54 protein-coding genes and 6 tRNA genes are annotated in these 57671 nt (G+C 63.6%); 30 read left to right on the plus strand and 30 right to left on the minus strand.

Annotated features, from left to right (window positions below):
- Positions 1 to 315 precede the first annotated feature (315 nt).
- Entirely contained in the window at positions 316 to 555 is a 240-nt protein-coding gene (locus tag I7X09_RS00275; protein WP_200315015.1) for a helix-turn-helix domain-containing protein, read from the minus strand.
- Positions 556 to 828: 273 nt separating this feature from the next.
- Positions 829 to 900: transfer RNA gene (locus I7X09_RS00280), tRNA-Val, on the minus strand.
- A 293-nt stretch (positions 901 to 1193) separates the two neighbouring features.
- Between I7X09_RS00280 and I7X09_RS00285 the strand changes: the two genes are divergently transcribed.
- The 5 genes from I7X09_RS00285 (at position 1194) to I7X09_RS00305 (ending at position 1697) form a co-directional block, all read left to right on the plus strand.
- A tRNA-Gly gene (locus I7X09_RS00285) sits at positions 1194 to 1266 on the plus strand.
- A gap of 25 nt (positions 1267 to 1291) precedes the next feature.
- Positions 1292 to 1362: transfer RNA gene (locus tag I7X09_RS00290), tRNA-Cys, on the plus strand.
- A 1-nt stretch (position 1363) separates the two neighbouring features.
- Positions 1364 to 1438 (plus strand) — tRNA-Val (locus tag I7X09_RS00295).
- A 92-nt stretch (positions 1439 to 1530) separates the two neighbouring features.
- A tRNA-Gly gene (locus tag I7X09_RS00300) sits at positions 1531 to 1606 on the plus strand.
- Between the two features lie 16 nt (positions 1607 to 1622).
- A tRNA-Val gene (locus tag I7X09_RS00305) sits at positions 1623 to 1697 on the plus strand.
- 148 nt (positions 1698 to 1845) lie between these two features.
- Here the strand turns inward: I7X09_RS00305 and I7X09_RS00310 are convergent.
- Both I7X09_RS00310 and I7X09_RS00315 read right to left on the minus strand, forming a co-directional pair.
- Positions 1846 to 2325, minus strand: a complete 480-nt coding sequence (locus tag I7X09_RS00310; protein WP_200315017.1) for an alpha-isopropylmalate synthase regulatory domain-containing protein — start codon at positions 2323 to 2325, stop codon at positions 1846 to 1848.
- Positions 2326 to 2500: 175 nt separating this feature from the next.
- On the minus strand, positions 2501 to 3886 hold the full coding sequence (locus I7X09_RS00315; protein WP_200315019.1) for a GH1 family beta-glucosidase: 1386 nt from the start codon (positions 3884 to 3886) through the stop codon (positions 2501 to 2503).
- 116 nt (positions 3887 to 4002) lie between these two features.
- On the opposite strand from I7X09_RS00315, the gene I7X09_RS00320 reads away from it, so the two are divergent.
- Complete coding sequence (locus I7X09_RS00320; RefSeq protein ID WP_200315021.1) at positions 4003 to 5199, plus strand: MFS transporter; 1197 nt, start codon at positions 4003 to 4005, stop codon at positions 5197 to 5199.
- Between the two features lie 67 nt (positions 5200 to 5266).
- On the plus strand, positions 5267 to 5800 hold the full coding sequence (locus tag I7X09_RS00325; protein ID WP_095970505.1) for a GNAT family N-acetyltransferase: 534 nt from the start codon (positions 5267 to 5269) through the stop codon (positions 5798 to 5800).
- Between the two features lie 12 nt (positions 5801 to 5812).
- Here I7X09_RS00325 and zapE read toward each other — a convergent pair whose 3' ends face one another.
- On the minus strand, positions 5813 to 6829 hold the full coding sequence (gene zapE, locus I7X09_RS00330; protein ID WP_003942629.1) for a cell division protein ZapE: 1017 nt from the start codon (positions 6827 to 6829) through the stop codon (positions 5813 to 5815).
- Positions 6830 to 6872: 43 nt separating this feature from the next.
- On the opposite strand from zapE, the gene I7X09_RS00335 reads away from it, so the two are divergent.
- Genes I7X09_RS00335 through msrB form a run of 4 tightly spaced genes read left to right on the plus strand, consistent with a single transcriptional unit; the run spans position 6873 to position 10980 of the window.
- Positions 6873 to 7622, plus strand: coding sequence for a pyrimidine reductase family protein (locus tag I7X09_RS00335; RefSeq protein WP_200315023.1), 750 nt, complete (start codon positions 6873 to 6875; stop codon positions 7620 to 7622).
- A gap of 19 nt (positions 7623 to 7641) precedes the next feature.
- A complete protein-coding gene (locus I7X09_RS00340) occupies positions 7642 to 9195 on the plus strand; it encodes an alpha/beta hydrolase (protein WP_200315025.1) in 1554 nt (517 codons plus the stop codon).
- A gap of 60 nt (positions 9196 to 9255) precedes the next feature.
- On the plus strand, positions 9256 to 10539 hold the full coding sequence (locus tag I7X09_RS00345; RefSeq protein WP_124569708.1) for a glycosyltransferase family 87 protein: 1284 nt from the start codon (positions 9256 to 9258) through the stop codon (positions 10537 to 10539).
- Between the two features lie 9 nt (positions 10540 to 10548).
- Positions 10549 to 10980 (plus strand): peptide-methionine (R)-S-oxide reductase MsrB, encoded by a 432-nt coding sequence (gene msrB, locus I7X09_RS00350; protein WP_003942631.1) that lies wholly within the window; start codon positions 10549 to 10551, stop codon positions 10978 to 10980.
- 56 nt (positions 10981 to 11036) lie between these two features.
- Here the strand turns inward: msrB and I7X09_RS00355 are convergent, their stop codons facing one another.
- The 7 genes from I7X09_RS00355 to hemE form a co-directional block, all read right to left on the minus strand.
- Positions 11037 to 11957, minus strand: coding sequence for a WXG100-like domain-containing protein (locus I7X09_RS00355; protein WP_124569713.1), 921 nt, complete (start codon positions 11955 to 11957; stop codon positions 11037 to 11039).
- Positions 11957 to 12268, minus strand: a complete 312-nt coding sequence (locus I7X09_RS00360; protein ID WP_200315027.1) for a hypothetical protein — start codon at positions 12266 to 12268, stop codon at positions 11957 to 11959. The genes I7X09_RS00355 and I7X09_RS00360 overlap by 1 nt, the downstream gene beginning before the upstream one ends.
- Positions 12261 to 12734: a YbaB/EbfC family nucleoid-associated protein gene (locus tag I7X09_RS00365; protein ID WP_234036758.1), complete on the minus strand. Its 474-nt coding sequence runs from the start codon at positions 12732 to 12734 to the stop codon at positions 12261 to 12263. Before I7X09_RS00365 ends, I7X09_RS00360 begins: the two co-directional genes overlap by 8 nt.
- A gap of 82 nt (positions 12735 to 12816) precedes the next feature.
- Entirely contained in the window at positions 12817 to 15093 is a 2277-nt protein-coding gene (locus I7X09_RS00370; RefSeq protein ID WP_200317604.1) for a molybdopterin guanine dinucleotide-containing S/N-oxide reductase, read from the minus strand.
- A gap of 54 nt (positions 15094 to 15147) precedes the next feature.
- A complete protein-coding gene (gene hemQ / locus I7X09_RS00375) occupies positions 15148 to 15843 on the minus strand; it encodes a hydrogen peroxide-dependent heme synthase (protein WP_200315031.1) in 696 nt (231 codons plus the stop codon).
- Between the two features lie 4 nt (positions 15844 to 15847).
- Positions 15848 to 17209: a protoporphyrinogen oxidase gene (locus I7X09_RS00380; RefSeq protein ID WP_200315033.1), complete on the minus strand. Its 1362-nt coding sequence runs from the start codon at positions 17207 to 17209 to the stop codon at positions 15848 to 15850.
- Positions 17206 to 18303, minus strand: a complete 1098-nt coding sequence (gene hemE / locus I7X09_RS00385; RefSeq protein ID WP_200315035.1) for a uroporphyrinogen decarboxylase — start codon at positions 18301 to 18303, stop codon at positions 17206 to 17208. Before hemE ends, I7X09_RS00380 begins: the two co-directional genes overlap by 4 nt.
- A gap of 168 nt (positions 18304 to 18471) precedes the next feature.
- Here hemE and I7X09_RS00390 point away from each other — a divergent pair, with 168 nt between their 5' ends.
- The 5 genes from I7X09_RS00390 (at position 18472) to I7X09_RS00410 (ending at position 25318) form a co-directional block, all read left to right on the plus strand.
- Entirely contained in the window at positions 18472 to 19062 is a 591-nt protein-coding gene (locus I7X09_RS00390) for a DUF3000 domain-containing protein (RefSeq protein ID WP_095970515.1), read from the plus strand.
- A 60-nt stretch (positions 19063 to 19122) separates the two neighbouring features.
- Positions 19123 to 20529: a WS/DGAT/MGAT family O-acyltransferase gene (locus I7X09_RS00395; RefSeq protein WP_095970516.1), complete on the plus strand. Its 1407-nt coding sequence runs from the start codon at positions 19123 to 19125 to the stop codon at positions 20527 to 20529.
- Positions 20530 to 20540: 11 nt separating this feature from the next.
- Positions 20541 to 21830 (plus strand): HRDC domain-containing protein, encoded by a 1290-nt coding sequence (locus I7X09_RS00400; RefSeq protein ID WP_200315037.1) that lies wholly within the window; start codon positions 20541 to 20543, stop codon positions 21828 to 21830.
- A 161-nt stretch (positions 21831 to 21991) separates the two neighbouring features.
- Positions 21992 to 23212 carry a thiolase family protein gene (locus tag I7X09_RS00405; RefSeq protein WP_200315039.1) on the plus strand — a complete coding sequence of 407 codons (1221 nt, stop codon included), beginning with the start codon at positions 21992 to 21994 and terminating at the stop codon, positions 23210 to 23212.
- Positions 23213 to 25318, plus strand: a complete 2106-nt coding sequence (locus tag I7X09_RS00410) for a 3-hydroxyacyl-CoA dehydrogenase NAD-binding domain-containing protein (RefSeq protein WP_200315041.1) — start codon at positions 23213 to 23215, stop codon at positions 25316 to 25318.
- 66 nt (positions 25319 to 25384) lie between these two features.
- Here the strand turns inward: I7X09_RS00410 and I7X09_RS00415 are convergent, their stop codons facing one another.
- Together I7X09_RS00415 and I7X09_RS00420 are read right to left on the minus strand one after the other, a co-directional pair.
- Complete coding sequence (locus tag I7X09_RS00415) at positions 25385 to 26956, minus strand: GMC oxidoreductase (protein ID WP_095970518.1); 1572 nt, start codon at positions 26954 to 26956, stop codon at positions 25385 to 25387.
- 102 nt (positions 26957 to 27058) lie between these two features.
- Positions 27059 to 27610 (minus strand): TetR/AcrR family transcriptional regulator, encoded by a 552-nt coding sequence (locus I7X09_RS00420; protein WP_095970519.1) that lies wholly within the window; start codon positions 27608 to 27610, stop codon positions 27059 to 27061.
- Positions 27611 to 27734: 124 nt separating this feature from the next.
- Between I7X09_RS00420 and I7X09_RS00425 the strand changes: the two genes are divergently transcribed.
- From I7X09_RS00425 to I7X09_RS00435, 3 genes are all read left to right on the plus strand, one after another.
- On the plus strand, positions 27735 to 28751 hold the full coding sequence (locus I7X09_RS00425; protein WP_200315043.1) for an iron-siderophore ABC transporter substrate-binding protein: 1017 nt from the start codon (positions 27735 to 27737) through the stop codon (positions 28749 to 28751).
- A gap of 40 nt (positions 28752 to 28791) precedes the next feature.
- The gene (locus I7X09_RS00430; RefSeq protein ID WP_234036759.1) at positions 28792 to 29262 is read left to right on the plus strand and encodes an SRPBCC family protein; all 471 of its coding nucleotides are present in this window, start codon (positions 28792 to 28794) and stop codon (positions 29260 to 29262) included.
- 213 nt (positions 29263 to 29475) lie between these two features.
- Entirely contained in the window at positions 29476 to 30918 is a 1443-nt protein-coding gene (locus I7X09_RS00435; RefSeq protein WP_124569724.1) for a sugar porter family MFS transporter, read from the plus strand.
- Between the two features lie 88 nt (positions 30919 to 31006).
- Here I7X09_RS00435 and dxs read toward each other — a convergent pair whose 3' ends face one another.
- Positions 31007 to 32953, minus strand: a complete 1947-nt coding sequence (dxs, locus tag I7X09_RS00440) for a 1-deoxy-D-xylulose-5-phosphate synthase (protein ID WP_200315045.1) — start codon at positions 32951 to 32953, stop codon at positions 31007 to 31009.
- 252 nt (positions 32954 to 33205) lie between these two features.
- Here dxs and glsA point away from each other — a divergent pair, with 252 nt between their 5' ends.
- Positions 33206 to 35032: a glutaminase A gene (gene glsA, locus I7X09_RS00445; RefSeq protein WP_095970523.1), complete on the plus strand. Its 1827-nt coding sequence runs from the start codon at positions 33206 to 33208 to the stop codon at positions 35030 to 35032.
- Between the two features lie 9 nt (positions 35033 to 35041).
- Positions 35042 to 35707: an SIMPL domain-containing protein gene (locus I7X09_RS00450; RefSeq protein WP_200315047.1), complete on the plus strand. Its 666-nt coding sequence runs from the start codon at positions 35042 to 35044 to the stop codon at positions 35705 to 35707.
- 51 nt (positions 35708 to 35758) lie between these two features.
- On the opposite strand, the gene I7X09_RS00455 is transcribed toward I7X09_RS00450, so the two are convergent.
- The 4 genes from I7X09_RS00455 to I7X09_RS00470 form a co-directional block, all read right to left on the minus strand.
- The gene (locus I7X09_RS00455; RefSeq protein WP_185564972.1) at positions 35759 to 37393 is read right to left on the minus strand and encodes an MDR family MFS transporter; all 1635 of its coding nucleotides are present in this window, start codon (positions 37391 to 37393) and stop codon (positions 35759 to 35761) included.
- 5 nt (positions 37394 to 37398) lie between these two features.
- Positions 37399 to 37887, minus strand: a complete 489-nt coding sequence (locus I7X09_RS00460) for a MarR family winged helix-turn-helix transcriptional regulator (RefSeq protein WP_095970526.1) — start codon at positions 37885 to 37887, stop codon at positions 37399 to 37401.
- A gap of 154 nt (positions 37888 to 38041) precedes the next feature.
- Entirely contained in the window at positions 38042 to 39310 is a 1269-nt protein-coding gene (locus I7X09_RS00465) for a class I SAM-dependent RNA methyltransferase (RefSeq protein ID WP_200315049.1), read from the minus strand.
- 48 nt (positions 39311 to 39358) lie between these two features.
- Positions 39359 to 41353 (minus strand): APC family permease, encoded by a 1995-nt coding sequence (locus I7X09_RS00470; protein ID WP_095970528.1) that lies wholly within the window; start codon positions 41351 to 41353, stop codon positions 39359 to 39361.
- Positions 41354 to 41524: 171 nt separating this feature from the next.
- Here I7X09_RS00470 and I7X09_RS00475 point away from each other — a divergent pair, with 171 nt between their 5' ends.
- From I7X09_RS00475 to I7X09_RS00485, 3 genes are all read left to right on the plus strand, one after another.
- Entirely contained in the window at positions 41525 to 42190 is a 666-nt protein-coding gene (locus I7X09_RS00475) for a potassium channel family protein (RefSeq protein WP_095970529.1), read from the plus strand.
- An 85-nt stretch (positions 42191 to 42275) separates the two neighbouring features.
- Positions 42276 to 42938 carry a potassium channel family protein gene (locus I7X09_RS00480; RefSeq protein WP_003942632.1) on the plus strand — a complete coding sequence of 221 codons (663 nt, stop codon included), beginning with the start codon at positions 42276 to 42278 and terminating at the stop codon, positions 42936 to 42938.
- Between the two features lie 30 nt (positions 42939 to 42968).
- Positions 42969 to 43262, plus strand: coding sequence for a GNAT family N-acetyltransferase (locus I7X09_RS00485; protein WP_095970530.1), 294 nt, complete (start codon positions 42969 to 42971; stop codon positions 43260 to 43262).
- On the opposite strand, the gene I7X09_RS00490 is transcribed toward I7X09_RS00485, so the two are convergent.
- Entirely contained in the window at positions 43255 to 43968 is a 714-nt protein-coding gene (locus tag I7X09_RS00490) for a DUF3159 domain-containing protein (RefSeq protein WP_095970531.1), read from the minus strand. The two genes, I7X09_RS00485 and I7X09_RS00490, sit on opposite strands and share 8 nt — an antisense overlap.
- A 52-nt stretch (positions 43969 to 44020) precedes the next feature.
- Complete coding sequence (locus tag I7X09_RS00495; protein ID WP_003942613.1) at positions 44021 to 44395, minus strand: OB-fold nucleic acid binding domain-containing protein; 375 nt, start codon at positions 44393 to 44395, stop codon at positions 44021 to 44023.
- 138 nt (positions 44396 to 44533) lie between these two features.
- On the opposite strand from I7X09_RS00495, the gene I7X09_RS00500 reads away from it, so the two are divergent.
- Positions 44534 to 45259 (plus strand): alpha/beta fold hydrolase, encoded by a 726-nt coding sequence (locus I7X09_RS00500; protein ID WP_200315051.1) that lies wholly within the window; start codon positions 44534 to 44536, stop codon positions 45257 to 45259.
- Positions 45260 to 45270: 11 nt separating this feature from the next.
- Here the strand turns inward: I7X09_RS00500 and I7X09_RS00505 are convergent, their stop codons facing one another.
- Together I7X09_RS00505 and dut are read right to left on the minus strand one after the other, a co-directional pair.
- Positions 45271 to 46110 carry a DUF3710 domain-containing protein gene (locus I7X09_RS00505; RefSeq protein WP_200315052.1) on the minus strand — a complete coding sequence of 280 codons (840 nt, stop codon included), beginning with the start codon at positions 46108 to 46110 and terminating at the stop codon, positions 45271 to 45273.
- Between the two features lie 3 nt (positions 46111 to 46113).
- A complete protein-coding gene (gene dut / locus I7X09_RS00510; protein WP_200315054.1) occupies positions 46114 to 46608 on the minus strand; it encodes a dUTP diphosphatase in 495 nt (164 codons plus the stop codon).
- A 41-nt stretch (positions 46609 to 46649) separates the two neighbouring features.
- On the opposite strand from dut, the gene I7X09_RS00515 reads away from it, so the two are divergent.
- A complete protein-coding gene (locus I7X09_RS00515) occupies positions 46650 to 47147 on the plus strand; it encodes a DUF3093 domain-containing protein (protein WP_200315056.1) in 498 nt (165 codons plus the stop codon).
- A gap of 80 nt (positions 47148 to 47227) precedes the next feature.
- On the opposite strand, the gene I7X09_RS00520 is transcribed toward I7X09_RS00515, so the two are convergent.
- On the minus strand, positions 47228 to 47530 hold the full coding sequence (locus tag I7X09_RS00520) for a DUF4193 domain-containing protein (RefSeq protein ID WP_003942593.1): 303 nt from the start codon (positions 47528 to 47530) through the stop codon (positions 47228 to 47230).
- 533 nt (positions 47531 to 48063) lie between these two features.
- Here I7X09_RS00520 and cei point away from each other — a divergent pair.
- Positions 48064 to 48747 carry an envelope integrity protein Cei gene (gene cei, locus I7X09_RS00525; protein WP_003942618.1) on the plus strand — a complete coding sequence of 228 codons (684 nt, stop codon included), beginning with the start codon at positions 48064 to 48066 and terminating at the stop codon, positions 48745 to 48747.
- A gap of 6 nt (positions 48748 to 48753) precedes the next feature.
- On the opposite strand, the gene I7X09_RS00530 is transcribed toward cei, so the two are convergent.
- A complete protein-coding gene (locus I7X09_RS00530; protein WP_200315058.1) occupies positions 48754 to 49632 on the minus strand; it encodes an inositol monophosphatase family protein in 879 nt (292 codons plus the stop codon).
- Positions 49633 to 49788: 156 nt separating this feature from the next.
- On the opposite strand from I7X09_RS00530, the gene ppgK reads away from it, so the two are divergent.
- Both ppgK and I7X09_RS00540 read left to right on the plus strand, forming a co-directional pair.
- On the plus strand, positions 49789 to 50556 hold the full coding sequence (gene ppgK, locus I7X09_RS00535) for a polyphosphate--glucose phosphotransferase (RefSeq protein ID WP_200315060.1): 768 nt from the start codon (positions 49789 to 49791) through the stop codon (positions 50554 to 50556).
- Positions 50557 to 50734: 178 nt separating this feature from the next.
- Entirely contained in the window at positions 50735 to 52093 is a 1359-nt protein-coding gene (locus I7X09_RS00540) for an RNA polymerase sigma factor (RefSeq protein WP_019748245.1), read from the plus strand.
- Between the two features lie 69 nt (positions 52094 to 52162).
- Here I7X09_RS00540 and I7X09_RS00545 read toward each other — a convergent pair whose 3' ends face one another.
- The 4 genes from I7X09_RS00545 to I7X09_RS00560 all read right to left on the minus strand — a co-directional run bounded on the left by I7X09_RS00545 (position 52163) and on the right by I7X09_RS00560 (position 55120).
- On the minus strand, positions 52163 to 52972 hold the full coding sequence (locus I7X09_RS00545) for a tyrosine-protein phosphatase (RefSeq protein ID WP_200315062.1): 810 nt from the start codon (positions 52970 to 52972) through the stop codon (positions 52163 to 52165).
- A gap of 21 nt (positions 52973 to 52993) precedes the next feature.
- A complete protein-coding gene (locus I7X09_RS00550; protein WP_003943778.1) occupies positions 52994 to 54166 on the minus strand; it encodes a cation:proton antiporter in 1173 nt (390 codons plus the stop codon).
- 7 nt (positions 54167 to 54173) lie between these two features.
- A complete protein-coding gene (locus I7X09_RS00555; RefSeq protein ID WP_021344116.1) occupies positions 54174 to 54656 on the minus strand; it encodes a cation:proton antiporter regulatory subunit in 483 nt (160 codons plus the stop codon).
- A gap of 86 nt (positions 54657 to 54742) precedes the next feature.
- Positions 54743 to 55120 (minus strand): DUF952 domain-containing protein, encoded by a 378-nt coding sequence (locus tag I7X09_RS00560; protein ID WP_200315064.1) that lies wholly within the window; start codon positions 55118 to 55120, stop codon positions 54743 to 54745.
- A gap of 234 nt (positions 55121 to 55354) precedes the next feature.
- On the opposite strand from I7X09_RS00560, the gene I7X09_RS00565 reads away from it, so the two are divergent.
- Positions 55355 to 55546 (plus strand): DUF7455 domain-containing protein, encoded by a 192-nt coding sequence (locus I7X09_RS00565; protein WP_003942643.1) that lies wholly within the window; start codon positions 55355 to 55357, stop codon positions 55544 to 55546.
- 136 nt (positions 55547 to 55682) lie between these two features.
- On the opposite strand, the gene I7X09_RS00570 is transcribed toward I7X09_RS00565, so the two are convergent.
- Complete coding sequence (locus I7X09_RS00570; protein WP_200315066.1) at positions 55683 to 57461, minus strand: DEAD/DEAH box helicase; 1779 nt, start codon at positions 57459 to 57461, stop codon at positions 55683 to 55685.
- Positions 57462 to 57671 lie beyond the last annotated feature (210 nt).

The following is a 57671-nucleotide window of genomic DNA, read 5'->3' on the forward strand; positions in this document are numbered from 1 at the left end:
GGTCGGGACCCAGCGGTGGGTCAGCAGTGCCGGAGACCGTGGTGAGCCCGATGTCGATGGGCTCGACATTGGGCTGTAGCCGGACCGCCTACTCACGCGCCATTAGCCTTGTCGCGGGTGGCAGCGACATCTCCGCGCTCTAGCCGGTTCAGCGTGCCGGCCGACACGGATACGGCGAGCCTGTCGATATGGCCCGCGTCCGCGAGGGACTCGCAGAGACAGCCGTAAGCGGCCACCGTAGTTATCGTTGTCCCAAGCTACTCAGTTTTCTTCGAGGCCCCGTCAGCGCTGCTGGCGGGTTTTATGCGTGCGACATCAGGCATCGCCACCGATACCGTCACGGTGGCCGTTGGCCAGAAGTGCCCGCAAGCTTTCGGCCGGAATGCGTACCGGAACGCCCGGCTTGCGGGCGAAAAGAGTTTTGAGGTGGCCGTCGGCAAGCAAGCGCCAGATGGCGCGCTGGCTCAGCTGTAGGCGTTCGGCCACCTCAGGCACGCTGAACGCCCGTAAGTCGGCGTACGGATCGGGTGTCGATGCAAAAGTTCGAGTGGACAAGGAGACTCCAGGACAGATATTTCTGTCCGGCTCCCGCGCGCAGTGGCGTCTTACCCGGCTAAGTATCGGGGGTATCTCAGACGACCCCGAGGCTTCTCTTGTCTAGCTCCAAGCCTACATGCCACGCCATTGCAGTCGCCCGCCACGACACGGCGTGCCACAGGGCCTACCAGACAGCGCCGTAAACTGCTAGGGCCCACGTAGGGCCCACGGCCCCACGCTTAACCCTCCGCAAAACGAAGAAAACCCCCTGTTGCCAGGGGGTTCTTCGGGTGGTCCCGGCTGGGATCGAACCAGCGACCTTCCGCGTGTGAAGCGGACGCTCTCCCACTGAGCCACGGGACCGTAAGTCATCCGAACGCATGCGCTCGAACGAGTTGGAACATTAACACGGCTGCGCGGCGAATACGAATCACCAGGTTGGCATTCGTTTTGCCCGAGGTGACCCCGAAATCCACGAATTCGAGCCGATTTCAGGCCGTATTCATCGCCAAGTCGGACTGTTGCAACGCCCGCGACGGGTCGATTCGACGTCGAACACGCCACTGAGCTGGTGATTTGTGTGTATCCGACACGGTCGGCTAATGTTTCCAACGCACCGAGGAGAGCAAGCAGCTCCCCAAGCAACACGGTGCGATGCGGACGTGGCGCAGCTGGTAGCGCACAACCTTGCCAAGGTTGGGGTCGCGGGTTCGAATCCCGTCGTCCGCTCGAGAGGTGTGACTCAACCTTTTACGGTGGAGTGGCCGAGTGGTGAGGCAACGGCCTGCAAAGCCGTGCACACGGGTTCGATTCCCGTCTCCACCTCGCGCGATTAGCTCAGCGGGAGAGCGCTTCCCTGACACGGAAGAGGTCACTGGTTCAATCCCAGTATCGCGCACCACGTCAGGCCCTCGGGCCTGATGGTCAAGACCTGCTTGCAGGTCTGATAAGTTAGAAAAGTACTGAGTTCCGGTAACGGAGTTCATTGCTCATGCGGACGTGGCGCAGCTGGTAGCGCACAACCTTGCCAAGGTTGGGGTCGCGGGTTCGAATCCCGTCGTCCGCTCCATTTTTCTCCAGAACCCGCGCGATTAGCTCAGCGGGAGAGCGCTTCCCTGACACGGAAGAGGTCACTGGTTCAATCCCAGTATCGCGCACCATTTGAGAATGCAGAAAGCCGGAACCTCAGGGTTCCGGCTTTCTGCGTTCGAGCGCCAAACATACGGGGCCGCAGTACTGACGCAGGGCCCCTCGGGCGCTCCGTGTCAGTACCGCGGTTGATGTAGCTGATCAGATTGTTGTCACTGCTCAGTGAGAGAAGCGGTTCGCTGCCGAAGTCATCGCGCGCAGCGAGGACTCCGTCGACGACTCCGCGATACCCATCGCCCAGCTCCGACTGCCGTCGCACTCGGTGAAGATGAACGTCGCAGTGCGGTGGCCGATCTGGTGCTGATGGAAAGACAGGATCTCGAGCGAGATTCCCGCGTCGTGCAGCATCGACGTCATGGCCGAGATCGCGCCGGTCGAGGTGGCGGACGCCTTCTGGATGCGCTCCCCCAGCCCGAGTGTCGCTTCGAAGGTCCAACGACCCGGTGCAATCTTCTCGGAGGACCACGCACCCAGACGGATCGGGCCGCTCATAGCCGCATACGTGGACTCGAACTCGGTCCACGACATCGCTGAGCATTCGGCACGCAGGCCAGCGGGCAGGGATCTTCCGTGACGCGCCGCGAAGGGATCAGCAGCGATAGAAGAAGAATCAGAAGCGAAAGCGAAGTTGTAAGTCATGATCGTGGTCTTCCTGGAATGAAGTGGAGGACCAACTGGTAGCAAGACGACCCGCAGCGAGGGGTCGGTCCGATTCAGACCCCGCTACGGCGGCTTACTACAAGAATTCGCTTCATGAGAGACGAGGCTAGGCGGCCTGGTTCCATAAAGCAACTCAGACCGCCTCCGCTGCAGGTCAGACCTGAGCCGCTTTGTGCTCGGCGATCAGAGCGCGATACCACTCGAACGAGGCCTTCGGTGTGCGCTTCTGGGTGTCGAAATCGACGTGTACCAGGCCGAAACGCTCTTTGTACCCCGCAGCCCATTCGAAATTGTCGAGAAGCGACCACACGAAATAGCCGCGTACATCGACACCGTCGTCGATGGCCGATCGGAGGGCGCGAAGGTGCGCATCGTGGTAGTCGATTCGTGCTTCGTCCTCGACAACTCCTGCGGCATCCGGAGCATCGTGGAACGAACACCCGCTTTCCGTGATGTAGATCGGCGGCAGTGCGTCACCGAAGCGTGCTTGGAACGTCCGCAATATCTCACCTAGTCCCTCAGGAACGATCGGCCAACCGAAATCTGTTGTGGGATAACCGGTAATCGCGACGGGGGCAAAGGGCAGGCCCGGCGGCAGGTCGACTTCGAGCACACCTTCGGTCCCCTGGCCTTCCACCGGAGCGGCAATCATCGTCGGCTCGTAGTAGTTGATCCCGTACCAGTCGAGCGGCGCCCCGATGATCTTCAAGTCCTCGTCGACCGGACCGCTGAGCAGCTGAGCGAATTCGTCGGCGGGGTATTTCCCGACCAGAACCGGGTCGGCGAACATCCAATTGACGACGTGGTCGTAGATGTCGGCAGCCATCACGTCTTCCGGGGAATCCGAAGCGGCCCGCACCGGCGCATGGTTCGAGGCGATTCCGATGTTCGTGCATCCGGTTGCCCGAAGCGCTTCGACAGCGAGGCCGTGCCCGAGCAGTTGATGATGTGCGGCTTGGAAAGCCTCGAACCCCAGAGCGAGTCCGGGGGCGTGAACTCCCAAGGCATGTCCGTAGAGCGTGTGCACCACCGGTTCGTTGAGCGGCATCCACATTCCGACTCGATCCGACAGTCGCTCACCGACTACCTGCGCGTACTCCCCCAGTCGATACGAGGTGTCGCGGTTCATCCAGCCGCCCTGCTCCTGCAATGCGAGGGGCAGATCCCAGTGAAAAAGCGTCACAGCGGGGGTAATTCCCACCGCACACAGTCGATCGACGAGTCGGTCGTAGAAGTCGAGCCCTTTCGCGTTCACTGCCCCCGATCCGGTGGGCAGAATTCGCGACCACGACAGGGACAGCCGATAGGCGTCGAGCCCGAGCTGTTCCATCAGTTCGATGTCCGATTCCCAGCGGTGATAATGATCGGCAGCGACCGTCCCGGTGTCGCCCCCGACGACAACACCGGGACGGTCACAGAACTCGTCCCAGATCGACGGCCCGCGACCGTCTTCGGCCACAGCTCCTTCGATTTGATAGGCCGCAGTTGCGGTTCCCCAGACGAAAGAAGACGGAAATTCTGGTGTCGGCTGCCGAGTCATGTCGGTCAGTTAATCAAAGAACCGTGCAAAACACGCAGGTTTGTTGGACACTCGACCAGTATCAAGATCCAGTACCGTTCGGCCTACCCGAACGAACGAGACAAAGGCCCTGCTTGATGACGGATAACACCCGCACCCTGACGAGGGCCCGGATCGCCACTTCGGTGGCCTTCGGACTTCAAGGATTCCTGCTCGCCGCCATACTGACGCAGCTTCCGCAGTACAAGGACTTGTTCGAGCTGAGCGAGACACTGGTTGTGGTTGCGGTTGTCACCGTGTCCGTCATCGCCGGGCTCGGCAGCGTGCTCGCCGAGATGCTGGCCGTACGGACGTCGAGCAAGATGACTCTGCGAACCGGACTTGCCGTCATCGCAGTCTTCGGCGGGGCAACCGGAATTGCGCCAAACGCGGCGATGTTTTTCGTCTCCCTGGCGATCTACGGCATCGGACTCGGCATGGTCGACGCGGCCGCCAACATGCAGGCGGTCTCGATCCAACACGCCAAGGGCCGCTTCATCCTCTCCTCCTTCCATGCTTCCTGGAGCGTCGGAGCGATTGTCGGCGCTCTCTTCATCTCTGCTACTGCAGGCCTCGACGTCTCGATCCGCGTGACCCAGGTGATCGCGGGAGTTGTTGTCGGACTGATGCTTCTGGCCTTCGGTCCGCAACTGCTCGATCGCTCCGAGTCTCCGGTTGCCGATGCAAACATCACGAGCACCGCAAAATTCACCGTCCCCACCCGCGCCTTCGTCCTCCTCGGCGTCGCGATGGCCCTGTTCTACGCGGTCGACTTCAGCGTCGGAAACTGGTCGACTCTCTACGTCAAGGACGAACTGTTAGCCGACGCCGGGACGGCTGCACTCTCCGTAGCGGCGTACCAAATCGCGGCACTGATCGCACGACTGACCGGCGACTACTGGGTCGGCAAGTTCGGTGAGACCACCGTCGTGCGGATCGGCTCTCTCATCGGCGTGTTCGGCATGACGATCGTCGTCCTCGCACAATCTCCCGCCGTTGCCATCGCCGGCTTCCTGATCGTCGGCCTCGGCGTACCGGTAATCGCCCCGATCTGCTTCAGCGCCGCCGGGCGAATGGCACCCCCAGATCAGGTCGATGCGGTTATCGCACGCATCAACCTCTTCAACTACGTCGGCACAGTGGTCGGCGGCGGCATCGTCGGCGCGGTCGCTGCCTTCAGTGACCTTCGAATCGGGTTCCTGATTCCGCTGGCGTTCTGCGCGATCTTGATAGTTCTTGCTCCCGCGTTCGCTCCGAAACGAGCCACGACGCCGGTCACCGAGAACGCCGCTTGAGCGTTGTGCCCGAGGAAAGTGGTGTACTTGATCGACCGAATCATGTGCGCGAGAGGTAGAAACTGACGTGACGATCACCGTTGACCGGGCCGGGATCTGGGATTCCGAAGCAATCGCCGATGTGGCTGCGGTGACTTTTCCGCTGGCCTGCCCACCGGACGCATCCGACGACGACATCAGCGCCTTCATCGACAATGTTCTCTCGGTCGACAAGTTCTCCGAGTATCTGACGGACCCGACACGAACGGTTCTCAAGGTCATTCGCGACGGCTCGATCGTCGGCTACGCGATGCTTGTCGACGACGAGCCCGCCGATCCGGACGTCAAAGCTGCTGTGACACTTCGCCCGACGACGGAACTGAGCAAGTTGTACGTACTTCCGGGAAACCACGGAACCGGCGCGGCGGCATCCTTGATGGACGCGGTTGTCGACCATGCACGACGCGGCGGAAGTGCCGGGATCTGGCTGGGTGTCAATCAGGAGAATCTGCGCGCCCAGAAGTTCTACGCCAAGCACGGTTTCACGCAGGTCGGCACCAAGACTTTTCTCGTGGGCGCACAACTCCACCACGATTTCGTGATGGAGCGCCCCGTCAGCTGACAGGCCTGCCGATCAGCCGGCCGCGACCTCGAAACGAGAAAGCGCGAGCAGACGCGAGGTCGCGCGCAGGTACTTCTTCTTGTACCCACCTGCGAGCATCTCGGGAGTGAATATCTCGTCGAGGCGTGCGCCGGAAACGGTGACCGGGATGCTCGCGTCGTACAAGCGGTCGGCGAGAACCACGATGCGCAAAGCGACCGACTGATCCGTTGCGGGGTGAACGCCGTCGATGAAGACTGCCTTCACACCCTCGACCAGCTTGTTGTAGCGCGACGGGTGCAGTGTGCTGAGGTGCTTGCACAGCTCGTCGAAGTTGTCGAGCGTGGCGCCGTCGATGGCGTCGGCCCGAGAGACCAACTCCTCCGAGGAGATGGGCTCCGGTGCGGGCGGAAGGTCACGGTGACGGTAGTCGGGACCGTCGACGCGAATCGTCTCGAAGATCGAGCCGAGCTTCTTGATCTCGCGCAGGAAGTCCTGCGCGGCGAAGCGGCCCTCACCGAGCTGGCCGGGAAGCGTGTTCGACGTCGCGACAATGGATACGCCGCGTGCGGAGAGCTCCGAGAGGAGGCGGGAGACGAGCATGGTGTCGCCCGGATCGTCGAGCTCGAATTCGTCAATGCAGAGAACGCTGTGGTCGGCGAGCGCTTCGACGGCCTTGTTGAAGCCGAGAGCGCCGACGACGTGCGTCAGCTCGACGAAGGTTCCGAACGCCTTGGGCGACGGAACGCTGTGGAAGATCGACGCCAGCAAGTGAGTCTTGCCGACACCGAATCCGCCGTCGAGGTACAGGCCGGCGCCGGTTGCCTGGGTTTTCTTGCCGAACAGTCCGCGGCGTCCACCACTGCGGATCTTGGTGACGCGCTTGGAGAATTCTTCGGCCTTGGCGACAGCAGCTGCCTGGCTCGGTTCCTTCGGATCAGGAATGTAGGACGCAAAACTCACCTCGTCGAACATTGCGGGAGGCACCATTTGAGCTACCAGTTGATCGGCGGGTACCACCGGGCTGCGATCGACAAGACGTTCATGCATCCGTCAAGGGTATCTACGTGATGTGATCTCTCATGTGCACCGTATGGATATTGCGACCTACTTCACACCAGGCAGAGAAGACGAGCTCCGCAGCTTGTACGCCTATCCGGAGAATCTCTCGCAACCCTGGATGCGTGTGAACTTCGTTTCCAGCATCGACGGGTGCGTCTCCGTCGACGGCGTGAGCCATGGACTGGGCACGCCTGCCGACAAGTCGGTATTCGGGATCTTGCGCGAACTCTGTGACGTCGTCGTGGTCGGCGCCGGCACAGCGCGAGCCGAGAACTACGGGGGTGTGCAGATCTCGGACGAAGCCCGCGCGCGCCGCTCGGCCGGCGGTCTCTCTCCGGTCCCACCGATCCTCGTCGTCTCGGCGCACGCGTCGATCGACCCTGAAAGTCGTCTCCTGCGAGATACCGAAACTCCGCCGATCCTTGTTGTCGGTAGCGCCGCGGACACTGCAGCGATTTCGGCGTTGAGATCCGCCGGAGCGCAGGTAGAGGTGACGGACTCGCCGAACGTCAGCAGCGGCGACATCGACAGGGCCTTGTCGGCCCGCAAGCTCCGCCGCGTGCTGTGCGAGGGCGGACCGTCACTTTTCGGACAGTTGATCGAGGACAATGCCGTCGACGAACTCTGCGTCACCACCTCACCTCAACTGGTGGGGAGCAAAGTCGGCCGAATCTCGCTCTCCCCCAACGCAATGCCCACAGCGATGCGTCCCGCACACATCCTCGGCGATTCGGACGGCACGATCCTCACTCGATGGGTTCGTCAGCAGCCACGTCGGTGAACCTGGCACTCTGGTCGGCATGCGCAGAGTTGCTTTGATGGCCGTCGTCCTCGCGACGTGTTGTGCGTGCGGCGCCGGACCGTCGCTTCGGCCCGCCGTCGCGGTCGAAGGCCGCACCGACGGCAGCCCTGCCCAGAGCGAGGGGCCGTCGCCCGATGCGCCGCCGGTTGACCCTGGCATCCCGACCGACGACCTACCGTGGCGGGACTGCACCGGCACGTCACTAGCGGACCAGGCTCTCGCGGCGTCGAGCGCCGGCGTCATCCTCGAATGCGCGGAATTCAGTGCCCCCATCGACGTGACCGGTGCCATCGACGGCAACTTCACTGCCGGCTTGACCCGCGCGCGGACCTCGTCGACACCTGCAAACGCGTATCCGATCGTGTTCACTTCCGGCACCGACCGTTCGTCGGGAGAATCTCTGGCCATGCTCGCTGCAACCGGATTGACGACGGTACTTGCGGATCACCCCGTCGTTGCCCTGGATCGACGCGGAATCGACAGGTCCACCGCAATCGACTGCATGACGCCGGAGATTCGGCGCGGCCTTCACGATCTGGGACAGTACGACACGGATTCCACCGGCGATGCCGCCGACGCGGTCTCCGCACTCGGTCACGACGCGACCATCGCGTGTACCGACTACCTCGATCCTCAAGAACTGAAGTTCGGCGCGGACTCCGCTGCCGAGGACATCGACGCTCTACGTACACGGTGGGGCGTCGAGACCATCGCTCTGTGGTCGGCAGGGTCCGGCTCGGACATCGCGCTGAGCTATGCGGCGGCCCACCCGGACAACCTCGCGAGGTTGATCCTCGATTCTCCCGCTCCGGTGGCCACCGACTCTGCCACCGAGGCAGAGAGCCGCGTGCAGGGCGAGGAAGCCGCGTTGACCGCATTTGCTCAGCGATGTGTGGCGCTGGGGTGCTCGCTCGGACCTGATCCGAAGAAATCGGTCACGGATTTGATGGAACGCGCGCGGGCCGATGAATTCCAGCCGCTGTCCGCCGCTGCGGTGTCGAACGCGATTTCGGCGAGTCTGTGGACTGCCGGAACCAACCGTGAGCAAGAGACCCGCTCACTGTCTGACGCTTTGTCCGCGCTCGGTACCGGCAACGCTTCGCCGATTCGAGAGCGCGCCGCCCGGGCAGAGAACGAGGTGGACGGTGACGGCCAGTTCATCGGACGATGCACTGACGGCACGCAGTGGCCGGGGATCGGGCGTGCCCGCGAACTGGCGGACACGTGGGGCACCAACTATCCGGTATTCGGGCGAGAAGCCGCGCTCGGTTTGCTCGCATGCGCCAGCTGGCCGTCGACCGCCAACTCTCCCCTGCCCAACCAGTTGAAGCCCGCCGTCCTCGTGCTGAGCGGTCAGGGTGACCCGGCCGTCGGAAACTCCGGACTCTCGACCGTCACCGGCGTCGTCACCAACGCAGGGTCGCGCTTCGCAACCCTGGACTGGCAGGGTGCGGGTCACCCCGCGGCACAATCCACCTGTGCGCAGCAGGCGATGAGGGCATACCTCACCGACGCCTCCCTGCCCAGCAACGGAAGCGTGTGCCCGGCCTGACTCGGGCGCTCGTCCACCACGACCGAAAAGGGGTGCATCCCCCGATCACACCCTGCTCCGGTGTACCGTGCCGAAGTGTTCCTTCGACAGCTCGAGCCGCGTACCGGGCGGACAACCCAACAAGTCGTCAACTTCGTTTTGTGGCCGATCGCCGTGATGACCGTGCTCAATCGTGTCATCGTCACAGCCGTCAACGGCGCCATCACCGATGACTTCCGACCGGTCTACAACGCCGCGCTGGCGTTCTGGAACGGTCGCGACGTCTACACCGCAGATTTCAACTCGGTAGACCCCCATTACCTGTACCCACCATCGGGTTCACTGTTGATGGCGCCCCTGGCGATCCTCGATCCCGAGCGCTCACGGTGGCTGTTCATCGGTGTCAATGCCGTCGCCATCCTCGTGGCTCTCTACCTGCTGTTGCGCTTGTTCGACCTGACGATCAGTTCCATCGCCGCGCCGATTCTGGTTCTCGGCGCTTTCATGTCGGAGACGGTCACCAACACGTTGGTGTTCACCAACATCAACGGTCTCGTCCTGCTCGGCGAAGTTGCCTTCCTCCTGCTGCTGATGCGCAAGAAGGATCTGTGGGCCGGCGCCGCGATCGGTCTCACCATCGCAGTGAAACCCACTCTCGCGCCGCTGCTCCTGCTGCCACTCGTTCGCGGTCAGTGGAAGGTGTTCGTCACCGCCCTCGGCATCCCGTTCATTCTCACGGTCGTCGCATGGCCACTTGCGTCGGATCCGATGGACTTCGTCCGCCGCACCGTGCCGTACCTGCTCGAATCCCGTGACTACTTCAACAGTTCGATTGTCGGAAACGGCGCGTACTTCGGTCTGCCCGAATGGTTGATCCTGCTGTTGCGCGTCGTGTTTGCCGCCATGGTCGTCGTCTCTCTGTGGCTTCTGTACCGCTACTACCGCAACGACGAACTCTTCTTCCTCACCACCGCGACCGGCGTGATCATGACCGCGTCGTTCCTACTGCCCTCGCTCGGCCAGATGTACTACTCGATGATGCTGTTGCCGCTCCTGATGTCCGTGGTGCTCAAGAACTCGGTCATGCGGAACTGGCCGGCGTGGCTCGCCGTCTACGGCTTCATGACGTTCGACAACTGGTGGTCGAACCGCTGGCCGACCTTCGGCCGAGCAGCCGAATACACCAAGAGCACCCTCGGCTGGAGCCTTCTGCTGATCGTGATCTTCTGTGTCCTCGGATACCGGTATCTGGTCGCGCGTCGAGAGGGCCGCTTGGATCAGGGAATCGATCCCGCGTACCTCCTCGATCCCCCGCTCGATACCGTCTCACCTGCCGACGAAGCCGAAACGGCGACAAAGCATTAGCGTGGAGGCATGAGTTCTTCACACGATGGCATCGACAGCACACCTGAGGTCACGTACACCGAGAGCGAGTGGCGCGAAAAGCTGACTCCGGAGGAGTTCGCCGTCCTGCGCCAAGCCGGCACCGAACGCCCCTTCGTCGGCGAGTACACCGACACCACCACGGAAGGTGTTTACTCCTGCCGGGCGTGCGGAGCCGAGCTGTTCCGCAGCACCGAGAAGTTCGAATCGCACTGCGGGTGGCCGTCCTTCTTCGATCCGGCGGATTCGGATGCCGTGATCCTGAAGGAAGACAGCTCACTCGGGATGCGCCGCGTCGAGGTCATCTGCAAGAAGTGCCACAGCCACCTCGGTCACGTCTTCGAGGGTGAGGGATACCCGACGCCCACCGATCAGCGGTACTGCATCAACTCGATCTCGCTGGTTCTCAAGCCCGCTCAGTAGCCGGGTCGTGGGCTACCCCCCAATCACGGGAGTAGCCCACGGATCGAGACTTCGACTCAGAAGTCCCAGTTCAGCGCGGTCGGGCTCAGACCGGCCGCGTTCAAGTCCTCGTTGCGAGCGACAAGACCGTCCTTGACTGACCCGATCCCACCACCGATCGCGCCGGACGTGATGTCCGTCAACGAGGCATCGCCGCCCGTGACTTCCTTCGTCACGATCGCAGCGGACGCTCCCGACACCGCGTCGTCGAAAGCGCCCCGTGCGATCTCCTGCAACCTCGAACCGGTCGGGAGCGGGTTCGGGTCAGGCCCGACACGATCCGGCGTCGTCTTCAACCCCCCGTTCGCCAGTCCTTTGACGAAACCGTCGCGCCCTTCGGTCATGACCTTGCCACCGTCGATCGACTGGCGATGATCCATCGTCATCTGACCCAGTTGAATGGCGAGACCGGAGAAGACGGCTGCGGCAGCTTCCACTGCTGCAGCCTCGATCACTCGTATCAACAATTGCTGCAACAACATTCGGACCGTGAGTGTTGTTGCGACCTCAGCCGCCACGATTCCGGCTGTACTCGCTCCCAGTGTCGGGACAGCGGCCGCTACCATGGCGGCAATCTCGAGCGCCAGTGCGCTCAGCGCCGCGAGGATCGACAGTTTGGTGTACTCGATGTCCGTGCCCGTATCGGTGCATGACTGCCCCAGTTCGGCTGCAGCAGAGGACAACCGCTCGAAGACCTCCGCAACTCCCCCGGCCTCCGACCAATACCGAGACAACGAGTCGCCGGCTCGACCGTCGATCGAAGCCAGTACTGCTTGCAAACCATAACCACCGGCAGCGGCCGAAGCCTCGATCCGATCAGCCGCGTCTGACCAGGCATCACCCAACCTCCACAGTGCCGTTTCGTCTCCTTGCGGCCAGTCACTGCCCACCGCGACCGACGCAACCGCCTGTAACCAGCCCGGAATCTCGAGTCCCATCAGAGCCCACCCGCCAGGTCGTCGGCAAGCGAGGTGTCGATCGCTTCGAACCGATCGGTGATATCGATCAGCGCGGCGGTCAATTCTCGAAGCGCACCCGCGATCAATGTCATCCCACCGACCGCTGACGACGCACCGGGAACATATGCGTCCGAGAATGCGGTTCCGAACTGGTCAGCTCCCCAGCAACCCTCTTCGGCGCCTGCCGCTGTTTCCAGAGCACTCCGCGCCTCGTCGAGATCGGCCGCAACTGCCTCGAATGCAGGTGCAGCACTTTTCATTGCGGCTACGTCCACGCCCAGTTCAGACATTGCCGGAACTCCTCAGAACGGTGCGGTCCCAGTTCTCGTCGCCGCCTGCCGGCACCGACGCCGGACGAGGCGCGAGAATCTCACGCAATCCGAGCACACCGGGGACGAGGTCAGGCAAATCGATTCCGGCCGCTTCCGTGAACGGACTCGACATCTCGGCGACCTGTCGGCGCATGTCCTCCGCCGCGGATGTGGCGGTAGCCAGGATCAGATTCCCCAACGCTGCCGGCGAATGCTTGCCGTAGGCGCTCCCCGAGAGGGTGACTCCCACGGTCGCGCCCGAAGCGTCCACGACCACTTCCACGCTACCGTCGCTCGAATGCACGGTCGCCGTCGCTCGAGCGATCTTCTCCTGCAAGTCCGCCAGCGATCGTGTTCGCTCCAACAGTTCGACCTGCATCGAATCGATCTGGGCCCGAAGAACTTCGACCTGCCCCCGCATCGAACCAACATCCGTTGCATTCACGATGGCCCCCACCTTCGATAGATCGTGACGCCTGATTCAGGCGCTCACGAGGTTCGACGCGGGAGGTGCCCGATCGGTTCCGTCAGCGCGAACCAAGCACCGGCGGATCGAACGCCTTGACCGGTGGCAGTACCCCTTCGAATTTCTCGATCTGCACCAGAACGTGCTGGCCGGTGCACCCATGCGAAAGCGAAGACGTACCGATGTCCGGCGTCAGAACGTTGGGATTTCCGTGAACACACAGAGAGTCGGGATCGGCAGGATCGAGTGGGTCGTACCACGCACCGGTCGACAACTGGACGACGTCGCTCCGCAAATCCGAATCGACGATCACACCAGCCAGGCATGCCCCGCGATCGTTGAACACGCGCACGACGTCCCCAGCCGAGACGCCGCGCGCGGCGGCGGCATCGGGGTGCATACGAATCGGCTCGCGTCCCTTGATCTTCGACGCCTGACTGACAGCACCGTGATCGAGTTGGCTGTGCAGTCGCGTCTTGGGCTGGTTGGCGATCAAGTGAAGCGGGTATTGCGAGGCCCGCGGTCCGCCCAACCACTCGTCGGGCTCGTACCAGCGCGGATGGCCGGCGCAGTCGGCGTAGCCGAACGACTCGATGGTCTCGGAGAAGATCTCGATCTTCCCACTCGGAGTCGAGAGCGGATACTTCTCGGGGTCCTCGCGGAAGTCACCGAAGAGCACGAGGTTGTCCTCGGTTCGCATCCGGTAGTGCCCGTCGGACCAGAAATCCTCGAACGTCGGTGTGTTGCCGCCGTCTGCATCGACGAACGGGCGCCATTGATCGTAGAGATGCTCGATCCACTCCTGTGAGGATCGCCCCTCGGTGAACTGCTCCCCGAATCCGAGTGCGGAAGCCAGATCGGCAAACGTGTCGTAGTCGTCACGCGAGTTCGCGAAGGGAGGAACGACCTGCTGCATCGCGACCAGAAGCGGATCATTTCGTGTGCAGCTCAGGTCATTTCGTTCGAGCGAAGTGGTCGACGGGACGACGATGTCGGCGCTGCGAGCCATCGGCGTCCAGTAGGGATCGTGAACGACGATCGTGTCCGGACGCGCAAATGCCCGTCGCAGCCTCGGGAGATCCTGGTGGTGGTGAAACGGATTACCACCAGCCCAGTAGACCAACCGAATATCCGGATAGGTCAGGCGCCTGCCGTCGTAGTCGAATTCCTCACCGGGCGAGAGCAACAGATCGGAGATCGCGGCTACCGGAATGAAATCCGACACCGGATTCACACCTTGAGGGAAGGTCGGCAACGGATACGGCACCGGAGCCAGACCCGGCTCGTTCATCGAACCGTAGCCGTGCCCGAAACCGCCACCCGGAAGCCCGAATTGGCCGAGCATCGCGGCGAGGGTCACCCCCATCCACGGCGCCTGCTCACCGTGTTTGATGCGCTGCAACGACCACGTGACCGTGACCAGCGTCCGGCCCGACGCCATTCGCCGAGCCAAGTCGGTGACGAACTCGGCGGGCACCCCGGAGATCTCCTGCGCCCAGCGCGGATCCTTCGGTACACCGTCGGCGCGTCCCAGCAGGTAATCCTCGAAGCGTTCGTAACCGACGCAGAAGCGGTTCAGGAATTCGCGATCGTGCAGACCCTCCGACGCCAGGACAAAAGCCACTGCGAGCATGATCGCCACATCGGTTCCCGGGACGGGTGCGATCCATTCACAGTCACCCTCGACGTCGTCACGCAGCGGACTGAACGAGACGATCTTTCCGCCGCGAGCCCGAAACGCGTCGAGCGCCCCGAGTGTCGGATGACCGCTCGTACCACCGGCATTGACGCCGGTGTTCTTGATCGGAACTCCCCCGAACGAGACGAGGAGATCGGAATGCTTCGCGATGACGTCCCACGACGTGGAGCGCGCGAACAACTTCCAGTGTGTTCCCACCACTCGCGGCATGATGACGCCGGTGGCTCCGAGCGAGTAACTGTGGACCGATTTGGTGTATCCACCCAGCTGATTGAGAAATCGGTGAGCCTGGCTCTGCGCGTGATGGAATCGACCGGCGCTGGCCCAGCCGTACGAGCCGCCGAAGATCGCGTTGTTTCCATGCGTGTCGACCACGCGACGCAATTCACGCGCGAGCAGTTCTGTCAGCTCGTCCCAGGTGACCGAGACGAATTCGTCGGCTCCACGCCGGTCGCTGGGACCCGGCCCGTTCTCGAGCCAACCTCGACGCACCGCCGGACCCGTGACGCGTGACCGGCTGCGCACCGATCCGGCGAGGTTGCCGAGCATCGGCGAAGGATTCGAATCACCCTCGTACGGATGCACGGCGGTCACCTCGCCGGCGACCGATTCGGCGCTGAACATTCCCCAATGGGACATGTGTTGACGACGCCGGTTCGGTGCAGTTGTCACAGAAACTACTTTCGAGGTAGATCAGGGAAGGGAAAGAACCAACTTCTCGATGTCCACGCGCGGACCGGTGAAGAACGGCACCTCTTCGCGAACGTGCAGGCGCGCTTCGGTGGCACGCAGGTCGCGCATCAAATCGACGATACGGATGAGCTCAGGTGCTTCGAACGCGAGAATCCACTCGTAGTCCCCCAGAGCGAAAGCCGGGACCGTGTTGGCGCGAACGTCCTTGTACGAACGAGCAGCCATACCGTGATCGGCGAGCATCTTGCGACGCTCCTCGTCGGGGAGCAGGTACCACTCGTACGAGCGGACGAACGGGTAGACGCAGATGTAGTCGCCCGGATCCTCACCCGCGACGAAAGAGGGCACGTGGCTCTTGTTGAACTCCGCGGGGCGGTGCACCGCCGAGTTGCTCCAGATGGGAGCACTCGCCTGACCGAGGACCGTGGTGCGACGGAAATCCGCGTACGCGGCCTGCAGTTCCTCGATGCTGGCCGCGTGGGTCCAGATCATGAAGTCCGCGTCGGCGCGCAAGCCGGCGACGTCGTAGATGCCGCGAACCACGACGCCCTTGTCTTCGAGACCCTCGAAGAACAAGCGGGCGTCCTTGACCGCAGCTTCCCGATCATCGCCCAGCACACCGGGTTCCACCTGGAACACGGAGAACATGAGGTAACGGATTTCAGAGTTCAGTTTGTCGAAATCAAGGCGTGCCATGGGTCTATCGTGCCACTCGCTCGAATATCCGTGTAGCCGCCGTCGTGCCGACTGCGACACACGCCGGAACCCCGACGCCGTGCAGCCATGACCCGGCCACTTCGAGGCCGTCGAACTGCGCCATCCCGGACTCGATTTCGGCCACGATTTCCGTGTGACCTGGGGCGTACTGGGGAAGACCTCCGTGCCACCGCTGCACGAAGCTCGCTGTTGGCACCTCGGTGATTCCGGTCACGGTCTCGAGATCGGCGCGCGCGAGTTCGATGAGTTCTCCATCCGGCCGGTGGACGATCTCCGATGCACCGAATCGACCGAACGAGACGCGAACGAGATGCTCGCCGCGATCAGCGAGGTGCGTCCACTTTCGACTCGACAGCGTGAACGCCTTGGCGGTCAGGTCGGCGTCGGTGGCAACCAGGATCCCCGAATTCTGCGGAAGTTCGACCTGCCCGGACAAGCGGAGCGCGACCACCACGGACGACGCCAGTTCGATCCGCGCCGCGATACTCGCGATCCCCGGATCGACTCCGGCCAACAACGTCGCTGCCCGCGGAGCCGGGACAGCCAGAATCACCGCGTCGACGCTGCCGAGCGGATCGACGTTCCACCCCGTCCCGTCTCTGCGTAACCCCGAGGCCTCTCCTCGGACGAACTTCGCGTCGGCGGCCTCCCGCAGCGCATCGAGCAGGATGCCGTAACCGTTCCTGAGCGCTCCGAATACCGGTCCGGGTGCAGGCGTCGGCAGTGCCGCGGCGACTGCAGCCGTGAGGCTACGAGCCCCGGCATCGAGCGCCGCAGCGAGCGTCGGTAATGCTGCTCGCACGCCGATGGTGTCCGCCAGCCCCGAATACACCCCGCCCAGCAGTGGATCCACCGATCGGCTGACCACCTGATCGCCGAATCGTTGCGAAACCAGTTCGGCAACACTGCAATCGGAACCACGGGTCCACTCGAACGGGACGCCTGCCTCGGCGGCTATGTGCGCCAAGGTCTGCCCGTCGACAAGTTCTCTCACCGACTCGGCCGACGCAGGGATTCCCATCAGGGTTCCGGCCGGCAACCGATTCAGCGAGCCCTGAGACCAGATCAACGGGCTCAGCCCAGCGGGATGAACGATCTGATCGGTCAGTCCCAGCTCGGCGAGAAGCGCAGGCACCTCCGGCCGCCGGGCGATGAACGCCTCGGCACCGATGTCGACCGGGCCGCCGCCCAAATCGATCGTCCGCAGCTTCCCGCCCAGTCTCGGCGAGTCGTCGACAACCGTGATGTCGGCGTCGGAGCCCAGACTGCGCCGAAGCCGGTACGCGGCAACCAGACCGGAGATTCCGCCTCCGATCACCGCGACCGACGGCCGAGTGGTCGTCACAGCGAGTGCACCAGCTCCACCGCCGACGTGATCGCCGACGGATCGGTGTCGGGCAGAACGCCGTGGCCGAGATTGAAGATGTGGCCGATCGCGCCGGCTTCGATCGCGCGGTCACCTTCGGCGGCGATCCGACGCACCTCGCGATCGATCACCTCGGGGCCGGCGAACAGGACGGCGGGGTCGAGATTGCCTTGCAGAGCCTTGCCAGGGCCGACACGACCGGCGGCGACGTCGAGCGGAATCCGCCAGTCGACACCCACGACGTCGGCGCCCGCCTCCCCCATCGCCCCGAGGAGTTCACCGGTACCGACACCGAAGTGGATACGCGGAACGCCGGCAGCGGCAACCTCGGCGAACACTCGCTCGGAATGCGGAAGTACGAATTCCCGGTAATCCGCGAGCGAGAGGGCGCCCGCCCACGAGTCGAACAGCTGAACCGCGTCGACACCAGCCTCGAGCTGCGCCTGCAGGAAGCAGATCGTGGTGTCGGCCAGGCTTCCGAGCAGCGCGTGCCAGGTCTTCGGATCGGAGTGCATGAGCGCCTTGGTCTTCTCGTGGTTCCGGCTCGGACCACCCTCGACCAGATACGACGCCAAGGTGAACGGTGCTCCGGCAAAGCCGATCAGCGGCGTGGAGCCCAACTCGGTGGTGAGAAGTCGAACGGCCTGCGCGATCGCCCCGACCTCTTCGGGGACCAATCGCGGGAGCGCTGCGACGTCGGCGATCGAACGGATCGGATTGGCAACCACGGGTCCGACACCGGCAACGATGTCGAGATCGATTCCCGCGGCCTTGAGCGGAACAACGATGTCCGAGAACAGAATTGCCGCATCCACGTCGTGACGACGCACCGGCTGCATCGTGATCTCGCAGACCAGCGCCGGATCGAAGCACGATTCCAACATGCCGATCCCTGCGCGGATCTCGCGGTACTCGGGCAACGAACGCCCGGCCTGGCGCATGAACCACACCGGCCGCCGACTCGGAGTGCGTCCGGTCGCCGCGGCAAGCAACGGTGCGTCGGGCAAGACTCGCCGAGCGCTGTATTGCGCCGACCCGGTGGTGCCTGAATTCATGTTGTCCAACCCGCTCATCAGTCCTCGCGCTCTCCGCCAACGTATGTCTTCGATCGACTCAATGCTGCCATGCCCGACACCCCGGATCGGACACCCGAGCGGTTCGTGAGCGGCCACACACCCGGGCCACTCTCGGTCGGCGCGCCTCCACCTCCCCGCCCACATCCCCGACTAACGTCCTGACCTGTGACGACATCCGGATCGACAGCCGACCCGGCCGAGTTCCGTGCCGCCGTGGAGGCGATGACCGCTGCGCGGGTTCGGCCCGAGATAGAGGTCGGTCCCATCCGCCCGCCGCAGCGTCTCGCTCCGTACAGTCACGCCGTGGGAGCCGAGGTTCTGCACCCGGACTCCGACGTCGTGGCAGAGCAGTCCGAAGGTGACGCCTTCGGCCGCCTGATCCTGTTGTTCGATCCGGACGGCGACGAGGCGTGGAACGGGACCATGCGATTGGTGGCCTACATCCAAGCCGATCTCGACGAAGCCGTCGCCGCGGATCCGCTGCTTCCCGAAGTAGCCTGGAGTTGGCTGGTGGATGCACTCGAGGCCGGCCCGGAACCTTTTGTCGCCCTGGGCGGTACGGTCACGGCCACCACGTCGGTGCGGTACGGCGACATCGCCGGGCCGCCCCGGGCCCATCAGCTCGAGCTGCGAGCGTCCTGGACTGCAACTTCTTCCGAACTGGCTCACCACGTGGAGGCCTTCTGTGAAGTCCTGGCATACGCGGCAGGGCTTCCGCCCGCCGGGATAACCACGCTGTCGCGGCAGAGCGACTGACTCCGCTACTCGTTTACGCATTTCCCCGGAAAATTACTAGAACCTGTTCTAGAATGAGTCATGCAACGTCTCAGCGGACTCGACGCGACCTTCCTCTACTTGGAAACACCGACCCAGCTATTGCACGTTTGTGGACTTGTCCTGCTCGACCCGACAACCATTCCGGGCGGCTACGACTACCGGAAGCTCCTCCGCGAGTTGGACTCGCGGATGGCCACCATGCCGACCTTCCGGCGCAAACTCAAAGATTCTCGCCTCAATCTCGACTACCCGGTCTGGGTCGACGACCACGATTTCGACATCGAGCGGCATTGCCATCGAACCGCGGTACCCGCGCCGGGAACGCACGCGGAACTGGCGGAACTTGCCGGACACATCGCCAGCCAGCCGCTGGATCGGTCCCGTCCGCTGTGGGAGATGTGGGTCATCGAGGGCCTCGCCGACGGGCAGATCGCCGTCATGTCGAAAATCCACCACAGCGCCGCCGACGGTGTCACCGGCGCAAACATCCTGGCTCAGCTGTGCAGCCTCGAACCGGATTCGCCGGCTCTCGTGGATCCCGATGCCCAGGGCGCGGGCGACGCCGGAACTCTCGACATCGCGATCGGCGGACTCATGGCCGTCGTCGCACGGCCCGCACGAATTGCCCGTCTGGTCCCCGGCGGAATCGCCATGCTCCCCAAGTGGGTGACGCGTGCACGCAAGGGTGAAGCCATGCCTGCGCCGTTCACCGCGCCGCGGACCTCGTTCAACGGCGCTATCACCGGCCACCGCAACGTCGCGTTCAGCCAACTCGATCTCGCGAAGGTGAAAGCCGTGAAAGACCGCCACGGCGTGAAGGTCAACGACGTGGTCCTGGCGCTCTGCGCCGGAGCTCTGCGTAAGTATCTGGAGGACCGGGACGAACTACCGGAGGACTCCCTCGTCGCCATGGTGCCCGTCTCGGTTCACGGCAAGTCCGACCGGCCGGGCACGAACCAGATCTCGGGCATGTTCACGCAACTGGGCACCCAGATCGCCGATCCCGTCGAACGCCTGCACGCGATCAGCGATTACAACGCCACCTCGAAGAACCACAACGAAGCCCTGGGCGCGAACATGCTCCAGGACTGGTCACAGTTCGCATCACCGGCGGTATTCGGCGCCGCCATGCGCGTGTACTCGTCGCTCAAGCTCGCCGAGCGTCATCCGGTGGTGTCCAACCTGGTGGTCTCCAACGTGCCCGGGCCGCCGGTCCCGCTCTACTTCCTCGGTGCACAGATCAAAGGAATGTTCCCGCTCGGCCCGATCTTCCACGGGGCGGGCCTGAACGTCACGGTGATGTCGCTCGACGGAAAACTCGACGTCGGCATCGTCAGTTGCTCCGATCTGGCACCCGAATTGGACCAGCTCGCGCAAGGTTTCGGGGCAGCTCTCGACGAACTGTTCGACGCTGAGGTGACAACCACTGTCCCCACTGCGACGTAGAGTCAATGACCATGTCCGAAGTCACCGATGATGCGACCGAGCCCACCTCCGACGTAGTTCCGCTGCTCGTACCGCGTGACGGAGTTCCGGAAGTCATCACCACTGCCGCCGGCGTCTCCGGTGCCGCGGCCGCGCTGGCTTCCGGTCACGGCCCGCTCGCGGTGGACGCCGAGCGGGCATCCGGATTCCGCTATTCGGCACGGGCGTACCTGATCCAGCTCCGACGCGAAGGAGCAGGATCGTTCCTGCTCGACCCGATTCCGACAGCGCAAGACCTGCAGCCTTTGGCCGAGGTGATCAACCCGTTGCAATGGGTGCTGCACTCTGCCGATCAGGATCTCCCCGGCCTCGCCGAACTGGGCCTGACACCGGCCGAGCTGTTCGACACCGAACTTGCCGGTCGACTGGCCGGGTTCGAGCGAGTCGGACTCGCCGCGATTGTGGAACGAACTCTGCGAGTGGAACTTCGCAAGGGTCACGGGGCTGCGGACTGGTCGACACGTCCACTGCCGGACGCCTGGTTGAACTACGCCGCCCTCGACGTCGAAGTGCTTCTCGAATTGCGCGACGCAATGGAAGCCGAACTCGAATCCCAAGGCAAGCTCGAATGGGCGAAGGAAGAGTTCGAGTACATCCGTCTGGCCGGACCACCCAAGCCCAAACCGGACCGCTGGCGTCGTACGTCGCACATCACCTCGCTCAAGACCACGCGCCAGTTGGCGGCGGTGCGGGCGTTGTGGCAAGCCCGTGAGGATCTCGCACGCAAGCGTGACGTGTCGCCGAGCCGAGTTCTTCCCGACTCCGCGATCATCGATGCCGCCCTCAAAGATCCCCAGTCGTTGGACGCGCTCCGCTCGCTTCCCGTCTTCGGCGGACCACGTCAACGCCGGTATTCACGTGTCTGGATGGACGCATTGGAAGCTGCGCGCAGGCTCCCCGACAGCGAGCTTCCGCCGAAGACCCCGCTCATCGTCGGACCTCCGGCCGCCGGTCGCTGGGCCCGCCAGGATCCGGCGGCAGCGGACCGCTTGACGGCGGCCAGAGCCGCACTGTCGGACCTGAGCAAAGAAGTGTCGGTACCGGTGGAGAATCTGCTCCAACCCGACCTGGTCAGGCGCCTGTGCTGGGACTGGAAATTGGAACCCGACTCGGACATCGCCGAAGTCGAGAGTGCGATCGAGACCAAGCTCACTTCGGGAGGCGCACGTGGCTGGCAACGCACTTTGACGGTTCCTGTCCTCGCCGAGGCACTGAACTCCGTGGTCCCGGCCGAACCCGAGGCCGAAGCGCCTGAATCCTGACCTGACCCCGGTGTGAAGTTGGAGCAATTCGGCACGTTAAGTTACCGGTCAGTAATGGGCAGTAGTACGCTCGATACGAGGCCGGACGCCTGGCCGTGATCGCCGAACCAACGTCTCACCGCCCTTCGGTGCGGTGGGCAGCTCCATCAGGAGGAATTCGCGTGGCTCCATCCACAAACAACCAACGCAACGTCGTCTTCGTCGACGGCATTCGCACCCCGTTCGGCAAGGCCGGCCCGAAAGGCATGTACGCCGACACACGCGCAGACGATCTCGTCGTCAAGGCGATTCGTGAGCTGCTTCGTCGTAACCCGCAGCTCGATCCCGCGCGGATCGACGAAGTGGCCGTCGCAGCCACCACGCAGACCGGTGATCAGGGCCTGACCATCGGCCGCACGGCCGCGATCCTCGCCGGTCTCCCCGAAACCGTTCCCGGCTTCGCCATCGACCGCATGTGTGCCGGCGCGATGACCGCTGTCACCACCACCGCGTCGGGTATCGGCTTCGGCCAGTACGATGTCGTGATCGCCGGTGGCGTCGAGCACATGGGTCACCACCCGATGGGTGAGGGCGCAGACCCCAACCCGCGTTTCCTCGCCGATCGCCTGGTCGATCCGAGTGCCCTCGTGATGGGTAACACCGCCGAGAACCTGCACGACCGGTTCCCGACCATCACCAAGGAACGCACGGACGCCTACGCCGTGAACAGCCAGAACAAGTACGACGCTGCCAAGAAGGCAGGCTTCATCGCCGACACCCTGGTCCCCGTCGCCACCCGCAGTTCTGCAGGCTGGGGCCTGGCCACCGAGGACGAGCCGCCGCGCCCCGGAACCACCGTCGAAGATCTCGCGAAGCTCAAGACGCCGTTCCGCCCGGCCGGACGCATCACCGCCGGTAACGCCGCCGGACTCAACGACGGCGCCACCGCCGCCCTGCTCGCCGGTGAGGACACCGCAACCGAGCTCGGACTGCCGGTCGGCATGCGCATGGTGGGCTTCGCCTACCAGGGCGTCGACCCCGCCGTCATGGGAATCGGCCCGGTTCCCGCCACCGAGAAGCTGCTGGCACGCACCGGCCTGAAGATCGAGGACATCGGACTCTTCGAGATCAACGAGGCGTTCGCCGTTCAGGTCCTCGCATTCCTCGAGCACTACGGCATCGCCGACGACGACCCGCGCGTCAACCAGTGGGGCGGCGCCATCGCGTGTGGCCACCCCCTCGCTTCCTCGGGCGTTCGCCTGATGACGCAGCTCTCCCGCCAGTTCGCGACACGTCCCGACGTGCGCTACGGCTTGACCACCATGTGCATCGGCCTCGGCATGGGCGGCACCGTCATCTGGGAGAACCCGAACCACGCTGACTACCAGGCAGGGGTTAACTAAATGTCTGATATTGCAACAGCATTCGCCGACGAGGTCGTGACGAACGCCTACACGAAGATCATCTCGGTCCCCGGCATCGAGGGCCCGTTTGCACTGATCACCCTCGACAACGGCTTCGACCACACCAAGCCGTCGTCCTTCGGTCCCGGCGGACTCGCAGCATTCGACGCTGCCCTCGACGAAGCCTTTGCAGCCAACCCGGTTGCCATCGCCGTCACCGGCAAGCCCTTCATCTTCGCCGCCGGCGCGGACCTCAAGGGCGTTCCCGCGATCACCTCACGTGAGCAGGGACTCGAACTGGGTCGCTTGGGCCACAAGGTGTTCCGACGCCTGCGTGAGTCCTCGGTTCCCACGTTCGCCTTCATCAACGGCGTCGCCTTGGGCGGCGGACTCGAAGTAGGCCTGCACAGCCACTACCGCACGGTTGCCGCCAACGCGGGCGCACTCGGTCTCCCGGAAGCGTTCCTCGGTCTGGTCCCCGGTTGGGGCGGAACGCAGTTGCTCCCCAACCTGGTCGGCCCGTCCAACGCCGTCACCGTGGTGATCGAAAACGCACTGAACCAGAACAAGGTGCTCTCCCCCAAGAAGGCACTCGAACTCGGCGTCGTCGACGTCGTTCTCGACTCCGCCGACTTCATCGAGCAATCTCTCGCCTGGGCGTCGCAGGTTCTTGCCGGCACCGTCACCCCCGCGCGTCCCGAGATCGATCGTGGCCAGGGCTGGGACGACGCGATCGCTCGTGCGAAGGCGATCGTCGACGGCAAGACCAAGGGCAACGCTCCCGGCGCGGTCAAGGCTGTCGAGCTGCTCGAATTGGCTCGCAGCACCGACATCACCGATGCCGCCTCGCTCGACAAGGGCTTCGCGGCCGAGGACGAGGCTCTCGCCGACCTCCTCCTGACGGACGAGCTTCGTGCGGGTCTGTACGCATTCGATCTGGTGAACAAGCGCGCCAAGCGTCCCGCGGGAGCACCCGACCGCTCACTCGCTCGTAAGGTCAGCGGCGTCGGCATCGTCGGTGCCGGCCTCATGGCCAGCCAGCTCGCGCTGCTCTTCGTCCGCCAGCTCAAGGTGCCGGTCATCCTGACCGACATCGACCAGGAGCGCATCGACAAGGGTGTCGGTTACGTCCACACCGAGATCGAGAAGCTCCAGGGCAAGGGGCGTCTGTCCCCCGACGCCGCGAACCGCCTCAAGGCACTCGTTTCCGGTTCCCTCGACAAGGCCGCGTTCGCCAAGACCGACTTCGTCATCGAAGCCGTCTTCGAGAACATGGACGTCAAGAAGAAGGTCTTCGCAGAACTCGAGCAGTTCATCGCTCCCGAAACCATCCTCGCGACCAACACCTCCTCGCTCTCCATCACGGAGATGGCGTCCGGGCTCGAGCATCCCGAGCGCGTGGTCGGTTTCCACTTCTTCAACCCGGTGGCCGTTCTTCCCCTCCTCGAGATCATCAAGGGCAGCAAGACCGACGATGCCACTCTCGCAACGGCTTTCGCTACCGCAAAGTCACTGAAGAAGTCCGCCGTCCTCTGCGGCGACAAGGCCGGTTTCGTCTTCAACCGCCTCGTCACCCGCACCTTGGGTGAGGTCATGTCCGCCGTCGACGAAGGCACACCCTTCGACGTCGCGGACAATGCCATCGCCGAACTCGGCATGCCCATGTCGCCGTTCACGCTGCTGGCCCTCGTCGGACCCGCAGTGGCTCTGCACACCGGTGAGACCCTGCAGGAGTCGTACCCGGACCGGTTCAAGAGCTCGCCGGGACTCGAAGCACTCGTCGAGGCTCGCAAGCCCGGCGTGTGGACCTGGGGCGGGAACGGTCAGGCCGTCGATCCCGAGGTCGCCGCGCTGTGGCCGCAGGGTGACAAGGTGTCCACCTCGGAAGAGGTCCTCGAGCGCACACGTCGTGCATTCGCCGAGGAAATTCAGATCATGCTCGACGAGGGCGTCGTAGCGGCAGCCGAGGACATCGACCTCTGCCTGCTGCTCGGCGGCGGATTCGGATTCTGGAACGGCGGCATCACGCCGTACCTGGACCGGACCGGCACCTCCGAAGCCGTCAACGGCAAGCGCTTCCTCGCGCCTGGCGTTGCCAGCGTCTGAGAAAGTCGATCGAACCGTCACGGACGGCGTGCCTTCGGGTACGCCGTCCGTGGCGTTTGTGCAGACTCAGAAGAGGATTCCCACATCGTCTTTCACGATGTTCTCGAGTGCACGCTCCGCGACGGCGGCAATGGTCATCGACGGATTGCACGCGGCGGAGTTACCCGGCAGCAGAGCACCGTCGAGCACGTACAACCCACGCTGACCGAGAACCCTGCCATCGAGGTCGCACACCGAGTTCATGCAGGCGCCGCCGAGAGGATGCCAGGTGGACGGCAGTATCGCGTTCGTGTCGGTCAGGAGACCTCCGGCCGCGATCCGATGGGCCGCCGGCCCGATGTGGCGTTGCTGGATCGCCGAATCCCCGTCCTTCGGCCAATGGAGCACCGCCTCACCCCGCACCGAGTCGTACACGAACCGACCTCGGTCGGTACTGACACCGAATCCGACCATCACCGTGCTGTGAGCGTCGAACGCCACCGGCGGGAACGACGCCTGAATGACGGTGAACGCGTTGTGCGGGTCCTCCCAGTTCCGGCTGCCGTAGACGACCGGCCCGCCCTGTGTCGCGCCGAAATTCTCCGCGAGATCCGACCAGATGTAGATCCGGTCGGCATTGGTCCCCCACCCCGCGCCGAGTTCGTCGGGCAAATCCGTGATCCGCCCCGTTGCCGCGGCGCGGACCAGGAGTTTGGTGGTGTTCATGCTGCCGGCAGCCATCACGAGCGCATCCGTCGTCAAAATCTTGTTCTCGAGAATGTTGCCGGAAATGTCGGTCCGGTCCACGTACACACGCCACCGTCCGTCGGCCGCCCGCTCGACATCGGTGACCTGGTGCAGAGTCTCCACTTCGACCAATCCGGTCGCTTCCGCAGCCGCAATGTAGGTGACGTCCACCGAATGCTTGCCGCCGTTGTTGACACCGAGCGCGCCGTCACCGTTGGTGTACGACGGCTTCATCTCACCCCGCAGTTCGGCCAACGCGTAGTTCCAGTCGATCGGCATCGGAATCTTCGACACGGGTAGACCGGAACGCGTTGCGTTACGCGCGAATACACGTGCCGCCTCGTAGTTCGGGCTGGAAATCAGTTCGTCGGGTGCAGTTTCCACTTGCAACATCCGCGCCACCCGCGGGTAATGGACGCGGTCCATTCGTGCGTAATCGAGCTCCTCCGGAAAGTGCGTGTTGAAGACCGCTTCTTCCGGTTGCAGCGTCATCCCTTGGTACACAAGCGATCCGCCGCCCACACCGGCTGCGCAGATCGCGGTCATGTTCTCACCGGTCACCGTCTCCAACAAACCCGCGTATGGCTCGAAGATCGCCGGCCTGCCGAACAGAGTCGGGTTGGACTGATGCCAGAGGATACGCTTGTCCGGACTGGCGGGATGCGGAAAAGTTTCGGCATTCGGCCCGGTCTGCCACCGAATCCCTCTCTCCAGCAGGGTGACCGGAACCCCGGCCTCGGCCAAGCGAAGTGCCGTCACCCCTCCGCCGAACCCCGAACCGATAACCACGACACGGTGCACTTCACGTGTCAGCGGAATCCCTGTTGCAGCCTTGGCAGTGCGTGGCGCCGTCATCGCGACTCCCACGGCGGCCGTACCGGCCAAGAACGATCTACGTTTCACTCCGGACATGACTGGTGCTCCCTCGAAGAATGTCGCCAGAGAATCCCGGGCACGCCAAAACTAGACACTCTGACGATCTAGTGTCAAGGTTTTGACGAAGTAGGCGAGGAACTACGAGGTCGACCGAATTGCGGGCCCGAGCCACCGCGCGAGAAAGGCGCGCAGGGAGTCGTCGGAATGGACGAGCTCACTGTCGAAGGCGACAACCGAAAGTCCGAGACGCACGGCAATTTCCACTATCTCGTCGAGTTCCACGTCCGTGGCGAGACCACGTTCGACCATCGGAGTGAGCATCTGAGTAGCGAAAGGTATTGCTCGACTCATCATTTCGACGTCGAAGACGGGGTTTCCCCGTTCTGCGAGAAGCAGTGTCGCCAGAACCGGGTGAGCACGCACGGCAGTTCGCGCGGCAACGATGAATTCGACGACATAGTCACACGCCGTGTCGACCGACTCCACCTGTGCCGTGATCTCCCCGAGCACCTCGATGGCAAGACCGCCCATCGCCTGGGAGACGACCTCTTCTCGCGTTCCGAAAATCGAGTACACCGTCTGACGCGAGACACCGGCCGCAGTGGCAACCGCGGCAATGTTCACAGCCTCGAATCCGCCGCCTTCGATCAGTCCGAGAGCGGCGGCGAGAATCTTTTGCTGTGATCGCACCGGAACAGTATCGCCCACCGAAACGGGGGCCCGCGAAACCCGGCCCACATCTCACCCCCACCTGCATAAACAGCGCACTCGGTTTCGTTTGGCTGCCGAAAATCAGTAGGTTAGGCTGCCCTTCATGAAATCTTCTGTTCGAGGCTTTGCCGCCCTCGGTGCCGCTGCAATTGCAGTCACCGCCCTTGTCTCGTGCTCCTCGGATACGGACACCTCGACGACCGCACAAGGTACGGACGGATTCCCCGTCAGTATCGAGAACACCTTCGGCACCACGACCATCGAATCGAAGCCCGAGCGCCTCGTCACTCTCGGATGGAACGCGCAGGACATCCTGTACGCACTCGATCTGACTCCGGTCGGACAGCCCAAGTACACCTACGGTGCGGACGACAACGGCGTGATGCCCTGGGCGCAGGAATACTTCGACGCGGACAAGACCACGCTCTTCGACATGCCGGCCAGCGGAGAACCGCCGATCGAGTCCATCGCGTCGTTGACACCCGACGTCATCCTCGCGCCGTACGAGGGCTTCGAGGAATCCGTCTACAACCAACTGAGCAAGATCGCACCGACGGCCGCGTACCCCGGCGCTGCCTGGCAGACATCCTGGCAGGACCAGACCCGCATCGTCGGCGAGGCAGTCGGCAAGAGCGACGAGGCCGACAAGCTCGTCGACGGCCTCGACGCTACTCTCGCCGATACCGCCGCAGCCCACCCGGAGTTCGCGGGGAAGACGTTGGCAGTGGTCAACTTCGACACCGACTCGAGCAACATCAACGTCTACCTGCCCACCGATCCGCGCGTCCAGGTGCTGACCGAACTCGGGTTCGTCAACGCACCAGGCGTCGAGAAGCTCGCCGCGGACAACGCAGGCGGATCGTTCTTCAAGACGATCTCCTACGAGAACATCGCCGACATCGACGCCGATGTGATCGTCGGCTTCACCGACGGTTCCGGTGATCCGTCCGGCATATCCGCAGTAGGTGGACTCGACGCGGTCAAGCGCGGATCCACCGCATTCCTCAGCGACACCCGCGTCATCGGCGGACTGAGCAACGTCAACGTCCTGAGCACGCCGTGGGTCCTCGGCCAGATCACACCGACCTTGAGCGAAGCCGCGAAGCGCGCAACCACCTAGAAAAGATGCAGTGTCGGTCACGGTCTTTATGCTCACCCGCATGGCTGAACTTTCGATCTCCGTAACCCGGCACGTCAAAGCACCGGCAGAGACCGTGTGGCAGGTCCTCACGGACCTCGACAATGCTGCCGAGACCCTCTCCGGCGTGATCCGCATCGAACGGCTCGCCGGAGAGGGCTACGCCGTCGGCACCAAGTGGCGTGAGACTCGGAAGATGATGGGCAAGGAAGCAACCGAGGACATGTGGGTGACCGAAGTCGACGCTCCTACCCGCACGGTCGTCAAAGCCAACTCCCACGGCATGAACTACACGAGTGGGTTCACTCTGAAGCCTGACGCCACAGGCGCGATCCTCGAGATGCACTTCTTCGGTGAATCCGAATCCACGTCACGTATCTCGAAGATCTTCACAGCAGTATTCGGTCGATTGGGCGCGCGGGTGACCCGGAAATTCATGGCAAAGGATCTCGAGGACATCGCGGCCAGAGCCGAGCGTCTCGCGGGCGAATAAACCCATCTCACCTGCGCCTGCCTGATTGTCTGCATAGTCACTGCAATCAATACCTCATCTCTGAGTCGGCCTGATTCGACGCGGGAATGGACTCAGCTGGATAACGGCGCGTGAGTCCCCGCCAAATCTCCTCCGGTGGGCGTAGCGTGCAGAGTGCTCGCGGATGGATCGGCGCATCGGGGTGTCGACCGTAGGGCCTTTGAGGGGGCAGGAATGGCATTCAGCGGAACCGCCTCCGGCGGTGGATCCGGCGCTACTCGCGCCGACGTCGGACACGCAGTGCTCTTCGCCGGCGCCGCCGCGCTCGGCGGTTTTCTGTTCGGATACGACACCGCCGTCATCAACGGGGCAGTCGGTGCGATCCGAGACAAGTACGACATCGGCGCCTCGGGCACCGGGCTCACGGTCTCACTGACTCTGCTCGGCGCAGCACTCGGCGCCTGGATCGCAGGCACACTCGCAGACCGACTAGGCCGCATCCGCGTCATGCAGATAGCCGCGGTGCTGTTCATCATCGGCGCCGTCGGTTCCGCAATTCCGTTCAGCGTCTACGACCTCACGTTCTGGCGCGTGGTCGGCGGCCTGGCCGTAGGTTTCGCATCAGTTATCGCCCCGGCATACATCGCGGAGATCTCCCCCGCCGCGATTCGCGGACGCCTCGGCTCGATGTACCAGTTGGCGATCGTCCTCGGAATCGCCGTGTCGCAGTTGGTCAACTATGCCCTCCAAGCAGCGGCCGGCGGTGATCGCAATCAGATCGCGGGCCTCGAAGCCTGGCAGTGGATGCTGATGCTCGAGGCTGTTCCCGCAGTCCTGTACCTGATCATGACGACCACGATTCCGGAGTCTCCGCGATTCCTCGTGGCGCAGGGCAAGGACGATCGAGCTCGCAAGATCATCTCCGACCTCGAAGGCGGAGATCACGACGCCGTCACCGAACGGATGAACGAGATTCGTGAATCACTGACGGAGAAGCAGGCCAAGACCACAGTCCGCCAACTCTTCTCGAAGCGGCTCGGCGTCTCGCATCTGGTGTGGGTCGGCATCGCGTTGGCTGCACTGCAGCAGTTGGTCGGCATCAACGTGATCTTCTACTACTCGAGCACGCTCTGGCAGGCAGTCGGATTCGGGGCCGATCGCTCGCTGCTCATCAGTGTCGTGAGCGCTCTGGTCAACATCGTCGGCACGTTCGTGGCCATCGCCGTCATCGACCGGGTCGGGCGAAAGCCGCTGTTGCTGGTCGGTTCTGCCGGTATGGCCATCTCACTGGGTACCGCAGCCTTCTGTTTCCATTCGGCAACAGTGACGAAGAACGAGATCGGCGAATCCGTGGCCACGCTGACCGGAGCCAACGCCACGATCGCACTCATCGGAGCCAACGCATTTGTCTTCTTCTTCGCTCTGTCCTGGGGCCCGGTGGTCTGGGTGTTGATCTCCGAAATGTTCCCCAACCGCGTGCGTGCTGCAGCGGTGGGAATTGCGACCGCCACCAACTGGGTCGCGAACTTCCTGGTGTCCTGGACATTCCCGGCCCTGGCCGATTGGAATCTGTCCTACACCTACGCCGGATACGCCGTCATGGCGCTACTGTCGCTGTTCGTCGTCCTGAGGTTCGTGAAGGAAACGCGAGGCAGCACACTCGAATCCGTCCAGTAGCGAGATCTCGCGGTTTCACACCGAAAAGCGGTGGCCCTCGGATTGATCCGAGGGCCACCGCTTTTCGAGATTATTGCGAGACGAGCTGTCAGCCTTGCGCGACTTCACCCTGAGCCGACGCCGAGGACGCGTCTTCCTGGACGTGGACGCCGACGCTGCCCATCCCCGCCACCCAGCCGGTGATCTTGCGCGAAAGATCCTGAGCCGTGAGTCCGAGTTCCTTGTGGATGGCTTCGCGGCTGGCGTGATCGAGGAATTGCTGGGGAACGCCCATGTCACGGCAGGACGTGTGCACGCCGGCGGCACGCATCGCAGCCGAGACCGTCGAACCGATGCCGCCGTGCAGACCGCCGTCTTCGATGGTGACCACGAGCGCGTACTTGTCCGCCATCTTCACCAGCGAATCCGCGACCGGCAGAACCCACCGCGGATCGACGACGGCAACCGAGATGCCCTGCTTGTCGAGCCGCTCGGCAATCTCGAGCGCCAAGGATGCAAACGGGCCCACCGCGACGAGGAGCACGTCGCCGCGCTCACCCTCGCTGGCCTTGAGAACGTCGACCATTCCGTCGAGTCGCTTCACTGCCGGAATTGCTTCGGGTACAGCACCCTTCGGGAACCGTACGACCGTCGGGCCGTCGTCGACGAGAAGCGCCTCGTCCAGTTCTTCGCGCAGCGTGTCTGCGTCACGCGGTGCCGCGACGCGGATCCCGGGAATGATTCCGAGGAGCGAAAGATCCCAGACGCCGTTGTGGCTGGCGCCGTCGACTCCGGTGACCCCGGCGCGGTCGAGCACGACCGTCACCGGTTGCTTGAGCAGAGCGACGTCCATCAACAACTGATCGAAAGCTCGATTGAGGAACGTCGAGTAAATAGCGACGACGGGGTGAAGTCCGCCCAACGCCAGGCCGGCGGCCGAGGTCATCGCATGCTGCTCGGCGATCCCGACGTCGAACATCCGATCGGGGAACTTCTCACCGAAGGCCGCGAGTCCGGTGGGCCCGGCCATGGCCGCGGTGATGGCGACGATGTCCTCACGACGCGAAGCCTGCTCGATCAATGCGGCCGAGAAGACCGACGTCCAGTCCGGCGCCGACGACTTGGTGCCGCGACCGGTGACGGGATCGATGACGCCGGTGGCGTGCATCTGATCGGCCACGTCGTTCTCGGCGTGTGCATAACCATTGCCCTTGCGCGTGACGGCGTGAACGATGACCGGCCCGCCGTAAGCCTTCGCTCGGCGCAACGCCGATTCCATGGCGGCTTCGTCGTGTCCGTCCACCGGTCCGAGGTACTTGATACCCAGATCGGTGAACATGACCTGAGGGCTGACCGCGTCCTTGAGACCGGCCTTCATTCCGTGCAGAACGGAGTACGCGGTGCGCCCGACCCAGGGCAGTCTCTTGACCAGGCGTCGGCCGCTGTCGAGCGCGCGCTCGTAACTCGGTGCGGTCCGCAGTGCCGAGAGATGGTCGGCGAGCCCGCCGATGGTCGGCGCGTACGAGCGACCGTTGTCGTTGACGACGATCACCACCGAACGGTCCTTGCCGGCCGCAATGTTGTTGAGGGCTTCCCAACACATTCCGCCGGTCAGCGCGCCGTCACCGACGACGGCGACAACGTGGCGATTCTGACCCGTCAACGCGAAGGCCTTGGCGAGTCCGTCGGCATAGGACAGAGCGGCGGAAGCGTGAGAGGACTCGACCCAGTCGTGTTCGCTCTCGGCGCGGCACGGATATCCGGACAGTCCGCCCTGCTTACGCAAGGTGTCGAACTGATCCTGACGGCCGGTGAGGATCTTGTGCACATAGGCCTGATGGCCCGTGTCGAAGATGATCGCGTCCTGCGGCGAGTCGAAAATTCGGTGCAGTGCGAGGGTCAACTCCACGACGCCCAAGTTGGGCCCGAGGTGACCACCGGTCGCAGCGACCTTCAGCACGAGGAACTCACGAATCTCGTCGGCCAACTCCGTCATCTCGGCGTGGCTCAACTGACCTAGATCGTCAGGACCCTGAATGCGGGCAAGAACACCCAACGAGATCGCTCCCTCCGTGCTTCACAGCTGCACCGGTGCGCGCCGCGGCTGTCTTCGCGACAGTGCTGCCAGTCTACGGAGCGTTCCGGCGAACCGACACGCGGACTCGGCCCGATTCCGGTGTGACTTCGCGTAACAGCGAAATCCCACGGATCGCTCGTGATCGCAATCACAGACAAATGTGATCCGTCGCAATCGACTCGACAACTCTTGTTCCACAAAACGACCGCCATGTCAGCTTAAGGTCGACGTATGGGAACTGTGGTCGACGACCTGATAACGCGAGTGTTCGACGAAGTCCGATCACTCGACGAGGGCGAGTTGGCCGACTACATCCCCGAACTCGCGGCGGTCGCCCCCGATTCGTTCGGAATCTGCATCGCCACCGTCGACGGTTACGTCTACGAGATCGGTGACTCGCGAATCCCGTTCACCATTCAGTCGATCTCGAAACCCTTCACCTACGCCTTGGCTCTCGCCGATCGGGGAAGCGAGGCGGTTGCCGCGAAAATCGACGTCGAGCCATCCGGCGAGCCGTTCAACGAAATCAGCCTCGACCCGCTCACCGAACGGCCACGAAACCCCATGATCAATGCGGGGGCGATCACCGCTGCATCACTGGTTGCCGGCCCGAATCCCGAGGCCCGCTTCGAGCGCATCCGCTCGGCGTACTCGAGGTACGCGGGCCGTGAACTGGCATTCAACGAGTCGGTCTACACCTCCGAGGCGCGCACCGGTCACCGCAACCGCGCGATCGGACACATGCTGCGATCGTTCGACGTCATCACCGGCAATCCAGACGAGGCCGTCGACCTGTACTTCCGTCAATGCTCGATCGACGTGACCTGCCGCGATCTGAGTCTGATGGCTGCGACGATGGCGAACAACGGTGTCAATCCGCTCACCCACGAGCGTGCGCTGGCTCCCGCGGGCGTCGAGCAGGTCCTCAGCGTCATGGCAACGTGCGGAATGTACGACGGCGCCGGAAAGTGGCTGGTGGAGGTCGGATTGCCGGCCAAGAGCGGCGTCGGCGGCGGAGTCCTGGCCGTTCTGCCGGGCCAGATCGGCATCGCGGTGTACTCCCCCCGACTCGACGTTCACGGAAACAGCGTTCGCGGAGTTGCTTCCGCCCGGGCACTGTCGAAGGAACTCGAACTGCACTTCCTCCACGTGACGCGGGCGTCACGCTCCTCGATCCGAGCCAGATACAGCGTCATCGAAGCGCCGTCGCGAGTACGACGCACCCCGACCGAACAGGCTGTGCTCGACGACGTCGGCAAGCGCAGCCGGGTCTACGAACTGCACGGCGACCTCCTCTTCACCGGTGCCGAATCGGCGGTCCGCGAAATCGGCTCGGTGGACGAAGGTCTCGAAGTTGTCGTCATCGACGTCCGCCGCGTCGACGACGCGAGCGACGTCGCGGTGCGGATGATCACTGCGCTGCAGGTTCAGCTGGCCGAACAAGCCTGCGCGGTGGCGGTCGTCGATCCGCAAGGACTACTGGGACAACGGAGTTCGAGCATCGATCCCGCCAGAAGAAGTGGTCGGGTTTTTGCGGACCTCGATTCCGCCATGCAGTGGTGCGAAGACACGTTGCTTGCGGTGCATTGTGAAGCCGATCGTCAGGCGTCGACGATCTCGATCGAGGACCACCCTGTTCTCGATGCTCTGTCCGCGGCACAGATCGAGGGATTCTCGGCTGAATTGGAGACGCGAACCTATGCCCGCGGTGAGAAGATCGCCCGCCGAGGTGAATCGGCCTCGGGGTTCTACCTGATTCTCAGTGGCCAGGTCAGCACCATGTTCACGGACGCACACGGGGTCGAGCACCGGATCACGACGCTCTCCGCCGGAATGACGTTCGGCGAGATGACGATGTTCCTCGACACCCCCTTCCTCAACGACATTCGCGCCGATTCCACGGTCACCGTGGCCGTCCTGACACCGGAGCGATACGCAGAACTGACCGCGCAGGCACCCGAGTTGAAACTTGCACTGCTCGAACGACTTGCGGCAGGAGCCTACGAGCAACTGGACCTGATGTTGCGGAGTGTCATATCCGCCGGACGAATCGGATAGGAAGTACACATGCCGACCACCGCCCTCACCTCGGAGCCGTCCACTGTCACGGTCACCGGAACCGCCACTGCTACAGCTGTTCCCGACATCGTGCGGCTGACGATCGGAGTATCGGTGACACAGACAGCCGTCTCCGACGCATTCGACGCCGTCGCTCGGCTGTCCAGCGCTCTGACCGAGACCCTGCACTCGCGCGGCGTACGCGGAGCGGACCTCACCACCGCCGGACTCAGCGTCTATCCGCAAACTCATTGGAGTGACGGAGGCCGCCAGGAGACAACAGGATTCACGGCCTCGACAACTTTTCGAGTCGTCCTGCGAGAACTGGAGCCGGCAGCGGCGAACTCACCTGCAGCCGTCATCGCAGCATGTGTATCGGTGGGCGGCGATGCGATCCGGCTGGACGGACTGGAGTTCGATCTCGACGATCGCAGCGATCTGGCGACAAGAGCACGCGAGTTGGCGTGGACGGCAGCCGAATCGAAGGCCAGGCAGTTCGCAGACCTCGCAGACAAAGATCTGGTCGAAGTCCTCGAGGTGCTCGAGGACTTCGACCAGATCGCGCCGATGCGCGGGCGTGTCGCGGCGATGAAAGCGGATTCCGCCCCGATAGCCGTCGAACGCGGCGAGATCGAAGAATCGATCTCGGTCCGCGTTCGATGGGCTATGGCGTGACAGAAGTAATTCAGAAGACGCAGCCGGCAGTAGACCAGCCGGGCATGCGGATCAGCGAGTGAGGTTCTTCTCTTCGCGCTCTTCCTCGAACTTCTGCTCTGCGTCGGGGGTTGCCAGGTCGATCGTGGTGCGCAGCGGACGGTTCGGGATGAAGATGACCGACACGAGCGTTACCACCGCGACTACGGCTGCGACCAGGAAGATCCGACCTGTTGCGTCGCCGTAAGCGAACCGGACGATCTGCGAGACGAAGTCAGGCATGTTGCTCAGATCCAGGCCGTCCTGCAGGCTCTTTCCGGCTACCGCCTGCTGCTCGGGCGGCAAGGTGGACACCGAATCGACTGTCAGTGTCTTGACGCGGGTCGCAAGGATGGACCCGAGCACCGAAACACCGATCGCGCCGCCGAACGTGCGGAAGAACGCCACGATACTGCTGGCCGCACCGATGTTCTCGACGCTGACCGTGTTCTGCACCGCGAGCACGATGTTCTGCATCAACATGCCGGTACCAAGACCGACGATGGCGATGAAGATTCCGATGGTCCAGAGGCTGGTGGCGTGGTCGATCGTCGACAGCAGTCCGAAACCGACAAGCAGCAGGACTGCGCCGGCGACGATGAAGGGCTTCCACTGGCCGAACTTGGTGATCAACTGTCCCGAGCCGACGGAAGCGACGAGCATACCGGCGACCATCGGGATGGTGAGCAATCCGGCTTCGGTGGGATCGAATCCGCGTGCGGTCTGGAAGTACTGCGTCAGGAAGGTCGTCGCGCCGAAGAGGCCGACACCGACGGCGATCGAGGCGATGATGGCGAGAGCCGTGGTGCGCTCGGTGATGATCTTGATCGGCAGGATCGGATCCTTGACCTTGGATTCGACGAACATCGTCAGGCCGAGCAGGGCCAGACCACCGATGACGAAGAAGGCAGATTCCTTCGAGAACCAGGCGTAGTAGTCGTCCTGGCCGGCAAACGACACCCAGATCAGCAGGACGCTGACACCGGCGGTGAGCAGGGTGGCGCCCATCCAGTCGATGGAGACGTTGTCCTTCTTCACTGTCTCGACGTGCAGTGTGCGCTGAAGCAGGAACAGTGCGATGACTGCCAACGGGACACACACGTAGAAGCACCAGCGCCAGCCGGCAGTGTCCACGAGTACGCCGCCGAGGATCGGTCCGCCGGACATCGAGACGGCCATGGCCGCACCCATGTATCCGGAATAGCGACCGCGATCTCGCGGCGGGATGATCGTGCCGATGATGGCGACGACGAGTGCGGTCAGGCCACCCATACCGATGCCCTGGATGACACGTGCACCGAGCAGCAACGGAACGTTGTGTGCCGCGCCGGCGATGACCGAACCGATCACGAAGATGACGATCGCGGTCTGGACCAGGACCTTCTTGTTGTACAGGTCGGCCAGCTTGCCCCAGATCGGCGTCGATGCCGCGGTGGCGAGCAGTGCCGTGGTGATGATCCAGGCGTACTGAGTCTGCGTTCCGTGCAATTCGCCGATGATCGTGGGAAGCGCGGTCGAAACGATGGTGCTGCTGAGCAGCGCGGTGAACAGCGCTGCGATGAGGCCGGTGAGTGCCTCGAGGATTTCGCGGTGAGTCATCGCGGCCGCTTCGCGGGGCGATCCGTCACCTCCGGTACTTGCCCGGGTTTCTCCAACTGTTGCTGCCATGTGCCTTATCTCCCAATACTTTCTACGCCCGTGTGCGGAACTGCCGGTGAGGCCTGCCGATTCGATGCGCCGAACGTCTCGTTGAGACGTTGCAGCGATGTCACTGCGGCCATGGCCTCTTCCTGGCTCCAGTCTTCGAGCATGTTGCGCAAACGCGCCGCACGCCGCTGCGTGGTTTTCCTTAAAACGTCGTGTCCCTCTTCCGATACTCGGATGCGGAACGCCCGTTTGTCAGCCGGATCGGGATTTCTCTCGACATACCCCGCGTCGACCAGATCCGACATTTGTCGGCTGAGCGACGACTGACTGACACACAGATCGACGGCCAATTCGTTCTGTCGGCACTCCCCCCGCGCTGCCAGCATGAACAACACGCTGACCAGTGCAGGCGGCAGCAGGCTGTCTGCGCCGGTGGTGACCGCGGCTCGCAGCGATCTGCCGAACATGAAGATCGTGTCGACGAGCGCCTGGGCCGTCTCCGGCTGTACCGACATTGCCTACCCCTGAATTCGAGTGGCCCGAATGAGCCGTGACTTGAAAACGGAAAACTACTTGCAGAACGAAACTATACGATTAGTTGCGTAATGCAAGCAACTGTTGTGAACGCGAGAAGCGTCACACCCGTTCGGGGAAAGAATTCGGCACGCGTCAGCGTTCGAGGAGCGCGATGCACTCCATGTGGTGAGTCTGCGGGAAGGCGTCGAACGCCCGGAGGCCGCCGATTCTGAAGCCCTGCTCCAGGTAGAGACCGATATCGCGACCGAACGACGCGGGGTCGCAGCCGATGTGCACTATCCGCTCGGCGCCAGTTGCGGCGAGCGCTTCGACGACCGGACGACCCGCGCCCGCTCGTGGCGGATCGAGCACGATGACGGCAGGCGATCGCTCCAGATCCGGGAGAACGTTCTCGACTCGGGCACTGTGGAAGCGCACCTGACCGAGATCCGAGAGCGCTTCCCGTCCGTCGGAGACTGCTCGCGCCGAGGATTCGACGGACTCCACGACCCCGGACGGCCCGACAAGGTCGGCGAGCACAGCTGCGAAAACCCCGACTCCGCCGTAGAGATCCCAGGCCGTGTCGTCGGTAGCGGCTCCGGCCCAATCTCCGACCACCTGTGAGTACGCGTTCGCAGCGCTGCGATGGGCCTGCCAAAAACCTGTGGCGGACAGCGCCCATTCTCGATTGCCGACGCGCTCGATCACTGTTTCCGACCCGATGGCCACGCGCGTCTTTCGCGGACCGCCGCTTGCCGCTCGGCGTGCCATGGCGCCGCGACGCCCCGGAGTCCGTCGTCCCGTCTTGGACACAGCGGGCGCGGCGATTTCCACGACGTGCCGCTCGCCGGTGGCGTCGAGAACGACCTGCAGCTCACTGCCCGGCGTCCATTGCTGGCCACCGAGACCGTCGTAGGCGCTCTGATCGATCTGAGTGCACCGCAAGTCGGTGACGATCCGGCTGCTGCGGTACGCGTGGTATCCGGCGACGCCGTGCCCGTCCACCGCCAACCGGACTCGCGTGCGCCAACCCGTTCCGTCTCCGGTTCCGGGCAGTTCCTCCACCTCGACGTCCGATTCGACGCGAGCGAGTCGCAGAAGCTGCTCCCGCACGACCGAGGTCTTCATCTCACGTTGGACGCTCAGATCCGCGTGCGAGTAGTCGCAGCAGCCTGCCCCGCCCGGGCCGGAGATCGGGCAGGTCGGATCGATGCGATGCGGAGATGCGTCGAGAACGGCGATAGCGTCGGCGCGGCAGAACGATCCGCCCTTGTCCTCGGTCACCCGGACCAGCGCCCGCTCCCCCGGCAAACCGTGACGGACGAACACGACCCGCCCCTCGTGCCGGGCGACGACGAACCCGCCGTGACCGGGGTTGCCCAGATCGACCTCGAAGGTCTGCCCGGTCCAATTCTCACTCAACGAACTACGCCTGCCATTTCGATGTTGCCGATCATTTCTCGCCGGTGATCATTTCTCGCCGGTGTCGTAACCGCGACGCGTGGCGCCTGCGGTCTTCTCGATGTCGAGCGGCTTCGCCTTGGCCGACGAACTCAGCTGCCACGGAACGCTTGTCACCATCACGCCGGGCTGGAAGAGCAGGCGGCTCTTGAGGCGGAGCGCACTCTGGTTGTGCAGGATCTGCTCCCACCAGTGTCCGACAACGTACTCGGGGATGAACACGGTGACGACGTCACGCGGGGCATCGCGTCGTACACGCTTGACGTAGTCGAGAACCGGCTTGGTGATTTCGCGGTACGGCGATTCGATCACCTTGAGCGGAACCGTCACGTCGCTCTTCTCCCACTCACGCACAAGTGCACGGGTGTCTGGCTCGTCGACGTTGACCGTGATGGCTTCGAGGGTGTCCGGTCGCGTGGCTCGCGCGTAGGCGAGAGCTCGCATGGTCGGCATGTGCAGCTTCGAGACGAGCACGATCGAGTGCGTGCGGCTGGGCAGCACACCGTCCCACTCCTGCTCCTCGAGCTCGGCCGCGACGCTGTCGTAGTGCTTGCGGATCATCTTCATCACGATGAAGATCGCGACCATCGCGACGATGGCGATCCACGCGCCGGCCGCGAACTTGGTGATCAGAACGATGATCAAGACTGTGGCGGTCATTGCCAGACCGATCGAATTGATCACTCGCGAACGCTGCATGCGGGCGCGCTGAGACTTGTCGGTCTCGGACTTCAGATGCCGAGTCCAGTGCTTGATCATGCCGGTCTGGCTGAGCACGAACGAGACGAAGACGCCGACGATGTACAGCTGGATGAGCTTGGTGACCTCGGCGCCGAACACCACGACGAATGCGATAGCGGCACCGGAGAGGAAGAGAATTCCGTTGCTGAACGCCAATCGGTCGCCGCGGGTGTGCAGCTGACGCGGTAGGTACCGATCCTGCGCCAGAATCGATCCGAGTACCGGGAATCCGTTGAACGCGGTGTTCGCGGCCAGAACCAAGATCAGTGCCGTGACGATTGCCATGAAGAAGAATCCGATCGGGAAACCACTGAACACGGCTTCGGCGATCTGCGCGATCAAGGTCTTCTGGTGGTAGCCCTCCGGGGCTCCGACCAGCTGTTCCTGCGGATTGTGGGCGTAGACGATGCCGATCTTCTGAGCCAGGATGATGATGCCCATCAGCAGGACGATGGCGATCGACCCGAGCAGCAGCAAGGTCGTGGCGGCGTTGCGCGACTTCGGCTTCTGGAACGCCGGTACGCCGTTGCTGATGGCCTCGACGCCGGTCAGGGCGGCGCAGCCCGAGGAAAATGCGCGAGCTATCAGGAACGCGAAGGCAATTCCGTACAGATGCGAGTCTTCGGCGTTCAGCGTGAACGACGACGATTCCGCGTGCACGTCCTCACCCAGGACGTAGATCCGGAAGAATCCCCACCCGAGCATCAGGAACATACCGACGATGAACGCGTATGTCGGAATCGCGAACGCCGTGCCGGATTCACGGATACCGCGAAGGTTGACCGCGGTCAACAACACGATCGCGGCGACCGCGAACAGCACCTTGTGCTGCGCGACGAACGGTAGAGCCGAACCGATGTTCGACGCCGCCGACGATATCGACACCGCGACCGTCAGCACGTAGTCGACCATCAGCGCACTACCGACGGTCAGACCGGCGGTCGGGCCCAGGTTGACCGTTGCGACCTCGTAGTCGCCGCCACCGGACGGGTAGGCGTGGACGTTCTGGCGGTAACTCGCCACCACCACAGCCATGACGATGGCTACGGACAATCCGATCCAGGGCGTGTACGCGTACGCGGAAATACCCGCGACGGAGAGAACCAGGAAGATTTCTTCGGGGGCGTACGCGACGGATGACATCGCGTCGGACGCGAAGACCGGTAGTGCAATTCGCTTGGGTAGCAGCGTGTGCCCGAGTTTGTCGCTTCGGAACGGCCGACCGAGCAGGAGCCGCTTGGTAGCGGTCGAGAGCTTAGACACGTGCAAAGCGTAAGCCGTCTCGCCCGATTCGGAGTCATCAGCGCCCCAACTTCACCTTTTGTCGTGACAACCGGCACGCAGGCGACCGTTGTACTTGCTCTTCCCGTGAGGGGCTGTACCGTTCGATTCGGCGTGCAATCGCGCCATGAGGGTCCATGAACGGAGTAGGGCGTGTATGTCGTCATCATGGGGTGCGGTCGGGTGGGTTCGTCCCTCGCCGCATCTCTGACCAGGATCGGACACGAGGTCGCCGTCATCGACCGCGATCAGAGTGCGTTTCTGCGTCTCGATCTCGACTTCCCGGGAACCAAGGTTCTGGGAATGGGGTTCGACCGTGACGTGCTGGTCCGGGCAGGCATCGAGCGCGCGGACGCCTTTGCCGCGGTGTCCTCGGGAGACAATTCCAACATCATCGCAGCACGCGTCGCGCGCGAGACTTTCGGCGTCGAGCGCGTCGTCGCACGTATCTACGACGCCAAGCGTGCCGCCGTCTACGAGCGGCTCGGCATTCCCACGGTCGCCACCGTGCCGTGGTCGACGGATCGTTTCCTGCACACGCTGACCAAGGAAAGTCAGACTGCGAAGTGGCGCGATCCTTCGGGCACCGTTGCCATCACCGAACTTGCCCTGCACGAGGATTGGGCCGGAAAGCCGATCTCCCTCCTCGAGAGCGCGACCAGTTCGCGAGTCGCCTTCGTCATCCGCTTCGGGACCGGCGTTCTCCCCGATCGCAAGACCGTCATCCAAGCCGACGACCAGGTCTACATCGCGGCCGTATCGGGAACCGTCGCCGAGGCTGTCGCGCTCGCCGGCAACCCGCCGCCGAGCGACGACTGAGGAGGCCGCAGATGACTGAACCGCACGCCGCCCCTCACAACAACTCTGCGACTGTGTTGCACTACAACGTGATTGGAAGTTCTCGATGAAGGTCGCCATCGCCGGAGCCGGCGCCGTAGGCCGCTCCATTGCGCGTGAGCTGATTCGAAGCTCACACGACGTCATGCTGATCGAACGCAAGCTCGATCACATCGAACCGGAGTCGGTGCCCGAGGCGAAGTGGGTACATGCGGACGCCTGCGAACTCAGCCGACTCGAGGACGCGTCGATGGAGTCGTACGAGGTCGTGATCGCCGCGACCGGAGACGACAAGGCCAACCTGGTTCTCAGCCTGCTCGCGAAAACCGAGTTCGGAGTTCGCCGAGTTGTCGCCCGCGTCAACGATCCCCGCAACGAATGGCTCTTCGACGAGTCGTGGGGCGTCGACGTCGCCGTCTCGACACCACGGATGCTCGCTTCGCTCGTCGAAGAAGCCGTCTCCGTCGGTGACCTGGTCAAACTGATGACGCTGCGGCAAGGACAGGCCAACCTCGTCGAGATCACGTTGCCCGACAACACACCGCTCGCCGGCAAGGCCGTCAAGAAACTCGAACTGCCGCGAGATTGCGCACTGGTCACCATTCTGCGTGGCGGACGCGTGATCGTCCCGCAGATGGACGATCCCATCGAAGGCGGGGACGAACTGCTCTTCGTTGCGGCCGTCGACGCCGAGGATCAGTTGCGCGTAGCACTCCGTCTCGAAAACTGACACGAGCACACCGACACGAAAGGGAAACTCATGGCACAGGCACCCGAAAACACCGTAGTCACCGACAATCCAAGCCAGAGCCGGTACGAGATCCATGCTGACGGCGACCTCGCCGGCATCGAGGACTACACCACGTCCGGTGACGTCGTCTCGTTCAACCACACCGAGATCTACCCGGCCTTCGAAGGTTTCGGGTTGGCCGGGGTTCTCGTCCGCCAAGCCTTGGACGACCTACGCGCGCGCGGCCTCAAGGTTCACCCGGTCTGCCCGTACGTCGTGAAGTTTCTCGACAAGCACCCCGAGTACCAGGACCTGATCAGCTGAGATCGCGGTCTTCGCGCGGCTTCGTCGGATTCACCGAGCCCACCTCTTCGGACCCTTCGTCCGTTGTGGTGGGCTCGCTGCCTTCGGGCCCCACAACAGGTTCCGGCTCGACGATGCGATCGGCCTTACGCACCGCCCAGACCGTCACGAGCAGCACCAAACCGGTCAGTGGCCACCCCATGCCGATGCGGGCGACTGCGAGCCATCCGGTGTGGTCGGTGTCGTAGAGCTGTGACTGAACGAGATACCGCGCGCCGAAGACCAGCGCCCACGCCGCCGTCGCGATGTCGTAGAGCCGGACGGCGGAGCTGTGCTTACGCCAGAGATTGCCGTGCCCGTTGAGATAGCCCCAGATGATTCCGACGAGTGGCCAGCGCACGAGGATGGAAATCAGGAAGACCGCACCATAGGCGAGGCTCGTGTAGATACCGAAGAGGAAATATCCTTTGGCATCGCCGGTGCGATAGGCGATGAACGCGGAAACTCCGACTCCGAGAAACCCGGAAATAGCGGGTTGGAGGGAATCCTTGCGAAAGAGGCGCCAGGCCGCGATAGCGACAGCGACGCCCAATGCGGCCCAGATTGCCGCAGTGAGGTTCCAGATGCTGTTGACCGGGACAAAAATCAGAATCGGCAAAGACGAATAGATCAGACCACTCAGCCCGCCGAGTTGGTCTATTACCGATCGCTGTTGTGTTTCAGTCACCTGTCGAGGGTGCCACAGTCACCGAGTTGCACGGTAAATGCGGGAAACGCGCCTATTCGCCGCGCAGTTCGTAGTAAGGGTTGAAGATCGCCTTGCGACCGTCACGCTCGCCCACACGACCGCGGATCAGCAGGGTCTTACCGGTCTCGATACCCGGGATCCGGCGACGCCCGATCCAGACGAGATTGATCACCTCGGTGCCGTCGAAGAACTCGGCCTCGATACTGGCATTGCCCGACTTGGGGCAGGCGTCGACGCTGCGGAGTCGGCCCACCATCGTGACCTCTTCACCGCGACGACAATCGCACGCCTTCTGACCTCCGGAAGCCTTGTTGGACTCGGCCATTTCCTGGGCGTCCAACTGGTCGACGTCCTCGGTCAGACGCTGGGTCAGTCGACGAAAATATCCTGCGGCGGCGGGTGCCATTGCGCGCTCCTGCGAACATGTGTGACGCAAGGGTCTCGCGTCACGTGAAGGGCTGTGTGATCGCCACTGTAGACCCATTACGAGCGTGTAACCACACCGGTCAGTCCGCGTCTCGGGGGCACCGGGCAAGATCAAAAGATGCAGAACTCAGAATCGGCGACCGTTGCCGTCGTTCTCCCAGGTACAGGCTCTGACGCCCACTTCGCGGACCGTGCATTCCGGGCGCCGCTGGCGGCTCTGGGTGTGCGCATCGTCGCAATTGAACCGGACCCTCGGCGTGTCGTGGACGGCTACCTGGACGCGATGAACAGCGCCGCGGACACGTACGGCCGAATCATCGTCGGAGGGGTCTCGATCGGGGCGGCCGTTGCGCTCCAGTGGGCAGCCGCGAACCCCGATCGAACCGCGAGCGTGTTGGCAGCGCTTCCGGCCTGGATCGGGTCGGCGGACGACGCACCCGCTGCGGCGAGCGCGAAGTTCACCGCAGGGCAACTGCGCTCCGAAGGTTTGGAGGCGGTGATCGCGGCAATGCTCGCGTCGAGTCCGGCATGGCTCGGAGCCGAACTCGAGCGCTCCTGGCGCTCGCAGTGGCCCGATCTCCCGGCAGCACTCGACGAGGCTGCGTCGTACCACTCGCTCGGCGAGAGCGAGCTACGGGCGGTGGGTGTTCCGGTCGGCATTGCGTCGGCGGTGGACGATCCGGTTCATCCCGCGGCGGTAGCGCAAAGCTGGGCGGCGGCACTGCCCCGCGGCGCAGTCGCCACGACGACGCTCGACATGATCGGGCGCGATCCCGCTGTTCTGGGGGCCACCTGCATCAAAGCGCTCGCGGCGATCGAATCCGATACCACCGCGAGCGCCTGAAGAAAACCCTGTTACTGACCCAATTGCTGCATGGCAGAACCGGATTCGCCGCTACGAGGCGGCGGGGTCGGTCGCGCCGGGGGTGCCGGCGGAGCGGGTGGAGCTGCCTGCTGTTGCTGCTGGGCGGCGACCTGCTGCTGCTGAGCTGCCGCCAGCTGCTGCTCGTGTGCGGCGGCCAACTGCTCGGCGAGTATCTGCGGGAGCACGACGGGCAGCGGTGTCCGCACCGGATGCGGCTCCGATCCTCGGTTGACGACGGTGTCGCGCAGGATGTCGCGTGCGATTGCGACCAGCGGGGCGTTCGCGGCTGTGGATCCGCTCGGACCCGCGACGACGCAGCGCACCATCCATCGCGGACCGTCGACGCCGATGAACCGCAGGTCCATATTGGCCGTCACAGCAGCCAGTTCCCGGCCCCACGGGCCGTTCTCGACGCTCACCGCGGAATTGTCGTCGCGAAGCGACTGCGCGAGCTCAGCCACGACCTCTCGCCACTGACCGGGTGATTTCGGGGCGGCGTAAGCGGCTACGGTGACGCGACCGTGCTCGGTGACCAGGTGCACGGCCTGCGGCGAACCGTTGGGCGCCATCTCGACCTGCAACTGTCCGCCGGTCGGCATCGGCACCAGAACGGACCCGAGATCCAGGCGCTGACCGTCACGGCCTGCCGTCGGATCGTCGGAATCGATCTCCGAGATGTCGTAGGGGCCTTCCGATTCGTCACCGAACTCGTCGCCGGCGGCATCGAGATCGTCTTCGACCTCGTCGACCTCCACCGACTCGTCGTTCTCGTCACCGAAGAAGCTGGTGGGTTCCTCGTCGACGTCTGTCTTCTTCTTGCGTCCGAACATGATTCAGACTCCCTCTCCGACTACCGCGCCAGGCACATCGGTATCGAGTATCGCGTGACCGCCGCTGGAACCGTAGCCTCCGGTTCCTCTGGTCGTGTCGTCCAGCGACTCGACTTCCTCGAAAACAGGGAGTTCGACTCGTTGAACCACGAGCTGAGCGATTCGGTCACCGCGGCGGATGTCGATGGCTGTGGCCGGATCGAGATTGATCAAGCAGACCTTGAGTTCGCCCCGGTATCCCGCGTCCACGGTTCCGGGCGCATTCACGATCGACAGTCCCGATTTGGCGGCGAGTCCGGAACGCGGATGGATCAACCCGACGGTGCCCACCGGCAACGCGATCGCGATCCCCGTTCCGACCAGTGTTCTATGGCCGGGTTCGATGGTGACGTCGCTGGTGGAGCACAGATCCACACCCGCATCCCCGGGATGCGCACGCTGTGGAACGGGCAGGTCTGGATCCAGTCGCTTCAAGGCGATGGAGAGATGGTCGCTCACGTGGGCCAAGACTACTCGTAGCGACGGACTATCCTTGACAGGTGCCCGAAACATCTCGACCTGACGTCGCCACCACAACGCCCCCGTCCACGACGCTGTACTCCGAGCGCCTGTGGGTGCCGATCTGGTGGTGGATCGCCGGGCTGGCCGTAGCCGGACTCCTCGCGGCCGAGGTCCACATGGGCCGCCCGGGGCTTCTCTCGTACCTGGCCTACGTCGTGCTGCTTCCCATCCCGATCTGGGCGGCATTCTGGCTCAGCCGGATGCGCGTCGAGGTGGTCAAGACAGCAGGGGTGAAAGAACTGCACGTGGGTAGAGCCCACCTGCCGGTCGAACTGATTTCGCGGGCGGCAGCAGTGCCGGCATCCGCGAAGAGTGCGGCGATGGGGCGCCAACTCGATCCGTCGGCGTTCGTCCAACATCGCCCCTGGGTCAAGACAATGGTGTTGATCGTTCTCGACGACCCGGAGGATCCCACGCCGTACTGGTTGGTGAGCACACGTCGTCCCGCCGATCTGCTGGCTGCGCTGGATCGCTGACCAGCGCGGTCACAGCAAAGCAGTACGTCCCGACCCTTGGTCGACCCTCGAGCTGACGGGTCGACCACCGGGAAGGGAGATCAGGCAGCGCAGTCCATGCACACGAGCTGTCCGTTGGCATCACTGGCCAGGCGGCTGCGGTGATGAACCAGGAAGCAGCTCGAACATGTGAACTCGTCTGCCTGCTTCGGAACCACTCGAACCGAGAGTTCCTCGCCGGAAAGGTCGGCACCCGGCAGCTCGAAGGACTCCGCGGTGTCCGTCTCGTCGATGTCGACGACGGCTGACTGCGCTTCGTTGCGTCGCGCCTTCAGCTCCTCGAGCGAGTCCTCCGAAACCTCGTCGGACTCTGTACGCCTCGGTGCGTCGTAGTCAGTTGCCATCTCGTCTACCCCATCCTCTTCGTGTATCCCGGTCCCGTGTGCGCCGAGAATCCGGTAGATCCTTGATGCGCATGGAAACCGCCGTGGCATCCAGATCATTCCCTGTCGCTGCATAACGCTGCAGGACTGGAATTAGTGCCCGGAAGTTCCTTCCGAGAACGTGATCTGCGCCTCATTTGGTTGTCATTTCGGCGTCCTGCCGATGCCCAGTTGAACGACCTGGGCCGCCAGACAGTAGCCGACGTGAGCACGAAAGTAGTAACCGAATCGGAAATTTCCGAAAAATGACTGCGAATTGTCACCAAGGCAAGAGCAAGCTGTGACCTTTCGGCGATGTTTTCGGGCCGAATCCGGGTAGAAACAGGCCGGTAATCGGCCAACTGGCGGTGGGCGATCGACAGCAGTTCGACGCGTCGAGCCTCGCTTCGGCTGTGTCGTCACACATGCCCTCTAAGGTAGGCACCGAACGTCATGCCGGCACCGCTCGGCCCGATGGCGAAGTAGAAGTTTCGTCAAGAAAGTCGAGGGATACCGTGGTTTCTCTGATCACCGAAGGCAGCTCTACCGATGACCAGGGACGTCCGTTCCGCCGTCGGCGCGCGTGGCCGGTGATCGCCGTGTTCGCGGTACTCGCATTGATCGGCAGTGTGTTGTGGGTTCGCATCCTGAGCGCCGAGGCCGAAGTCAGTGACACCGTGGCCTGCAACCTCCCGCAGCCTTCCTCCGATCCGTCGGCAGCGGCGCCACTGCCGTTGGGAACCGTCGTCGACCGGTCGAAGCTGCTCGACGTCGACCCCGCTCCCCTGGCGGCCACCAAGGTTCGCGTGTTCAACGCCAACGGTGAACACGGTCAGGCGGCCCAGGTGGCGGCGCAACTGAGCGAATTCGGCTTCTCCAGCGCGCCGGACGTTCAGGTCGGAAACGACCCCGTCTACGTCGACCAGAACATGGAGTGCCAGGGTCAGATCCGTTTCGGAGCGAACGGCCTCGCCGCCGCCAGTTCCGTCTGGCTGGTCGCCCCCTGTGCCGAACTGGTCCAGGACGGTCGCGGCGACGACACAGTCGACCTGGCTCTCGGCACCTACAACAAGGGCGCCCTCACCCCCAACACAGACGCCACCGCGATCTTGCATGCCCTGGCCGAGCAGCCCGCGAACGCCGAAGTCGCCCCGATGGACATCGCGCTGCTCAAAGCGGCCCGCACCGCACGCTGCTGACAAGCCTCAGCTCGGAATCGGCTGATCCGCACCGATCGAACTGAGCATGCCGGCGAACTGCTCGGCAATTGCCGGAGCCACCGCGTAGACGACATCGCCGTCTGCCGAAGTGGAATCGGGCGCCGGGACGTTGATGACAGCGCCCGCTTCGGAAGCGATCAGCGAGCCCGCTGCCCAGTCCCACGGACTCAGTCCGTGCTCGAAGTGGGCGTCGACCCGGCCGGTGGCCACCATGCACAGATCCAAAGCAGCCGAACCGATGCGTCGGATGTCGCGAACCTGCGGCAGGATCTGCCCGATAAACGTGCCCTGCACCTTCCGGCGATCCGCTCCGTAACCGAAACCGGTGGCCAACAGCGCCATTGACAGCTCGGTCACCGCATTGGCGCGTAGGTCGCTGGCGACGCCGTCGGCCGTTGTCATGGTTGCGCCGCCGCCCCGATGCGCGGAGTACGTTGTTTCCATCGACACGTCGACCACAGCGCCGGCCACCGAGATTCCGTCGATCTGCACGGCCACCGAAATGGCGAACGCGGGGATTCCGTAGAGAAAATTCACCGTGCCGTCTATGGGATCGACGACCCATCGAACTCCCGCGGAATCGTCGGTGTCTCCGCCACCTTCCTCACCCAAGATCGAATCTGCAGGCCGCAATTGCGCGAGAAGATCGCGAATCACCTGCTCGGTTTCGGTGTCGACCACCGTGACGGGATCGGTGGGCGTGCTCTTCGCAGCAACCGAACCACCCTCGGCGGCACCGGAACCCACCAGGCCGAATACCTCGGGCCGACGCAAGCGGACGTGTTCGGCTGCGCGTTCGGCGACGGCTACGGCAACTGCCCGCAAATGTGCGGGATCCAGAGAATCGGAGGAAAAGTCGGGCAACGTTCTTTCTGAAGGGCGCACCGGACCATCGCAACACATCTCTACCGAGGGGCACCACTCGAACGCCTCGAGTCGCACGCGCCCGGGTCCTTGTTCGGGTTAGTGTTTGCAACGGTAGATCGTGACCTCGAATTCGACACTCAGGAGCGCAGGACGATGACAACCACAGGTTTCGGGATCGATGTCGGCGGCAGCGGCGTCAAGGGCGGCACGATCGACCTGAGCACCGGGGAAATGATCGGTGACCGCATCAAGATCCTGACCCCGCAGCCGTCCACTCCCGATGCGATCGCGGGCACTGTGGCCGAGATCGTCGAGCAGGCCGAGTGGACCGGTCCGGTCGGCATCACCTTGCCCGCTGTCGTGACCGGCGGCGTCGCGCGCAGCGCTGCGAACATCGACAAGTCCTGGATCGACACCGACGCGGCCGCGCTCTTCGGCAAGGCCCTGGGCGGCCGCGAGGTCACCGTCCTCAACGACGCCGACGCTGCCGGAATCGCCGAGGACTCCTTCGGGGCGGGCAAGGACACCTCCGGCGTCGTGATCCTCTTGACCTTCGGCACCGGAATCGGATCTGCCGTGTTGCACAACGGAGTTCTGTTGCCCAACACCGAGTTCGGTCACCTCGAGGTCGACGGCAAGGAAGCCGAGCATCGAGCGGCCTCGTCGGTGAAGGAAAAGAAGGACTGGAGCTACAAGGAGTGGGCGGTCGAGGTCTCGCGAGTTCTGACCACCTTCGAGAACCTGCTCTGGCCCGACCTCTTCATCGCCGGCGGCGGCATCAGCCGCAAACACGAGAAGTGGATTCCGCATCTGACCAACCGCACGAAGGTCGTCCCCGCCACCCTGCTGAACACTGCGGGAATCGCCGGAGCTGCACTCGCGTCGGTCGGATTGACCAGGCCGGCTCCCGTCGCCGGATGAGAAAACCCGCACGTGAAAAGCGGAAAATCTACCTGTTACGGCCCGCCGTGACGTAAGAGTTTCCTGAGAGTCGTTACAATGGTGAAGTCCGGCTGCGCGCCGGCCAACAACCATTGACCTCTCCGCCGGATCACCACTCTGGCGTGACGCCGCACGACACCGTCACGAAAGGGCGTACGTGGCAGCCACCGATACACGTCAGACTGCTGATTCTCCATCAGAGTCAGAGCCACAATCTCCAGCCGTGGAGGCGGCCACCGTCACCGCTCCGGCAGCCAAGAAGGCTCCGGCGAAAAAGGCCCCCGCCAAGAAGGCAGCAGCAAAGAAGGCTCCGGCCAAGAAAGCTCCGGCCAAGAAGGCAGCAGCTAAGAAGGCCAGCCCCAAGAAGGCCGGCGATCCTGACGCCGAAGACGGCGATGTCGAGTTGGAAGACATCGACATCACGGACGGCGACCTTGCCGAGGTCGAGTCCGATGTCGTCGAGGTCGTAGCAGTCGGCGAAGACGAAGAGACCGCTGCAGAGCCGTCCGAGAAGGACAAGGCTTCCGGCGACTTCGTCTGGGACGAGGAAGAGTCCGAAGCTCTCCGTCAGGCACGCAAGGATGCCGAACTGACGGCGTCCGCCGACTCGGTTCGCGCTTACCTCAAGCAGATCGGCAAGGTCGCACTCCTCAACGCCGAAGAGGAAGTCGAACTGGCCAAGCGCATCGAAGCAGGCCTCTACGCTGTGCAGATCATGCAGGACCTCGCCGACAAGGGCGAGAAGTTGCCTGCGGCTCAGCGACGCGACATGAGCTGGATCTGCCGCGACGGCAACCGTGCCAAGAACCACCTCCTCGAGGCCAACCTTCGCCTGGTCGTCTCGCTGGCCAAGCGCTACACGGGCCGTGGCATGGCGTTCCTGGACCTCATCCAGGAAGGCAACCTCGGTCTGATCCGTGCAGTCGAGAAGTTCGACTACACCAAGGGTTACAAGTTCTCGACCTACGCCACGTGGTGGATCCGTCAGGCCATCACCCGCGCAATGGCCGACCAGGCTCGCACCATCCGCATTCCGGTGCACATGGTCGAGGTCATCAACAAGCTCGGCCGTATCCAGCGTGAGCTGCTCCAGGACCTGGGCCGTGAGCCCACGCCGGAAGAGCTCGCCAAGGAAATGGACATCACGCCGGAAAAGGTGCTGGAAATCCAGCAGTACGCGCGTGAGCCGATCTCTCTCGACCAGACCATCGGCGACGAGGGCGACAGCCAGCTCGGTGACTTCATCGAGGACTCCGAAGCTGTAGTCGCAGTCGACGCCGTCTCGTTCACCTTGCTGCAGGATCAGCTGCAGTCGGTACTCGAGACGCTGTCCGAGCGCGAAGCCGGCGTGGTTCGCCTCCGCTTCGGTCTCACCGACGGTCAGCCGAGGACTTTAGACGAAATCGGACAGGTCTACGGCGTCACGCGTGAGCGTATCCGCCAGATCGAATCGAAGACGATGTCGAAGTTGCGCCACCCGTCGCGTTCGCAGGTTCTGCGCGACTACCTCGACTAGTCACACCAGTTACGCGCAGAAGAGCCGCTCTCCGGATTTCCGGAGAGCGGCTCTTCTGCGTTTGCCGCCTCAGACCAAGAGTGTGTCCCGGAGTTGTGCGATATCGTCCTCGCTCAACTGCAGACCGTCCCGGACGTAGTTGTCGAAGTTGCCGTACACCCGATCCACCGTGGCGAAAGACGTGTCCAGCCAGGACTGTTCGACGCCGTCGATGAACGCGCTCCCCGTGCGAGGTCCGGTGAGGTACTGATTGCTGAGCATGTAGTCGGTATTCACATCCGAGCGACTCACGCCGAGGACGGTCAGGAGAACTGCAGTCATCCAGCCGGTACGGTCCTTGCCCGCCGAGCAGTGGTAGAGGACTGCACCGTCAGTGTCCGCGACGTTCACCAGTGCGTCGTGGAATGCGCGGCTCGCCCCCGGATCGGTCACCATCAACGCGTACATCGTCGGCATGTCCACCAGCGCCGGGAGGTTGGCGGGGTTGGTTCCGACGACGTCGAACCAGTTGCTTCGCGCCCCGCTCGGAATACGGTCCTGCGAGAGCGTCCGCTCGACGACCGTGCGGAAGTCGGCAACCGATTCCACTCCGCGTTCGCTCAACGACGCGAGATCCGACGGTGTCAGCTTGTCGAGGGCATTCGAGCGAAACACCTTCCCCCACCGAACGGTCTGCCCGTCTTCGGTGACGTAGCCGCCGATGTCACGCGCGTTCGACGCACCCTCGAGGTGCAGCGATCGATCCGCGGCAACCTGCGCAGCTGAGGGTCCGGCTTGTTCGAGCGTGGGAATTCCACCGGCAAGCGCCGGTACCGGAGCGCACGAGAGGATCACCGCGCACAGGACTGTCGCGGCGGGACGGGCGATTCTGTTCGACATCCGGACAGGATAGGGCCGCATTCAGGACTTCGTACGAACCTTGATGTACAACGAGGCAACGGGTTCGATAACTCTTGCCGCCACCGGACCGATCACGGCCATCAAGAGCACGTAAGCCGTTGCCAATGCGGCAAGTTCGGCGTCGACGGCACCCGCGGACACCGCCAGGCCGGCGATGATGATGGAGAACTCACCGCGGGCGATCAGAGCAGCACCGGCACGCGCCTGACCCATTCGCGCGACACCCTGACGTCTGGCCGCCCAGGCTCCGGTGATCAGCTTCGTGATCGCGGTCACGACGGCCAGAATCGCCGCCCACCCGAGGACGGGCGGAATGGAACTGGGATCGGTGTTGAGACCGAAGACCACGAAGAACATCGCGGCGAACAGATCTCGTAGGGGCTCGAGCACGCGACTGGCATTGTGCGCCGTCGACCCCGAGATCGCGATTCCGAGGAGGAACGCACCCACCGCCGCCGACACCTGCATCGCAGAGCTGATACCGGCAACCAACAATGCGGCACCGAGCAGCTTGAGCAACAGCGTCTCGCTGTCGGGGCTGTCGAGGAGCGCGGAGACGTACCGTCCGTATCGCAGAGCCACAACGAGAACCACGGTGATGACCAGCAACGAGATTCCGACCGCTTCGAGCCCGCCCATGAAGCTGACGCCCGCCAGCATTGCGGTCAGAATCGGCAGGTACAGCGCCATTGCCAGGTCTTCGAACACCAGAATCGACAGCACGACCGGTGTTTCGCGGTTACCGAGGCGCCCCAGGTCGCTGAGCACCTTGGCGATGATTCCCGAAGACGAGATGTAGGTGACGCCGGCCATGACCGTCGCCCCCACGACGCCCCAGCCGAGAATCAAGCCGACCACCGCGCCGGGAGTCGCGTTGAGGACGATGTCGACGATGCCCGCTACCCGTGAGCGTTTGAGACCGGTGACGAGCTCGGCCGCCGTGTATTCGAGCCCCAACAGCAGCAAAAGCAGGACGATCCCGATCTCACTTGCCAGATGGGAGAACTCGCCGATGTCGCCGAGCTGGATGAAACCGCCCTGTCCGAAGCACAGGCCGCCGATCAGATAGAACGGGATCGGCGACATGCCGACGCGAGCAGCGAGCCGTCCGAGCAGTCCGAGCGCGAAGAAGACCGCGCCGAGTTCGATCAGTGCGAGGGTGGTTGTGTCCACGCGCCAGTCAGCCGTTGGCCAAGATTTTTGCCGCTGCGGCCAAACCGTCCGGCGTTCCGACTGCGACGAGGAGGTCTCCCCCGGTGAAGGTGAAGTCGGGGTTCGGCGACGGGCTCACCTGTCCCGCGCGCATGACGGCGACGATGGAGACCCCGGTACGGGTGCGCATGCCGGTGTCCCCGAGTGTCTGCCCGTCGTAGCGCGACCCGTCCTTGATGTAGAGCTGTTTGGTTCGAATTCCCGGAAGGTCACGGTGCTCTTCTTCGAGCTGTGCAACCAGCTGTGGGGCACCCAGGAGATTGCTGAGCGCTGCCGCTTCCTCGGTGGTCAGAGGCAGTGAGGCAGCACACGCGTCAGGGTCGTCTGCCTTGGACACGATGAGATCGGTATGACCGTCCCGATGGGTGACGACACCCACGCGACGACCGGAAGACAGAACAAAATCCTTGCGCGTCCCGATCCCCGGTAGTGGGGTGACTTCTACGTTCATATACCAACGGTAGCGCCGATCGGCGACCCGCATCGCGTGAGGGCCGTAATCCGCCGAACGCAGTCCACGGCGGGCGAATCGGCGAACTACCGAACCGGCGCAAACACGCCGTTCGCGTCCGGAAGATACTCGACGACAGCGGTGACGGCTGCGGCCGGAATCGGGTCGTACAAATGCGGGAATCGCATCGATTCCGGGTCCGAGGGAACACCTGGTTCGTACTTCACCTCACCGCCGAGCAAGGCCGGATCGATGGCGAGAAGCACGATGTCGTCCCGGCCGGCGAAGATCCGATTCGCCGGGAGATGAACTTGCGCCGGAGTCGACATGTGAACAAAGCCCTCGGCCTCGAATCCGTCGGGGATGCGTTCACCGATCTGTTGTGCCCGCGCCCATTCCTCGCGCGTGCACATGTGGAGCAACTCGACGCTCGCGTCGACAAGTGGTTCGCGTCCGGGGTTCATCAGCCCAGAATATCGGGCTGAGGTCGGCGATCCGAATCAGCTGTCAGCGAACAATCTTCACCGGAGAATGCCTGCCCAGCGCATTTCCAGTGAGACACAACACTAAGAAACGCCTTCGGGAACAACCCGTAAACCCCAAACGTCTGTAAGAGTGGATCTACCGCGCCATTCCGACGCGGCGGACCAGGCCCCAGGCACGCGGCCCGAATGCCGCAAAGCCAGTACGGAGGAGTCATGCCCGGAACACTGACCAGCCCACAGTTGACCGCTGCCGACCGGTGCGACCGGTGCGGTGCCGGAGCACGCGTACGCGCTGTGCTTCCCACCGGCGGCGAGCTTCTCTTCTGTGGACACCACGCAACCGAACACGCGGATCGACTTCGCGAGATGAATGCCGTCGTCTCCGAAAGCGAACCCGCAATCTGACCTGTCAGCCGGGGGTGGCCTCTTCACGAGGCGCGCCATGAACGCCAGAACGGGCGATCACATTCACTGTGATCGCCCGTTCTGCCGTCCAGGGGTCTTCTGTCGTTCGCGGGCCCTGGAGGAGCGTTATCGGCTGCTACCAGCTGCGGAGAATCGCGATGCGTTCGGTCAGCTGATCGACAGTCGCGATGGCCGTCGGCGGGCCGCCGCACACTCGGCGCAGTTCCGCGTGAATGATGCCGTGCGGCTTACCGGTGCGGTGAACGTTCATCGCCACCAACCCGTTGAGCTCCTTGCGGAGCGCACCGAGCTGATCTGCCGTGGCCGCTCGATCGGATACCACTGCCGCCGTCGGTTGCGGGGCGGCAGCCTTGGCAGAGTTGGCCTCGACCTGCGTCTGCTGACGTTGACGCAGCAACGCCCGCATCTGATCGGCGTCGAGTAGGCCGGGGAGCCCGAGGTAGTCTGCTTCCTCGTCACTTCCGGCGAATGTCGCGGTACCGAAGGACGATCCGTCGTAGATCACCTGGTCGAGTTCGGCGTCGGCGCCCAGGGATGTGAACGCCTTCTCCTCCTCGCCCAGCTCGTCCTTCTGCTTGTTCGCATCGGCGAGCAGGTCGTCTTCGAGGCCGTCCTTCTCACGATGCGGCTTCCCGAGTACGTGGTCACGCTGGGCCTCGAGCTGCGCGGCAAGGTCGAGAAGCACCGGCACCGACGGCAGGAAGACGCTGGCGGTTTCGCCCTTACGCCGTGAACGCACGAAGCGCCCGATCGCCTGAGCAAAGTACAGCGGGGTGGACGCGCTGGTTGCATACACACCGACCGCCAGGCGAGGAACGTCGACGCCCTCGGACACCATGCGGACCGCGACCATCCATTTCTGGTCGCTCGCACCGAATTCGGCGATTCGCTTGGACGCGGTGGGGTCGTCGGACAGCACGACGGCCGGTTGTTCGCCGGTGATCGCGGTGAGCGCCTTCGCATACTCACGGGCGACAGTCTGGTCGGTTGCGATGACAAGTCCGCCGGCATCGGGCATACCGGTACTGCGCAGCTGCGCCAAACGGGTGTCTGCTGCTTGCAGCACGGCAGGAATCCAGTCCCCGGCAGGGTCCAAGGCCGTACGCCAGGCGCGAGTCGTCTGCTCGGCGCTCAGCGGCTCGCCGAGGCGAGCCGTGAATTCCTCGCCCGCGTTGTTTCGCCACCGCGCTTCGCCCGAATAGGCGAGAAACACGACGGGTCGAACCACGCCGTCCTTGAGTGCATCCGAATATCCGTAGGAGTGATCGGCTTTCGAGCGGAGCAGGCCTTCCTTGTCGGGCTCGTACTCGACGAAAGGAATAGCGCTGTCGTCACTGCGGAACGGGGTTCCGGTCAGTGCGAGACGCCTGGTCGCGTCGCCGAACGCCTCACGAATGGCGTCGCCCCAACTCTTGGCGTCGCCGCCGTGGTGGATCTCGTCGAGGATGACCAGCGTCTTGCGGCCCTCGGTGCGCACGCGATGCTTCGACGGGTGCGAGGCAACCTGGGCGTAGGTCAGCACGACGCCGTGATAGTCACTCGAGGTCTGGCCGGTCGAGTTGGAGAACCGCGAGTCCAATGCCAGTCCGGAGCGCTGAGCGGACTCCGCCCACTGGTGCTTGAGGTGCTCGGTCGGCGCCACGACGGTTATCTGGTCGACCGTCCGGTCGCGGAGCAATTCCGAAGCTACCCGCAGAGCGAAGGTGGTCTTACCTGCTCCCGGAGTTGCGACTGCCAGAAAGTCACGGGGACTGCTGGAAAGGTATTTGGTCAGTGCACGGCGCTGCCATGCACGAAGGGAACCGGTAGGGGCGCCAGGTTGGGTTCCCGCGGATTGACCTCCGGCGGGTTCGGGCGAATTGCCGAACTCGGCTGCCACGGTCTCAGACGTCATAGGCCGCGCCTCCACTGGAATCGCACTGTTGTCTCGCGCTCCTCGAATTTTCATCAATGTCCGGCGACGAGCCTAGCCGTCGCCACCGACGAAAGCCGCACTCGAAGCGCGTACTCATGGCCGTTCTCACTCCGGCCGGCGAGGTTTCGCTGCTCTCGCATCCTGCCGACCTGCACGCGAATTGTCTCAGAAATGTGCGACACGTCGGCG

Source organism: Rhodococcus sp. P-2 (assembly GCF_016598535.1).
GTDB lineage: Bacteria > Actinomycetota > Actinomycetes > Mycobacteriales > Mycobacteriaceae > Rhodococcus_F > Rhodococcus_F baikonurensis.

Coding starts and splice junctions, on each gene's coding strand:
- I7X09_RS00310 (WP_200315017.1), bottom strand. CDS start 2,325: ATGACTTACAACTTCGCTTTCGCTTCTGATTCTTCTTCTATCGCTGCT.
- I7X09_RS00315 (WP_200315019.1), bottom strand. CDS start 3,886: ATGACTCGGCAGCCGACACCAGAATTTCCGTCTTCTTTCGTCTGGGGA.
- I7X09_RS00320 (WP_200315021.1), top strand. CDS start 4,003: ATGACGGATAACACCCGCACCCTGACGAGGGCCCGGATCGCCACTTCG.
- zapE (WP_003942629.1), bottom strand. CDS start 6,829: ATGCATGAACGTCTTGTCGATCGCAGCCCGGTGGTACCCGCCGATCAA.
- I7X09_RS00335 (WP_200315023.1), top strand. CDS start 6,873: ATGGATATTGCGACCTACTTCACACCAGGCAGAGAAGACGAGCTCCGC.
- I7X09_RS00340 (WP_200315025.1), top strand. CDS start 7,642: ATGCGCAGAGTTGCTTTGATGGCCGTCGTCCTCGCGACGTGTTGTGCG.
- msrB (WP_003942631.1), top strand. CDS start 10,549: ATGAGTTCTTCACACGATGGCATCGACAGCACACCTGAGGTCACGTAC.
- I7X09_RS00355 (WP_124569713.1), bottom strand. CDS start 11,957: ATGGGACTCGAGATTCCGGGCTGGTTACAGGCGGTTGCGTCGGTCGCG.
- I7X09_RS00360 (WP_200315027.1), bottom strand. CDS start 12,268: ATGTCTGAACTGGGCGTGGACGTAGCCGCAATGAAAAGTGCTGCACCT.
- I7X09_RS00370 (WP_200317604.1), bottom strand. CDS start 15,093: ATGTCCCATTGGGGAATGTTCAGCGCCGAATCGGTCGCCGGCGAGGTG.
- hemQ (WP_200315031.1), bottom strand. CDS start 15,843: ATGGCACGCCTTGATTTCGACAAACTGAACTCTGAAATCCGTTACCTC.
- hemE (WP_200315035.1), bottom strand. CDS start 18,303: ATGAGCGGGTTGGACAACATGAATTCAGGCACCACCGGGTCGGCGCAA.
- I7X09_RS00395 (WP_095970516.1), top strand. CDS start 19,123: ATGCAACGTCTCAGCGGACTCGACGCGACCTTCCTCTACTTGGAAACA.
- I7X09_RS00400 (WP_200315037.1), top strand. CDS start 20,541: ATGTCCGAAGTCACCGATGATGCGACCGAGCCCACCTCCGACGTAGTT.
- I7X09_RS00410 (WP_200315041.1), top strand. CDS start 23,213: ATGTCTGATATTGCAACAGCATTCGCCGACGAGGTCGTGACGAACGCC.
- I7X09_RS00415 (WP_095970518.1), bottom strand. CDS start 26,956: ATGTCCGGAGTGAAACGTAGATCGTTCTTGGCCGGTACGGCCGCCGTG.
- I7X09_RS00425 (WP_200315043.1), top strand. CDS start 27,735: ATGAAATCTTCTGTTCGAGGCTTTGCCGCCCTCGGTGCCGCTGCAATT.
- I7X09_RS00430 (WP_234036759.1), top strand. CDS start 28,792: ATGGCTGAACTTTCGATCTCCGTAACCCGGCACGTCAAAGCACCGGCA.
- I7X09_RS00435 (WP_124569724.1), top strand. CDS start 29,476: ATGGCATTCAGCGGAACCGCCTCCGGCGGTGGATCCGGCGCTACTCGC.
- glsA (WP_095970523.1), top strand. CDS start 33,206: ATGGGAACTGTGGTCGACGACCTGATAACGCGAGTGTTCGACGAAGTC.
- I7X09_RS00450 (WP_200315047.1), top strand. CDS start 35,042: ATGCCGACCACCGCCCTCACCTCGGAGCCGTCCACTGTCACGGTCACC.
- I7X09_RS00455 (WP_185564972.1), bottom strand. CDS start 37,393: ATGGCAGCAACAGTTGGAGAAACCCGGGCAAGTACCGGAGGTGACGGA.
- I7X09_RS00460 (WP_095970526.1), bottom strand. CDS start 37,887: ATGTCGGTACAGCCGGAGACGGCCCAGGCGCTCGTCGACACGATCTTC.
- I7X09_RS00480 (WP_003942632.1), top strand. CDS start 42,276: ATGAAGGTCGCCATCGCCGGAGCCGGCGCCGTAGGCCGCTCCATTGCG.
- I7X09_RS00485 (WP_095970530.1), top strand. CDS start 42,969: ATGGCACAGGCACCCGAAAACACCGTAGTCACCGACAATCCAAGCCAG.
- I7X09_RS00495 (WP_003942613.1), bottom strand. CDS start 44,395: ATGGCACCCGCCGCCGCAGGATATTTTCGTCGACTGACCCAGCGTCTG.
- I7X09_RS00500 (WP_200315051.1), top strand. CDS start 44,534: ATGCAGAACTCAGAATCGGCGACCGTTGCCGTCGTTCTCCCAGGTACA.
- I7X09_RS00505 (WP_200315052.1), bottom strand. CDS start 46,110: ATGTTCGGACGCAAGAAGAAGACAGACGTCGACGAGGAACCCACCAGC.
- I7X09_RS00520 (WP_003942593.1), bottom strand. CDS start 47,530: ATGGCAACTGACTACGACGCACCGAGGCGTACAGAGTCCGACGAGGTT.
- ppgK (WP_200315060.1), top strand. CDS start 49,789: ATGACAACCACAGGTTTCGGGATCGATGTCGGCGGCAGCGGCGTCAAG.
- I7X09_RS00545 (WP_200315062.1), bottom strand. CDS start 52,972: ATGTCGAACAGAATCGCCCGTCCCGCCGCGACAGTCCTGTGCGCGGTG.
- I7X09_RS00555 (WP_021344116.1), bottom strand. CDS start 54,656: ATGAACGTAGAAGTCACCCCACTACCGGGGATCGGGACGCGCAAGGAT.
- I7X09_RS00560 (WP_200315064.1), bottom strand. CDS start 55,120: ATGAACCCCGGACGCGAACCACTTGTCGACGCGAGCGTCGAGTTGCTC.
- I7X09_RS00565 (WP_003942643.1), top strand. CDS start 55,355: ATGCCCGGAACACTGACCAGCCCACAGTTGACCGCTGCCGACCGGTGC.
- I7X09_RS00570 (WP_200315066.1), bottom strand. CDS start 57,461: ATGACGTCTGAGACCGTGGCAGCCGAGTTCGGCAATTCGCCCGAACCC.